Origin of the sequence: Nocardia sp. NPDC101769 (assembly GCF_044766925.1) — a bacterium.
GTDB lineage: Bacteria > Actinomycetota > Actinomycetes > Mycobacteriales > Mycobacteriaceae > Nocardia.
On the sequence record NZ_JBIWMX010000008.1, the window covers coordinates 226,926 to 279,625 of the forward strand.

Genomic DNA, 52,700 nt, shown 5'->3' on the forward strand with positions numbered 1-52,700 from the left:
AAGATCGCGGCGGTGGAGCCGAATTCGGGGCTCATGTTGCCCAGGGTGGCGCGGTTGGCCAGCGGCACCTCGGCCACACCGGCACCGTAGAACTCGACGAACTTGCCGACCACACCGTGCTTGCGCAGCATGTCGGTGACGGTGAGCACGACGTCGGTGGCGGTCACGCCCGGCTTGATCTCACCGGTCAGCTTGAAGCCGACGACCCGCGGGATCAGCATGGAGACCGGCTGGCCCAGCATGGCGGCCTCGGCCTCGATACCGCCGACGCCCCAGCCCAGCACGCCCAGGCCGTTGACCATGGTGGTGTGCGAGTCGGTGCCGACGCAGGTGTCGGGGTAGGCCTGGCCGTTGCGGACCATGACGGTGGGGGCCAGGTACTCGATGTTGACCTGGTGCACGATGCCCATGCCCGGCGGGACGACGCGGAAGTCGTCGAAGGCGCCCTGGCCCCAGCGCAGGAACTGGTAGCGCTCGGAGTTGCGCTCGTACTCGAGATCGACGTTGCGCTCGAGGGCGTCGGCGCGGCCGAACACGTCGAGGATGACCGAGTGGTCGATGACCATATCGGCGGGGGAGAGCGGGTTGACCTTGTTCGGGTCGCCGCCGAGGGCGGTGACGGCCTCACGCATGGTGGCCAGGTCGACCACACAGGGGACACCGGTGAAGTCCTGCATGATCACGCGGGCGGGCGTGAACTGGATCTCGGTGTCGGGCTCGGCCGACGGATCCCAGTTGGCGATGGCGCGGATGTGGTCGGCGGTGATGTTCGCGCCGTCCTCGGTGCGAAGGAGGTTCTCCGCGAGGACCTTCAGGGCGTAGGGCAGCTTCTCGGTGCCGGGCACGGCCGAGAGACGGAAGATCTCATACGAGTTGCTTCCGACCTCGAGGGTGCCCTTGGCGCCGAAGGTATCGATACTCGTCACGTTCAGCTCCACTCGTCTGTGAATGGGAGGGCCACCGGCGGGGCTGTGCCGATGGCTCGTCGAGGCGCGGGCCTCGTCCGTTTTCCGACATTAACAGTACGCTTGTCCTGTGAGCACATCGGGGGGCGGGTTATCGGGCCGTCGGGCCCGGGATTCCGCCCAGCGCGAGAGGTGAATTCGCGCGATCGGTGAGGTGATTCGCGTGGCGCGGTGAGGTGATATGACAAGCCGTCCCGTACCCTGCGTTTCGTGACCGCTCCGCACTCCTCGGTTTTCACGCCCTCGAAGGCGGAACTACCGCCGAACACCGACCTGAATGCCATCATCGCCGATCTCGCCGATGATCATGTCGCCGCCCCCACCGAACGCGACCAGGAGGCCCTCGCCGCTATCGCCGCCGATGCGCGTGAGCACGGCATTCAGCTCGACATCATTGTGGTGCAGGGCAATCCGGGGATCGAGGCGGACCTGCGCGATCTGGCCACCGAGGTCGGCAAGATCGAGCACGGCACCGTGGTGGTCTTCAGTGACGACTGGGTGGGCACCTACAGCGACCAGTTCACCCGCGGGCACCTGGAGTGGGCCGAGGACAAGGCCAAGTACCGCGGCCCCGACCACACCACCGAGGCCGCGCGAGTCTTCGTGGATCGGCTCGAGCAGCCGGAGACGGTTTCGTGGACGGTGATCACGCTGGTCATCCTGGGTGTGCTGATCGCGACGATCGGCGGGTTGTACGCGGTGAAGGTGCGGCGCGGGCAGCGTGCGGCGGGTGCGCCGGCGCCCGTCGGGTAGCGCGTTCGCGCTGGGAGGCTGTGTCTCCGTTCGGGGTTCGGGTGCGTCCCGGGCCCCTTTTTTCATGCCTGGATGCGGTGGTCCGGCGTAGCGGAAGGTCCGGCTCGTCGGCGACACGCCGAAAACGTATCGAGTGTCGTGTGCTGTGACGCATGGTGATTGTGGGGCTTACCTGCAACTTATTGGCTACCAGCGAATTACATGCATGTGATTGTGGCGTGCCTGAGCGGCGGGATCCTTGACGTGCCGTACGGTTTCGCGATGGCACGGTTGGGGACATTGTGCCGGATGGGACTCCTGGGAGGTGCGATGCGACGACCGGCGAAGCGACTAGGACGCTCGGCGCGGGTCGCTACGGAGTTGCTCGTAGCGCTCATCGTGCTGGCATTGCCCATGGCCAGCGGGCAGGCGGTACCACCGCCGCCCCCCAACCCCAGCGACAGTGACCTCGATTCCGCGGGCGCCCAGGTCGACGCGGGCGTCGGCGAGGTCGGCGCCCTCATCAACCAGGTGGCCGCCGCCCAACAGCAGCTGCAGCAACTCGACGACGCGGTCGCCGGTCGCCGCGAGGCCGTCAACAAGGCACTGGTGGATCTGCAGATGGCCCGCGACGACGCCGACACCGCCGCCCGCGCCGTCACCCAGTGCCAGCAGGACCTGGCCGACGCCGGCGCGAAAGTCGATACCGCGCACGGGAATTTCGACAGGTACGTCGCCCAGGTCTACATGCGTCCCGGCTCCACCTCGCTGGTCAACTATCTGGCAGCGCCCAGCCCCGAGATCGCGCTCAACCGCGCGCAGGTGCTGACCATCGCCTCCAAGAACCAGCAGCAGGTGGTCGACAGCCTGCGCCACGCCCAGGTCGACCAGGCCAACAAGACCTCCGCCGCCAAACAGGCCCAGCAGGCCGCCGACGCCGCCGCGGCCGCCGCCGACGCCAAGAAGGCCGAAGCCCAGAACGCGGTCACGGCCGCCCAGGCCGAACTCGACCAGCAGAACATCCGCCGCAACGACCTTGTCGGGCAGCGTGATTCGGCCCAGCAGCGGCTGGACGCGGCCCGAGCCAATGTGGCGGGCCTGCAGAGCCAGCGCGATACCTTCCTCGCCTGGGATCAGCAGCGCAAGGCCGAGGAGGCCGCGGCCCGCGCCGCCGCCGCGGCCGCCGCCGCCCGTGTCGCCGCCGACCGCGCCGCCGCCGATCGCGCCAGTCAGGTCGGCAAGGGCCATCGCCCGCACATCGTGCAGGACACCTCACCGCCACCGAAGCGCTCCATCCAGCCCAGCCGGCCTCCAGGCTCCAACTCTCAGCTCATCGAGACCGTCGTCGACCGTGCCATGTCCCAGCTGGGCGTCGCCTACGCCTGGGGCGGCGGCGACGAGGACGGCCCCACCCTCGGTATCCGCGACGGCGGCACCGCCGACAGCTACGGCGACTACAACAAGACCGGCTTCGACTGCTCCGGCCTGATGATCTACGCCTTCGCCGGCATCGGCGTCTCCCTACCCCACTACTCCGGCTACCAATACACCATGGGCACAAGGGTTCCCGTCGCCGAGCGCGCCCGCGGCGACATGCTCTTCTGGGGCCCCGGCGGCAGCGAGCACGTAGCCCTCTACCTCGGCAACAACAAAATGATCGAGGCCCCCCAATCCGGCGAGGTCGTCCGCATCGCCGCCGTCCGCGAAGACGGCATCATGCCCTACGCGGTCCGCATCGTCTCCTGACCGACGATGACGACGACGAGGAGTAGCAGCAGCAGCGCTGTTGTAGGTTCTCACGGCTGAGTTCGCCCTTCTCGGCTGGAGTTCGCCATCTGTGCGGTTGCGAACGGCTTATGAGAAGCGGTGTCGTGGCTGTCTGTCGCCTCGTTGGAGCGGGTGGCTCGGTGCGGCCAGGCTGTAGCGCTTTCGGATCGGTAGCAGAGGCTCGGGTGGGTCGACTGCGCGTTGCTCGGGCTATCAGCCCTTCAGCCGCCGATCGCGGTCCTGCGGTAGTACGCGATCACCGGCTCGACGTGGCGGGCGCCTGTGGGATGTCCCTTGGAGGAATCCTACAAAATCCTGTTCGCAGCTCCGTGTCGATTTCCAGCTTCCGGTAGCCGTCGGCCTGTATACCTTTGACGGCGGTAGGGAGTGAAAATCTTTGAGCCGCAAGTTGGTTCAATGGGGGGTCTTCCACTGTCGTCGCAATGGCATCTTCGCAGGTTGATGGCTGCCGATGCTCCCTGCCTCCGGTTGGCTGTGCAATCCAACAGGGCGTGTTGCGTAGATGCTCGATCGGCATCTTGTCTGGCGTCCACGGATGAACCGCCGCAATCAACACAACGGGAAGGGGTTGGCCATGGCTGCCACTGAAACTGAGATCGTCGCCGGCATCGCTGAGATCGTCGAAGAAGTGACCGGCATCGACGCCGGTGAAGTCACGATCGAGAAGTCCTTCGTGGACGACCTCGACATCGACTCGCTGTCTCTGGTCGAAATCGCGGTGCAGCTCGAGGACAAGTACGGCGTCAAGATCCCGGACGAGGATCTGACCAGCCTGCGGACCGTGGGCGACGCTGTCACCTACGTCCAGAAGATGGCGGCCGAAAACACCGACCTCGCAGCGGAATTGGAGTCGAAGTACAAGGAATCCCACGGCGAGTAGGTGAACAACGTGACTAATCCATTCAGCAAGGATGGGGCCTTCCCCAACGTCGTGGTGACAAGTCTCGCGGCGACCACCTCGATCGCGGGTGACGTCGATGCGACGTGGAAGGGTCTGCTCAACTGCGAGAGCGGCATCGACATCCTGACTGACGACTTCATCGACGACTATGGTCTTCCGGTTCGTATCGGTGGGCACCTGAAGGTGTCGCCGGACACGTTGTTGAACCGGGTTGAGATCCGCCGGATGGCTTATGTCGAGCGACTGGCCATGGTGCTCGGCCGCGAAGTATGGCGAAACGCTGGTGCCCCGCAGGTCGATCCGCTGCGACTCGGAGTGGCCATCGGAACAGGCCTCGGTGGTGCGGATACACTCATCGACTCGAACGAGAAGCTGAAGAACGGCGGCTACCGCAAGGTCTCGCCATTGGCGGTTCAGATGATCATGCCGAATGGGCCCGCCGCCATTATCGGACTGGAACTGGGTGCGAAAGCGGGTGTGATTACACCGGTTTCGGCCTGTTCCTCGGGTGCTGAGGCGATCGCCAACGCGTGGCGGATGATCGTGATGGGTGACGCGGATATGGTCGTCACCGGCGGTGTCGAGGGCTACATCGACGCCGTTCCTATCGCGACATTCTCGATGATGCGCGCCATGAGTACGCGCAACGATGATCCCAAGGGGGCCTCGCGCCCATTCGACAGGGACCGGGACGGCTTTGTATTCGGCGAAGCGGGTGCACTGATGGTCATCGAGACCGAAGCGCATGCGAAGGCGCGCGGGGCCACCATTCACGCTCGTCTGATGGGCGCGGGCGTGACCTCCGACGGCTTCCATCTCGTGGCCTCGGATCCGGAAGGCAGTGGCATCGCCCGTGCCATGCAGCGTGCGATCCAGACGGCGGGACTGTGCGCGGGCGATATCACGCATGTGAACGCGCACGCGACGGCCACGTCCATCGGCGATGTCTCCGAGGCGAAAGCGATTCACAAGGCGGGTGTTTCGCATGCTTCGGTGTATGCGCCCAAGTCCGCCCTGGGGCATTCGATCGGTGCCGTTGGCGCCCTCGAGTCGGTGCTCACGGTCCTGAGCATCCGAGACGGGATAGTGCCGCCCACACTGAACCTGGAGAACCAGGATCCAGAGATTGATCTGGACGTCGTGCACGGTGAGGCGCGGCGACAGCACATCGAGTACGCGATCAACAACTGCTTTGCCTTCGGCGGACACAACGTCGCGCTTGCCTTTGGCCGGTACTGACAGATCTGTCGCGCTCGGAGGTCAACGGTCCCGGCAGGGCTTCGAACGATTCGTACAGGAAAACCTGCCGGGGCCGGGTGCCCCGAGGCTGGACACAGCCACAGTGCTTTGGCTGATTCCCACAAGGTTTGGAGGACTTCACATGGCCGCGGGACCGCGCGCCCGACTAATCACGAACATCATCAGCACCGTGCAAGAGCACGGTGTGCATGGTGTCGCGCTGACCGACCTGCTCGAGCAGAGCAACACGTCCACCGACGCGCTGTATCGCCACTTCCCGTTCGGCAAGGGCCAACTCGTGGAGACAGCGGCGAAATCCATGTCCCGGATCGGGTACTCGCACGTGAGCAGACTCGCCGACACGCTCTCTACCGCCGCTTCACTGGAAGACTGGCTCGATGAACTATTCGCCTTCTGGCGGTTTCCCTTGGAGTCCACAGACTATCGGGCAGGTTCGTTCATGATGGCCGCCGCAGTTGACGGGCTGGATCCAGAGGTGCAGTTCGCCGCCGGCCGGTCATTCGCCGAATGGACCGCGCGGCTCGCCGACGGACTCATCGCTGTCGGAATCGAACAAACGAAGGCATGCTCGCTGGCCGGATTCCTACTTTCGTCGATCGAAGGCGCCGTGGTTCAGAGCCGCGCCCTCAAATCCAGCCACCCGTTCGACGACAGCCGAACTCAGCTCGCCGACCTGATCCGCTATCACCTGACCACTCGCTGACAGGCGACCCGATTCCGGCATCGCGGACTCATAACGGTGCATTCCCGAACGATTCGTGAGAATCGTGGGTGGATCTGGCTCGGCGCGGTTGGGTGTCGGCCATGACTGATGAAGGCGGCCGGGCGTGGGCTGGTCCGGCGGGGGTTGTTTCCGAGTCGGATGTGGCTGTTCGCTATCGGGCGAACAATGGTGCGTTCATCGACACCACGTTGGGGAGGCTACCGGCGGACGAGGTGCTGTCCGGCCGTCCGGTTCGTGAGTTCCGCTGGTGGCAAGGGCGGCAGCATTACTGCCGATGTGCGACAGTACGGCCCGGGTCAAGGCGGTGGGCTGTTCCACGTTCGCCAGATGGGCGGCGGGAGCGAGAAACTCGAGGCGGGCGTCCGGGATAGCGGTGGCCAGGCGGCGTGCGTGCGGGGGTGGGGTGGCCTGGTCGCGATCCCCGGCGAGAATCAGGACCGGGGTGGTGATGTCGCCGAGACGGGACGCGAGGTCCATGGTCTCGATCGCCCGGCAGCACGCGGCGTATCCGCCGGCCGACACGGCGGCCACCATCTGTTCGAAAGCTGCTGTCGACGAAGGGTTGCCGGCGCGCCATTCCGGGGTGAACCAGCGCTGGACCACGGCCTCGGCTACCACCGCTACGCCCTGCTCGGCAACCAGCCGGGCTCGGTCGCCGTAGACCCCGGTGCCTGCCAGATCGACCGAGGTGCAACACAGGGTCAGGGTCCGCAGCCGCTGCGGTGTGTGCTGACCCAGCCACATTCCGACCATGCCGCCCAGGGACAGGCCGACGAAGTGCGCGCGCTCGATGCCGAGTCGATCGAGCAGGGCAAGCACGTCGGCTCCCAGCTCGTCGAGGGTGCACGGGCCGGGATCGGGAACCGGCGTGCCGCCGTGGCCACGATGGTCGTAGCGCACTACGCGCAATCCCGCTTCGAGCAGCGGCGCGACCTGTGGATCCCACATGCGCAGATCACTGCCCAGTGAGCCGCTCAAGACGACAACCGGCGCATCCGTGGGCCCGTCGTCGACGAAATGTACTGGTACAGAGTTCATTACGATTTCTCTCTCTGGCTCATCAGGCCACCTCCAGAACCACTGCCAACCCCTGCCCGACACCGATACACAGCGCCGCGAGGCCCCATCGGACGCCGCGCTGCCGCATCGCTGACGCCAGCTGCCCGATGATGCGTGCGCCGGACGCGCCGAGCGGATGCCCGAGGGCGATGGCCCCGCCGTGCACATTCACCAGCTCCGGATCGAGTTCGGGCCAGTGCGCCAAGCAGGCCAGCGCTTGGGCCGCGAACGCCTCGTTGAGCTCCACCACACCGATGTCACCCCAGCCGATGCCCGCACGCGCCAGCGCGATCTCGGCGGCGCGCACCGGGCCGATGCCGAATGCGTCGGGGTCCACGCCCGCCGCGCCACGACCGGCGATGCGCGCCAGCGGTTTCTGCCCGGACCACGTCGCGACCTGTTCGCCGCCGAGCAGCAACGCACACGCGCCATCGGTCAGGGGCGAGGCGTTGCCGGCCGTGACCGTGCCGTCCGGGCGGAACGACGGACGCAGGGCGGCCAGACGCTCGGGCGTCGTGTCCGGCCGCAGCGGTTCGTCACGAACCAGTGGGACACCGGGAACGGCTGCGACGTGATCGTCGTAGAACCCGCTGTCCCACGCTGCCGCCGCCAATCGGTGGCTGCGCGCGGCGAATTCGTCCTGGCGGTCCCGATCGATGCCGTATCGCTCGGCCAGCGCTTCGGTGCATTCGCCCAGTGACACCGTCCAGCGTTGCGGCATGGCCGGATTCACCAGCCGCCAGCCCAAGGTGGTGGAGTGCAGTGCGGCGTCGTCCGCGGGAAATCCTTTGGCGGGCTTGGGCAGTACCCACGGTGCCCGGGTCATGGACTCGGCTCCGCCGGCGATCACCAGTTGTGCGTCCCCGGTTTCGACGAGCCGGGAGGCGGTCATGACCGCGTCCATTCCCGAGCCGCACAACCGGTTGACGGTGGTGGCGGGCACCGAGGTGGGCCAGTCGGCGAGCAGCAGCGCCATGCGTGCGGCATTGCGATTGTCCTCGCCTGCCTGATTGGCCGCGCCCCACACCACCTCGTCCACCCGACCCGGGTCGAAGTCCATGCGGCGCACCAGCATTCGCAGTGTGTGGGCTGCCAGGTCGTCGGGCCGGATGCCGCTCAGCGCGCCACCGTATCGCCCGAAGGGCGTCCGCACCCCGTCGTAGACGAATACCGTCATGACGCGGCCCGCAGGGCACGCAGGGCGGTGAGTTCGGCGGCGGTCGGCGCGGGTGTGCGTTCGACGCTGTCGGCTACCCGCAGGTGCCAGCCGGTGGCCGCGCGCGCGTCGTCGACCGTCACTCCGGGATGGGTCGCGGTGAGGATCAGCTCGCCGGTGTCGTCGGGGCGCAGCACCCCCAGATCGGTGATCACCAGAGTGGGCCCCGCGCCGTGCAGGCCCAGCTCGGCCCGCTCGCCGTTGCCGCGCCCATGGCCGAAGGAGGTGATGAAATCGACCTGCTCGACGAAGGCCCGGCGGGACTGTCGCAGCACCACGAACACCTCACCACAGGAGGCGGCGATCTCCGGCGCGCCGCCCGCGCCCGGCAGTCGCACCGCCGGGTCGGCGTAGTCTCCGACCACGGTGGTATTGATGTTGCCGAACCGATCCAATTGCGCCGCACCGAGAAAGCCGATGTCGATGCGGCCGGGCTGGAGCCAGTAGTTGAACACCTCCGGGACGCTGATCACCGCGTCGGCGGTCTCGGCGAGGATACCGTCGCCGATGGACGCGGGCAGCCGCGACGGTTTGGAGCCCAGGGCGCCGGACTCGTAGACGAGCACCAGATCGGGCGCGTGCGTGCGCCGCGCGAGATTGGCTGCGGTGGAGGGCAATCCGATGCCGACGAAGCAGCGGCTGTCATCACGCAGTGCGCGGGCCGCGGCAATGGTCATCATTTCGTCGGGGGTGTAGCCGAGTGCTGCCGGCGTGCCGGCGTTCTCGAGGTTGGTCATGCGTCTCTCCCGGTACGGACGTGCTGATCCAGCCAGACGATGAAGGCGTCGCGGTCGCGACCGATTCCATCCCACGCGGCGTAGTAGTCGTTGTCCCGCTCGGAAAAGCCTTGTGCGTAGGACGGATGCGCGCCGCCCGGCACCTCGGCGACAGCGGTGATCGCCCAGGATGGCAGTACGATCGCACCGGGCATCGGCGTCAGTTCGTCCACGATCTCTTCGACGGTCACGATGGCGCGCCGCGCCGCGAGCACCGCCTCCTTCTGCACGCCCAGCAGCCCCCACAGCTGTACATTGCCGCGCCGGTCGGCCCGCTGCGCGTGGACGATCGTCACGTCGGGGTTCAGGGCCGGCACCGCGGTCAGTCGCTCCCCGGTGAACGGGCAGGTGATGGGCGCGATGGTGGTGGTGACCTTGGGCAGGTCGGTGCCGATGTAGCCGCGCAGCACCGCGAACGGCAGCCCGGACGCGCCCGCGACGTAGCGGTTGGCCATCCCGGCATGCGAATGTTCTTCCAGTTCCAGGGGCTCGGGCCAGGCGTGCTGCACCGCGTCGCGGAACCGGTGCAGCGAGCCGACGCCCGGATTGCCGCCCCACGAGAATATGAGCTTGCGCGCGCAGCCGGCGCCGATGAGCTGGTCGTAGACGATGTCGGGGGTCATGCGCACCAGGGTGAGATCACGCCGCCGCTGCCTGATGATCTCGTGTCCGGCCGCCACCGGAATCAGGTGTGTGAAACCTTCCAGTGCCACGGTGTCGCCGTCGTGCACCAGTTCCGACACGGCGTCGTGCAGGGTCGTCAGCCTCGCCACCGCGGTTACCGCCCGGTTTCGGGCGGATGGATGTCGGACCCGTGGTGCGTCAGCGGCAGGATCTGCAGGTCCATGAACGCGAAAAGCGGGAGATTCCAGAGGATCTCGTGCAGTTCGTCCGCGGATTCGACATCGAAGACGCTGATGTTGCTGTATTGTCCGGCGATCCGCCAGATGTGCCGCCAGGTTCCGGCCCGTTGCAGGCCCTGACTGTATTCCTTTTCGCGCACGATGGTTTCGGCGCGAACTGCGGGGTCGAGGTCGTGCGGGATTCGCACGTCCATGCGAACGTGGAAGAGTGCCACGGTGTTCGGTACTCCTGTCAGTCTCGGGTGAACGCCGCGACGGCGTCCGGGTTCAGTTCCACGCCCAGGCCGGGTCCGGTCGGCAGGGCCACCCGGCCGTCGGCGTAGCGCAGCGGCTCGATCAGCAGTTCCTCGGCGAACAGCAGGGGCCCGAACAGTTCCGAGCCGAAATCGATGCCCGGCTGGGTGCAGGCGAAATGGATGGAGGCGGCGGTGCCGATCGGTCCTTCGATGGACGTGGCCGCGTGGCAGGACAATCCGGCCGCGCGGGCGATCGCGACCACGTCCCGGCTGCGGGCCAGACCACCGCACTTGGTGGTCTTGACCGCGATCACGTCGGCGGCGCGCTGCCGCACGACCTCGAGGGCGTCGTGCGGGCTCTGCACGCTCTCGTCGGCCATGATCGGCACGGGGAGCAGGTGATTCAGTTCCGCGAGCACCTCGATCTGCTCGCGCGGCGTGGGTTGCTCGATGAGCTCCACTCCGCCCGCGGCCAGTTGGGGCAGCCAGCGCAGCGCGGTGAGCCGATCCCAGCGGGCGTTGATGTCCACCCGTACCCCGGCCCGGCCGCGCAGCGCCTCGGTGACGGCCAGCACCCGGGCCACGTCGTCGGCCGGATCGAGCGCGCCCATCTTCAGCTTGAAGCTGTGGTTGAGGTTGCTCGCGAGTTTGTGCTCGGCCTCGGCGATGATCTCCGGCACCGGCGCGGAGCCGAGCGCCCAGGTCACCTCGATGCCGTCGCGGTACGCGCCGCCGAGCAGCGTGTGCACCGGCACGCCCAGCGAGCGCGCCCACGCGTCGTGCAGGGCGACGTCCACCGCCGCCTTGGCGAAGTGCGCCCCGGATACCACACGCTCGAAATGCCGCATCAGCCCGGGGATTTCGTCAACGCGACGCCCGAGGGCGACCGGCGCGAGATACCGTTCCACGATCGCCCGCATGGTCTCCACCGATTCGCCGCCCCACCATGGGCCGCCGGGCACCACGCCCTCGCCGTATCCGGTGACGCCGCCGGCGGTGCGCACTCGCACCAGTAGCAGCGGCTGCGCCACCATCGAGGTGGTGGCGAACTTGTGCGGCCGGGTGAGCGGCACGTCCAGAATCAGCGTGGTCAGCGATTCGATCGTGAGTTCGTGCACCGCATGTTCTTTCGTGTCGGGACCGGTGTGCGCGCCGTGCTTCACGCCGGATCGAGGACGAAGTCGTAGTCGACGCGGGCCACGCCGTCGGCGTCGGTGACCGGGTGCAGGGTCAGTTCCGGCTTGACCGCCGAGGCCACGTCGTTGTCCACCCATTCGCCGCCGCCGAAGTACAGCTGCGTGGTGATGGTCCGCTTGCCCGCCGCCTTGACCATCAGGTGCAGGTGCGCGGGGCGCCACGGGTGCCAGCCGGCCTTCTCGATGAACCAGCCGGTGGGCCCATCGTGCGGGATCATGTACGGCGCGGGCTTGATGGTGCTGATGGCGAAGCGGCCCTCGGCGTCCACCTCGACGGTGCCGCGCAGAATTCCGTCGGGCGTATTGGTCGCGAAATGCGAGTAGTAGCCCAGGGTGTCGGCATGCCAGATCTCCACGGTGGCGTCCGGCAGCGGCGCGCCGTCCAGATCCCGGACCTGCCCGGCGAACACCAGGCGCTCTCCGGCCTCGTCCGCACGCATGGGCAGGGTGCACACGGCGGGCAGGCGCGCGGCACCGGGCACGTAGTAGGGCCCTTCGATGCTGCCCTTGGTGCCGCTCTGCCCCCGGTAGGCGACCTCCTCCACATGGTGTTCGATGAAAACGTCCAGCCACAACGGCCATTCGCCGTATGAGCCGATGTCGATGAGCCACTGCTTGAGCACGCGGTACTCGGGATAGGTCACGCCGTGTTCGTCGATGACGCCCGCCAGCGCGGCCAGCGCGTCGGCCGCGATGGCGGACAGCCGTTCCGGCGAGGTGTCGGCGGTGGCCCGGGATCGGGCGAACTTCGCGGTAGCGGCCGCGCCGGAGGCGGCAGCGGTCGGGGATTCGACGGCAGTCATCGCAGAACTCCTGAGAATGTGAAAGGTATTGCGGCACAGCGCAATAGGAGAAAGTGCACCGATCGGATGGTGCACCGCACACCGATACTGTGCGGGCGCTCACACCCCGGTGTCAATCCACATGAACCTGGCGAAATGCCCAGTGTTGACCCAGGGTGTGCGATCCCCGCCGGTGGCGCCGACCCGCCTGGCACGCGCGCCGGGAATCCGGATGTCCGGGTCAGCACTAGGCATTGCCCCAGTGTGACCGCCAACACAAGCTGCCACAGTGATCCTCGATCCGGACCCCGTCCCCGTTGGAGGATTTCCGATGACCGAGCTACTCGACCGGCCTGTCAGTCCGGCCGACCGACTGCGCGCCCGCCTGGTCGCCGCCCTCGTAGAAGACCCGCAGACCGGTCGCTACCAGGTGCGCCGCGACATCTTCACCGACCCGGAGCTTTTCGATCTGGAAATGCGCGTCCTGTTCGAAAGCAATTGGATCTATCTGGCGCACGAATCGCAGATCCCGAATGTCGGTGACTACTTCACCACCTACATGGGCCGCCAGCCCATCGTCATCACGCGCGACAAACATGGCGAACTGCACGCGCTGATCAACGCGTGCAGCCATCGCGGTGCGATGCTGTGCCGCCGTAAGACCGACAATCGCACCACCTTCACCTGCCCGTTCCACGGCTGGACCTTCAGCAATCAGGGCAAGCTGCTCAAGGTCAAGGACCCGCGCGACGCGGGCTACCCGGAGCAGTTCGACACCGACGGCTCGCACGACCTGACCAAGGTCGCGCGCTTCGAGAACTACCGCGGCTTCCTGTTCGGCAGCCTGAACCCGGACGTGCCGCCGCTGACCGAACACCTCGGAGACACCACGGCCATCATCGACATGATCGTGGACCAGTCTCCGCAGGGGCTCGAGGTGCTGCGCGGCGCGTCCACCTACACCTTCGACGGCAACTGGAAGTTGCAGGCCGAGAACGGAGCCGATGGCTATCACGTCTCCGCCACGCACTGGAACTACGCCGCCACCACCGCGCGCCGCGAGACCGGCGAATCGGCCAACGCGACCAAGGCCATGGACGCGGGCAAATGGGCCAAGCAGGAGGGCGGATACTATTCGTTCGCCAACGGCCACATGCTGCTGTGGACCCGCTGGGCCGACCCGGCGAACCGGCCGCTGTTCGAGCGCCGCGCCGAACTGGTGGAACGCTTCGGCGTGGACCGCGCGGACTGGATGATCGGCGTCGCCCGCAATCTGTGCCTGTACCCGAACGTCTACCTGATGGACCAATTCGGTTCGCAGATCCGGCATTTCCGGCCGGTCTCGGTGGACCGGACCGAGGTCACCATCTACTGCATCGCCCCCAAGGGCGAGAGCGCCGCGGCCCGCGCCAACCGTATCCGGCAGTACGAGGACTTCTTCAACGCCACCGGCATGGCGACCCCGGACGACCTCGAGGAATTCCGGTCCTGCCAGAAGACGTATCAGGCCGGGGCCGCACCCTTCAACGATCTGAGCCGCGGTGCGGCACATCAGATCTCCGGACCCGACGAGGCTGCCCGCAGGCTCGGTATCACTCCACTCTCCAGTGGCGTGAAGGTGAACGACGAGGGCCTGTATCCGATTCAGCACCGCTACTGGGCCGAAACCCTCGGCCGCGCCATCGATTCCGATCCGTCCACACAGGAGCAGCCGCGCCCATGACCGCCGCCACGCAGATCACCCTGGAATCGGTGCGGGAGTTCCTGTTCCGGGAAGCCCGCTATCTTGACGACCGGGATTTCGATGCCTGGGTGGAGTGCTATCACCCCGAGGCCGCGTTCTGGATGCCGGCCTGGGCCGACGACGGCGAACTCACCGCCGACCCGCAGACCGAGATATCGCTCATCTACTATGCCAACCGAGGTGGACTGGAGGACAGGGTCTTTCGCATCAAGACCGACCGCTCCAGCGCCACCAGCCTGCCCGAGCCCCGCACCGGCCACAACATCAACAATGTGGAGCTGCTGTCGGTGGACGGCGCGCAGGCGCGGGTGCGATTCAACTGGTTCACCCTCTATTTCCGCTACAACAGCCTCGACACGTATTTCGGAACCTCGTTCTACACCATCGATTTCGCCGGTGACCGTCCCCTGATCCGGAACAAGAAGGTCGTGTTGAAGAACGACTACATCCACCACGTCGTCGACATCTACCACGTCTGAGGCACAACGCATGAGCTACCAGGTCGCCCTGACCTTCGAGGACGGCGTCACCCGCTTCATCGGCTGCGAGGCCGACGAGGTGGTCGCGGACGCCGCCTACCGCGCCCGGGTCAACATTCCCCTCGACTGCCGCGACGGCGCGTGCGGAACCTGCAAGGCATTCTGCGAATCCGGCAGTTACGACGGCGGTTTCTACATCGACGAGGCGCTCACCGAGGACGAGGCCGCGCAAGGATACTGCCTGCCCTGCCAGATGAGCCCGGAAAGCGATCTGGTGTTGCGCGTCAGCGGAACTTCGGAGTCGGCGAAAACCGGTGCCGGGAATTATGATTCGCGCATCGTGGAGGTCACGCCGTACTCGGCGGGCAGCGCCGGGCTCACCGTGGAGATCGCTGCGGACGCCGGATTGTCCTACCTTCCCGGCCAGTACGTGAACATCGAGGTGCCCGGAACCGGCGTGACCCGTTCGTACTCGTTCAGCAACGCGCCCGGCGGAAACCGGCTCACCTTCCTGATCCGGCTCCTGGACTCCGGCGTGATGTCGGACTACTTGCGCGAGCGTGCGAAACCCGGCGACACTCTGCGCTTCACGGGACCGCGCGGCAGCTTCTTCCTACGTCCGGTCGCCCGGCCGGTCCTGCTGATCGCGGGCGGCACCGGGCTCGCGCCCATGCTGTCCATGCTGGAATCGCTGCGCGCGCGGGAGATCGGCGTGCCGATCCGGCTGATCTACGGTGTCTCCGCCGACGCGGACCTGGTCGAGCTCGGCCGACTGGACGAATTTCGTTCCGCACTGGCTGATTTCGACTACCTCACCTGCGTCTCCGATACGGCGTCCACCAGCTCGAACCGGGGCCGGGTGACCGACTTCCTCGCCGCCGAGCAGCTGCACGAGGGCGCGCTCGACATGTATCTGTGCGGCCCGCCGCCCATGGTGGAGGCCGTGCGAGATCGGTTGCGGGAGCTGGGTATCAGCCCCGTCGGCTTCCACTACGAGAAGTTCGTGACCTCGGGCACCCAGGCGCACACGGAGGCTGCCGCGTGAGCCGGGTGTATCCCGGCCGTTTCGACGGCCGCACCGTCGTGGTCACCGGAGCCGCGCAGGGCATCGGATGGGCCGTGGCTCAGCGCATCTCCCGCGAGGGCGGCCTGGTCGCCCTGGTGGACCGGGCCGAGATGGTGCACGAGCGGGCCGCCGCGCTGATCGATGAGGGGCAGCGCGGATATGGCGTCACCGCCGACCTGGAGACCTATCCGGGTGCGGAATCGGCCATCGCCACCGCCCTCGGCCATCTGGGTCACATCGATGTCCTGATCAACAACGTCGGCGGCACCATCTGGGCGCGTCCCTTCGAACACTACGAGCCGCAACAGATTCAGGCCGAGATTCAGCGCTCGCTGTTTCCCACGCTGTGGAGCTGCCGCGCCGTGCTGCCGCACCTGATCGACCGGCGCAGCGGGGTGATCGTGAACGTTGCCTCCGTGGCCACCCGCGGCATCAACCGGGTGCCGTACGCCGCCGCCAAGGGCGGGGTCAAGGCCATCACCTCCGCGTTGGCCATGGAGGTCGCGGACCACGGCATCCGGGTGGTCGCCACCGCGCCGGGCGGCACCGAGGCCCCGCCGCGCCGCGTCGCGCGCGGCCCGGCGCCCGCTGACGACCGCGAGCAGCGGTGGTACCAGCAGATCGTCACGCAGACAACGGAATCCGCACTCATGAAGCGCTACGGCACCCTCGACGAACAGGCCGCCGCCATCTGCTTCCTGGCCTCCGACGAGGCGTCCTACATCACCGGCAGCGTGCTGCCCGTGGGCGGCGGGGACCAGGGCTGAGCGTGCAGGAGACCAAATGAGCACCGCCGCCGACCTCGATACCGGCTCACCGCGCCGCGACGCCGCGACGCGATGTGTCAAATCCCTCGTCCCCCCGTTGGTCTCGCCGCGCCGAATCTGGCGTGATACCGACGCCCGGACAGCCGCCAACGGCCTGATCGGGATCGTATTCTCCGCCACCGGCCCGCTCGCGGTCATCATGTCCGCCGGCGATCGCAGCCACCTCACCGCCGCTCAGCTCGCGTCCTGGGTGTTCGGCGTCTTCTTCCTCAATGGCGTCCTCACCATCCTGGCGTCCTGGGTGTCGCGACGGCCGATGGGCTTCTTCTGGACCATCCCCGGCACCGTGCTGGTCGGCAACTCGCTGACGCATCTGCCGTGGAATCAGGTGGTGGGAGCCTATTTCGTCACGGGCGCACTGATTCTCGCCCTCGGCATGACCGGCCTGGTGGGCCGGGTGATGGCGGCGCTGCCCATGCCGATCGTCATGGCCATGGTCGCGGGCGTATTCGTCAAATTCGGCACCGGCCTGGTGGCGTCGGTCTCGCAGCGCCCGGCCGTCGCCGTCCCGATGATCGTGGTCTTCTTCGCACTGCTGCGCCTGCGCCCCGCCGGGGCCGTCATCCCCCCGGTACTCGCCGCGCTGATACTCGGCCTGATCATCGTCGCCCGCACCAGCGGTGTTCATCCGGTGCTCGGCAACCACGGCGTATGGGCCGCACCACAGTTCACCACGCCCGTGTTCACCGCGTCGGCTCTGACGGAACTGGTCGTGCCGCTGGCCATTACGGTGCTCGTCGTGCAGAACGGCCAGGGCATCGCGGTGCTGGAGGCTGCCGGGCACCGGGTGCCGGTGACGGCTATGACCCTCGCCTGCGGCGTGTGGTCGCTGCTGTCGGCCTGCGTAGGCGGGGCCTCCACCTGCCTGACCGGACCCACCAACGCGCTGCTCACCGCCTCCGGCGCGCGGGAACGCCAATACACGGCGGGCATCGTGTGCGGCCTGCTGGCGCTGCTCGTCGGCGCGCTCGCACCCGCGTGCGTGGCGCTCATGCTGGCCTTGCCCGCGCCGTTCATCGCGGCACTGGCGGGTCTGGCCATGCTGGCCGCGCTGCAAAGCGACTTCGGCACCGCCTTTTCCAGTCAGCAACCATTGGGCGCACTCGCCGCGTTCCTGGTGACGGTAGCCGGAATCGACTTCGGTGGGATCAGTTCCGCCTTCTGGGGCCTGGTGGTCGGGCTCATCGTATCCGCGCTGATGAATCCGCGGACGAATCATGCACCTCCGAATAATCTGGCGGAGTCGGCCGATACAGTGGTGCCATGAGCTCGCTTTACGGCCGTGACCAGGAAGTTGCCGCACTGCGGCAATTCCTGGCCACGGCTGGCACCGGCGTCGCGGTGGCGGCGGTGCTCGACGGTGAGCGCGGCAGCGGGAAAACCGCACTCCTGGAGGCGTTCCGCGCCGAACATCCAGACTTGCCCGCATTGCAGGCCCGAGCTGTCGAATGGGAACGAGACACCCCCGGAGCGATCATCGAGCAACTTCTCCGCTCTCCCTGTGCCACCGAACCCTGGCCCGCGCTGCTGCGCCGCCTCGCCGCCACGTACCAAACCGGATCCGCCACAGGCGAACCCCTTGCCACGACCTGCGCGGCCACCACCGTCGCCGCTTCGGCAGGCGCGTCCGCCACGCCGCTGCTCGTCCTGATCGACGACGCACACTGGGCGGACCTGTCATCACTGCGGGTGCTGACCTCCGCGCTGGATCGCGCCGACACCGGCGTGCTGGCGCTGCTGGCGGTCGACCCCGAGTGCGCCGCGCCCGGGACAACGGCGGTGCTCGAGCTGCTCGAACGCCATCGCCGCCACGGTCTCGCGCTGCATCCCCTGAACCCACCCGAGGTGGCTGCGCTCGCCGAAAGCGCTGCGGGTATACGCCTTTCGGCTCCGGCCGCCCGACTGCTCGCCGAACACACCGGTGGCAATCCGGGCCGGATCACCCGGTTGCTGCGCGAGACCGACCCCGAGATCTGGTCGCGCTGGATGCCGCTGCTGCCGGTGCCACGCGCCGAACAGGCCGCCGTCTCGGCGACCCTGGCGGCGATCACGCCGGAGGGCCGGCGGCTCGTCGAGGCCGCCGCCGTGCTCGGCGACAGCACCGAACTCGGCCGCGCGGCAGCTCTGGCCGATCTCACCGACCCGGTCGCGGCCCTCGACGCCGCCCGCACCTGCGGCCTGCTGCTCACCGATCTCGATCGCCCGCTGTTCACCGTGACCTTTCCCGCGCCCCTGGTGCGCGGGGCGGTCCTGGCCAGCCTCACACCGCTGGCCCGGCAGGCACTGCATCGCCGCGCCGCCGACCAGGCCGACGACGAGGGCCGCCGCCTCGATCACCTGGTGGCGGCGCAACCCGTCGCCGACGCCGATCTCGCCACACGGCTGGACGACTACGCAGCCACCCGCGCCGCCAATGGCGAGTGGGCGGCCTGCGCGGCGGCCCTGATTCAGGCCAGCCACATGTCGCCGTCGCCGGCCCTGCGAGAGAACCGGCTCGTGCGCGGCGTCGACGCGCTGGTGGGGGCCGGGTCCATCCCGCAGGCCGAGGCCCTGGCGCCGGAGATCGCGAGCTTCGACGACAGTCCGTTGCGCGATTGCGCGCTCGGGTATCTGGCGATCATGCGAGGCCGCCCCAGCGAGTCACGGCTGCTGCTCACCCGCGCCTGGCACGGCTGCGGACCCGATCCCACCGGTCCCGTCGCCGCGAATATCGGCCAGCGCCACGTCATCGACGCGCTCGCGCGCTGGGACGGGCAGCGGCTGCTGCAATGGTCCGAACGCGTCGCGCGCATCACCGTCCCCAGCACACCGGAGGCTGTCGAGGCCGCAGCCATCATCGGTCTCGGACATGCCATAACCGGTGCTCTCGACGCCGCTGCCCGCACCTACGCCGACGTGCTCGCCGACACCGTCACCGGCGCGCAGTCCCAGCGTTACCGCATGGCCAAGGGCTGGCTGTCGCTGGCGATGGACGGCCTCGATGACGCCCGGCTGTTACTGGAATCGGCGGTACCCACCACGTTCCGGTTCGGGTCCACCCGCATCTCACTGTGGGCGCAGGGGTGGCTGGCCCGGGTGCAGTTCACTCTGGGTGAGTGGAACGACGCGCTGCACACCGTCGACCGAGCCGCCGCCATCGTCGAAGAATCCGGAATCGACCTGCTGCGCCCACTGATTCACTGGACCGGAGCCCAAATCCACGTGCTGCGCGGCGAGGACGAGGCCGCCCGCCACCATTTGCGCCTGGGCCGGGTGCAGTCGCAGGAATACCTCACCATGCACTTGCCCTCCGCGCTCGCCCACGCCCAGTACGCGCAGGCGCACGCCGACCACGAGGGCGTGCTGCGGGCGCTGTCCACCGCCGCACGGGTGGCGCCCGGTAGCGACCTGGCCGGATTCTGGCCGTGGGCCGACCTTTACGCCAATGCCCTGGTGACCGCCGGCCGCATCGACGACGCCGATCGCTTCCTGGCCCGCTACGAGGATCAGGCGCGCGCCAGCGGCCACCGCTCCAGCGCCGCACGCTTCGGGGCGGTGCGCGGGCGAATCACCGCGGCCACCAAGGGAATCAACGAGGCCGCGCCCGTCTTCGCCGAGGCGCTGCACGCGCTCGACGATCTGGCCATGCCCTACGACCGCGCGCGCATCGCGCTGCTCTACGGCCAGACCCTGCGCCGCGCCGGCAAACGCCGCGAGGCCGACACCGTCATGCGTTCGGCCCGTGAGACATTCGCGGCCCTCGGCGCGAGCGTCCTGGTGGAGCGCTGCGACCGGGAACTCAAGGCGGCCGGGGTGAACGCCAAACGCCGCCGAGATCCCTTCTCCGAGCTCACCGAACAGGAACGCACGGTGGCCCGGTTGGTGATGTCGGGCAAGACCAACAAGCAGGCTGCCGAGGAATTGTTCTTGTCTGTCAAGACGATTCAGTACCACCTGACCCGCGTCTACGCGAAGCTGCGCGTGCGCTCCCGCACCGAATTGGTCGCGTATATGCGAGAACTCGAATGAAATGATGCCGCCGACATCGGTGATCGCACCAACAGCAGCGCTGTGCCCAACCCGATCGGCCACCTATCCGAACGAGTCAACCCTCCCGGCGGCGGTACTCGCCCGCGTCCGGGGCGATTGGAGAAATCCGATACAACGAGAACCTACAGACGTCGCCTTCGCTTCCGCGGCGAACTCCTGAAACTTCGCTTCGTCGAGACCTGGCACTTTGCCTGGGACACGAGTTCGATCCGTGTGATCGTCGGGACGCCATCGATGGGCCGTAGGGTCACCGAGGCGTCGGTTTCGATCGATTCGGCGGGATGACCGGCATTGGCCAGAGCGCTTGCCAACGCCATCGAAAAGCAGGTGGCGTGGGCCGCGCCGATCAGCGTTCGTCCGTCCGAATCATCCTCTGACGCGGTGCGATTCGCCCAGTCGTGTCGGCTAGGGTGCACTGGTGTCGAAACTGAGCGTCGTCACCTGGGGCACGGCGATCAGCCTTCCTGTGGCCGGGCTGTGGTTGCTGGTCTCGCATCCGAGGCTGGACGCCCATTACGAACATCATCCTGAGCACTTCTGGTTGGTGCTCGGCGCGGCGGCCTTGGCGATGGCCTTGGGCATCATCCTGTTTCGCGCGGCGCGCAGCCGCCGCGACCTGCGGTTGATCTTGGTGTCGCTGATGTTCCAATTCGCGGCGGGCTTCCTGGGGCTGCATGCGATCGCGACGCCGGGCGTCATCATCCAGATGCCGAATGCCGGCTTCGTCTATGCCGTGCCGGTCGGGCTGACGCTCGGCGGATTCGCGGCGCTGGCCTCGGCGGTCGAGTACGGACCGATCGCGGCGGCTCGGCTGAACCGGTTGACGTGGTTGCTGTCGGCCCTACCGGTGCTGGTGCTGGTGGTGTGGGCGATGTTCTCGCTGACCGGATTACCGCCCTTCGACGGCCTACCCAGTGCCACCGAGACTTCGCGGTCCCTGGTGGCCGTCGCCTACCTGGGTTCGCTGTCGTATCTGTGCGCGGTGGTCGTCTACGCACGCCAGTTCCATCGCCGTCGCGGACTGTTGCTGCTGAGTGTGCTTTCCGCGTTCGTACTGCTGATCGAGGCGTTGCTGGCAATCGGCCACGGGCGTAGCTGGCAGGCGTCGTGGTGGGAATGGCATGCGCTGATGGTGGCTGCGTTCGCGCTGATCGCGCTGAGCAGTCATGTTCAGTTCCGACGGGAGGGCTCGTCATTGGGGCTGTTCGACAGCGTCACGCTGAACCAGACCATGGCGGTGCTGGAACGCGACTACACCCGGGCGCTGACCGAGATGGTGGAGGTGCTGCGCAGCCGTGCGGCCGTGGGGGTGCCGCCGGATGAGCCGCTCGGCGTGGTCGGTGTCGAACTGTCGAAACGGTTCGGGCTGACCGAGCGCCAGCTGGTCGTGCTCGAGCAGAACGCCCGGCTGTATCGGCAATTGGACCAGCTTTTCCGCTCGTACATGTCGCCGCAGGTCGCGACCGCGTTGCTGGCAAACCCGGAGCAGGCTGATCTGGGTGGGCGGATCGCCGAGGTCAGTGTGCTGATGGCCGACCTGAGCGGGTTCACGCCGTTCGCCGAGCGCACCGATCCGGCGTTGGTGGTTCAGATGCTGAACACGTATTACGGCGCGATTGTGCCGGTCATCCTCGAAGAGGGCGGTGTGGTGGTGCAGTTCGTCGGTGACGCGGTGATGGCAGTGTTCAACGCCCCGGCTCCTCAGCCCGATCATGCCTTGCGCGCGGCGCGGGCCGGCTTGATGCTCCAGCAGGCGGTCGGGCGGATCTCGGCGGGTCAACCGGACTGGCCGCGGTTCCGGGTCGGGATCAATACCGGTCCGGCCCTGGTCGGCAATATCGGTGCGGCACAGATGCGCAACTACACCGCGATCGGTGACACCACCAATCTCGCAGCCCGGTTGGAGGGGGTGGCGCAGCCGGGTGAGGTGGTGATCGGTCCGCTCACTCGCGACCAGCTCGGACACCGGGCGCTGGTGCGGCCATTGCACGCGATCACGGTGAAGGGCCGGCAGGAGCCGGTGACCTGCTTCGTCCTGAGCGGGGTGCGATGACCGAGTTCGCGCTGCTGCGCAGTCTCGATCCGGAGGATCGCCGCCAGGTCATCGCCTCATGTATTCCGCGCAGGTTCAAACGTCGTGAAATTGTCTGCCACGAGGGCGATCTCGGAGATACCCTGCATCTGGTCAAATCCGGGTTGCTGCTGATCAAGGTCACCACGCCGCTCGGCTCCACCGCCACCCTGACCATCATCGGCCCTGGCGATTCGTTCGGTGAGCTGGCGGTGCTCACCCCCGATGCCAGACGGACAGCGACGGTGGAAGCTGCCGAGAATGCCGAGACGCTCTCGCTGAGCCGGGACAGGCTCGAAGTCCTACGCGCCGCCAACCCCGGTATCGATCGCATGCTCATCGCCACCCTGGTCGAACAGGTCAGGCGACTCTCGGCGTCCGTACTCGAGGCCCTGTATCTGCCGGTCGAGGCTCGGGTGATGCTGCGACTGGCCAGCCTCGCCCGTGTCTACGGTGAGGCCGCGCCGATCGCCGAGATCCGGCTCACCCAGGAAGATCTGGCCTCGATGGCCGGTACCACTCGCGTCACCGCGAACCGCGTGCTGCGCGACCTGGAGCAGCGCGGCATCGTGTCGTTGCGCCGTGGCCGGATCATCGTCGTCAGCCGCGCCGAGCTGGAGACTGTTGCTGCCAAGCTCTGAGTTACGCAGCCGGGTTGTGTAAGCGCGGATACAGATCGAGTGCCGTCGCGCTGACAGAACTTCTTCTCGGCCGCGGCCAGTATTGGTCCCACGTTCACACCGGCCGCCCGGCCGGAGACCAAACAGCTTGGAGAAGAACATGATCAGCCGATTCCGCCGGACCGCCACCGCTGTCGCCGCCCTCGCTCTGATCGGCTCCGCCGGCACCGGAATCGCCGGCGCCGTCACGCCGGTCGCGGCCGGACCCGCTCGAGCCGCAGTGCCGGGCGGGGTTCGAACCTGGTTCGATCCGCTGTGCGAGTGGAACAGCGGCTTCGACTGGCATTACTACGAGTACTGCGACTACAACTACTGGCGCGGCAGCCACCGCGGCGACTGGGAGTCGTTCGACCGCCGCAATCATGGTTACGACTACCGCTGGCATCACTGATATTCGCGCCCCGCATACGCGATCCGGAACCGCGGCCCGCTATGGTCTCACTCGCCGATGCAGGCGGGATGTTGTCTGAAGCCATAGTCCTCAACCCGCCCCCAAAGCCGGTCGACCTGCACTATGCCCGGCCCTCGGGGCGGCACGGCGCCTCGAGAAAGCCAAGGCTGGGTCGTTCGCCGTCCGGCGCGCGACAGCGGACGCGTCACCCTGTTGACACTCACCGACGCCGGGTACGAGAAAGTCGCCTTCAGCGCGCCCGCCCAAGCCGAAACTGTCGGTCCTCGACGCGCTCACGAAACAACGACTGAACCAACTGAGCCGGGCCTCGGAAACCATTCTCGGTCAACTCATTCCCGCCGGTGATGCGAATAGGAGCGGATCGGCCCGGACATCGCGGCAACGGTGCGGTCTCACCGGCGCCCGGTCCGCTGCCGAGCGCAATTCGTGCCACGGCCATCGCAAAAATGATGACGCCCAGATAGATTCCGATGGCCAGTCGATCGTCGCGGTGCGAATAGACGTCGAGCACGGTTGCCACCGGAATCGCGACTATCGCGATGAGTCACAACATGTTCACACGGATCAGCAAGGCCGTGTACCCCGTCGCGCGCTCGAACAGGCGATGATGATCCCGCCAGAAGGCACTGATGACGACGAAGCTGATCCCGGCGGCGGTCAGCGCATAGCCGTTGTCCACCAGGAACTTCGAAGTGCTCGAGTCCGCGACACCGCGTGCGCTGTCGGCCAACGGCAACGCGATCAGCGTTATCGCGATGGCCACCACGGCATCACTGAAGAAGGCCAGCCGCTCCATCCCGTGCTCACGGTGATTCGCTCACTCCGCCGACTGCAGGGCCGGATCCGAGCGGGTGGCCACCATTCGTGCGCCGGAAAGTCACCCGATTCCGATCCATAACGCCAGCAGCAGAATGGATTCCAGCGCATCACGGAAGCAGCCGGATTGGCGTTTGTCAACGCGACCAGAAGCAAACCCGGCCGCGGTTCGTCGGCGAGCTGTATGGCAGCGGTGGTGGGCAGTTCGCATGCATGCTCTCTCCGCGTTGAGCTTTCGTGGAACGTGTGTGGCACATGCTCGGTTCGCGGCGCCGAAGAAGCGCCGACTCGATGAGAATTCGACCCGCCAATTCTGATCAGGAGTCGACGACGACATTGCGATCGGAATCACCCGCCCTCGCCCGGGCGCAGATCCGCGGCCAGCAGCGCAGCACCGGCTCCAACTGAGTAATGCGACAACAAATAGATAACGATTGGCAACTCCAACTGGATGCTGGCCCGGTGTATTCGGATGCCGGCGCTTGCCGCGCAACACCTCGCACAGCCACGGATTTGCCAGGTGCACATGGAATTCGGCGAGTTCTGCCTGTCCCGGCGATGCCCGCCGCTTAAGCTATCTGCGCGGTGCGATGAATACTCGAGATCGAGAAGCGCTGAGTCCAGGAGGTCCGAAATGTCGGAAGCCGGTCGTTGGTCCCGATCACGTTCAATTCTAATTGCGAGCATGTTGCCAGTTGCTGTCATCCTCGGAACCGGTGTAGTCAACGCATCCCCGGGTGGCGCGGCGCCGGTACTTGCCGGATCGCCGACGACGGTGGACTGGCTATCGCCGAGCCAATACGAGCAGGGGCCAGGTCCTTTCGTGCTGCCGACCGAACTCGCTCTACTCGACCAATCGCCGGTCGGGATCGCATCGCCGGTCGACACGCGCCGCGACGATCGAGCCGTCGGCCCGGCGAATCCGCTCGCCGCCGACAGTTGGCCCGGAGTCGAGAAGGTGGACGCGCCGGACCTGCTGCCGCCGACCGTGGATCCGCAGCCGATCCAGGATTTCTGCGCGGGCATCCCGGGAGATCCCCGTAGATGCGCCGTCACCGTCACCGACGCGGGCGTCGGTGCGGCAATCGGTGCAGGCATCGCCGTGGCAGCGGTCTCGCCCGTCGTGATCGCCTCCGGAATAGTCGGCGCCGTCGCCGGGTTCGTCTCGGGCATCCCGTTCCTGCCGGCTGGTTTGGTTGTCCTCCCGGTCGTCGGCGCGGCCATCGGCGTCGGCTTCGTTGCCGGACCTGCCGCCCTGGTCGGTGGGGCGCTCGGGGCATCGGTCGGGGCGATAGTGGGTCTCGCCACGCCCCTCCCGGACAACCCAACCGATGGATCCCACGCGCCCATCACCTCGCCGTGACAAACGCGGTCATCGATCCAGTCGCGCGCTGAGAATCCGGGCGATCTGAGCAATGGCGCCCGGATCGGTCATGGCGAGATGGGTCGCGTCGATGTCGAAAGTCGAAATTTGCCCACGAACCACAGGCGCCCATCCCTGGTGACCCGCAGCATCGGATCGCCTTTCACGTGTCGCGGTGAAATAGAGCATGTCGCTGTCCAATACTGCGGGCCGCCACACACTGGCTGCCCGGATCGCCAGGTTGTAGGCGTCGGTCAGTCGCTCGATCCTTGCGGCGTCAATGTCGACGCAGCCCCCCAGGTGTCGTTCGATCAGATCGGCGGCTTCCTCGGCGGTCGCCTCGGGGCTCACGAAATCGGCGCCCATGACCGGGCCGAGATTGCTGATCAGTTCCCCGGCCGTGACGGTGCGGAGCGTCGACTCGTCGATACCGCCCACCTCGGCATCCAACAGTGCCAGTAGTGCAACCTGTTCACCGGCGGTGCGCATCTCGACGGCAATCGCATGGGCGATCACACCACCCAGCGACCAGCCGAGGAGGTGATACGGGCCGTGTGGCTGAACCGCGTGATCTCCTCGAAGTAGCGTTTCGCCATTTCTTCGATCGACGTCGGACCGGGGTCCTCGCCCCCGATTTGCGGCGCCTGCATGCCGTAGATCGGTCGACCGGCGGCGAGGTACCTGCCGAGTGTGCGGTAACACCACGACAGGCCCAGAGCCGGGTGGATGCAGAACAGCGGTGGTTGCTCGCCGCCGGTCCGGATGGGCAGCACTACGTCGAAGCCGATGTCGGTCCGGTCGCCGGCGGTCCGGGAGCGCATTCCGGATTCGATCCGCTTCGCCAGGTCGGCTGGGCAGGGACCCGACAGCATCCAGCTGATCGGAACCTCGTAGTCGAGTCCTCTGCGCAACTCGCTCACCACCTGCACCGACTTCAGCGAGTTGCCACCCAATACGTAGAAGTCGTCATCGGCGCCCACCCGATCCACGCCGAGTACCGCTCCGAAGGCCCGTGCGACCTCCTCTTCCAGCCACGACGAAGGCCCCCGGAACTCCCCGATCGCGTGCACCGGCTCCGGTAGCCGCGTGCGGTCCAACTTGCCCGACGTGGTGAGGGGCACCGTGTCGAGCGCCATCACCGTGGTGGGCACCATGTAGTCGGGCAGTTCGCTTGCCGCGTGCGCCAGGACCGCCGCGGTGTCGACCGTGGCGGGCGCCACGTAGCCGACGAGGTGGTCCACCGCACCGGTGGTGTGCGCCACGGCGATCGAGCGGGCGACGCTCGGGTGCTCGGCGAGTACTGCCTCGATCTCACCGAGTTAGATACGCAATCCGCGCAGCTTCACCTGGGAATCGGTGCGGCCCAGGTATTCCAATTCGCCGGTGTGGCGCCAGCGCACCAGGTCGCCGGTGCGGTACAGGCGCGGCGGCTCAGCGGCACCGATGACGCGTGATCGGCACCCCGGTCGCCGGCCGGGGCGAGCCCGGCCTGGACGAGCTGGTCGGGATGGTGTCCCGCGACGGCGATGCGGCGGGCTCGGTATCCGCAGCCGAGGTCGGGGCCGAGCTGACGGCGGATCGCTTCGGAGCCGCCGTCACCGCACGGGTCGGGCACGAACCGTTCCGCGGTCAGGCGGCGCGAACGCCTCGGCCTGCGCCGCGACCAGATCGGCCAGACCTCGATGGCTGAGGTGTCCGGCGCCACGGCTGATCAGCAACCTTGCCAGCACCGGCGGTGAGTCGCTCACGCAACTGCCCTGAGGCCATGCCGAACATCCCTACTCGAAAAGCGACCGTTCACTATCGATTCGGCGCCGACGCCGCAACCGATTGGTCTCTCGACCAAGATCTTCGAAACGGATGCACTCCAGTCATGGATGCCCATGTGGTCAGGGTCCCTTGTAACCCATCCTGACCTGTGTAGAGAGGTTTTCCTGGTCGCGGCTCAGCTGGTGGGTGACTTGGCGACACGCCGGCAGCTGACCTCGCTGACAGCATGGGACCGGCGACGAGGGAGGCGCTCGGCGAACATCTTGCAAGCAGCCAACCTGCTGCGCGAACAGGATCGGCGGGACGGGGAACGGGCGCTGCTCACCGGCCGCTGCTGCCCGGCAATGCCATGACCACCGACCTCCTCCCGCATCCGGTCGGCGACGTTCCGTGCCGGAAACATCTTGTGCCGGTTCGGGATTCGCGGTTCTGATGTGGTCGGGTCGACCGCGGGGGCGGTGGTTCAGGGGTGTTCGGTGGCCCAGGCGCAGATGGCGGCCAAGGGTGTTTCGAGGGATTTGCCGAGTTCGGTGAGCGAGTACTCGATGTGCTGTGGGGCCGTCTCCTTGTAGACGTGGCGTTCGACCAGGCCGTCGGATTCCATGCCGCGCAGGGTTTCGGTGAGGACCTTCTGGGTGATGCCGGGCAGGCGGCGGCGCAGCGCGGCGGGGCGTTGCGGGCCGTCGAGCAGCGCGTAGATGAGCAGGATGCGCCATTTCGCGGCGAGGCGTTCGAGGGCCTGCCGGGTCGTGCAGGATTCCTCGAGCACGTCCGGGATGACCGCTGCCATGTCGCCTCCATTCGGAAGGGCACCGCGAAGTGCCTTCTACCGGCGGCCGGGGTCCGCGCCTACCGTCTGTTTCACCGTAATGCGAAGAATTCGAGGACGAGGCACGAGATGACAGTCAGCACAGTTCCGTTCACGGTCACCCGGGACGGGGATCGGCTGGTGGGCACGCTGTATCTGCCGGAGGGGATGCCGACGGGGGTCGTGGTCACGACCGGGCCGTTGACCTCCGTCAAGGAGCAGGCGGCGGGCGTGTACGCGGAGGCGCTGGCGCGGCGCGGGTTCGCGGCGCTGGCCTTCGATCATCGCACGTTCGGTGAGAGCGAGGGTGTGCCACGGCAATTGGAGGATCCGCTGGGCAAGGCCGCCGATATCGCGGCGGCGGTGTCGGCGTTGCAGGACGATGAGCGATTCGCGGGCAAAACCGTGGTGGCACTGGGTGTGTGCGCCGGCGGCGGGTACATGGCGCGGGCCGTCGCCGATGATCCGCGTATCCGGGCATTCACCGGTGTCGCCGGGGTCTACCCGGATGCGGCCGCCAATCCGGCGGATCCGGCGGTGGTCGAGCGGGGCCGCCGGGCCCGGGAACGCCGGCTGGCCACCGGTGAGGTCGAGACCATCCCGGCCGTGGCGGCCGACAACGGGGATGTCGCCATGCCGCTGCGGGAGGCGTTCGAGTACTACGGCACCCCGCGCGGTGCGGTCTCCAACTATACGAATGGATTCGCGGTCGAATCCTTCGAGCACACAGCCGGTTTCGACGCCCAGGAGGCCGCCGAGCGACTGACGGTTCCCTTCCTGCTCGTGCACTCCGAGAACGCGTTGGTCCCGCCCTGGGCCCGCAAGTTCTATGCTGCGGTGGCATCCCCGAAATCGGAGCTGTGGCTGAGCTCGGTCGGCCAGATCGACTTCTACGATGATCCCCGCCTGATCGAGCCCGCTGCCGACGCGGCCGCCGCGTTGTTCCGCGACGTCTGCCGAGTCCCATGAGCTGAGCCGGATGTCGTCGGAGGTTCGCACGGTCCCCGACGCGTCCGATGTGCACGGCGTGCTGGCCGTCCCCGGGAAGCATCACGTGTATGCCACCGTGACGGGCCGCGATGAGGTCGTGGCACCGGACGAGGGCAGCGGGGCGGTGCTGTTCACCGCCCCGCGCACATCGTGGTCGTCGATCCCGCCGATCATCACAGCTACTTCCCGATCGCGACCGGGACGTCGGCCAGGGCGCCCGCGCTCTGGGAGTTCGAGCCGTCGGCACCGCCCGGCATGAGCTCCCTCAGCGCCGAATCCCACTGCGAATGCTGCTGCGGGAAGCAGCGGTTCAACAGGTCGGCCATGATGGCGGGCGCGGTCGAGGCACCGGGCGACGCGCCCAGCAGTCCGGCGATGGTGCCATCCGCGCCGGTGACCAGCTCGGTGCCCATGGTCAGCACGCCGAGGCGGTCGGGGTCGGGTTTGACCAGCTGGGCGCGCTGACCGGCCTGCACCGGATACCAGTCGGCGGGGTCGGCCTCGGGGTAGAACCGTTGCAGCTGTGCGAATTTGCGGCGGCGGGTCGAGAGTAGTTCGCGAATCAGATAGCGCACCAGCGGCAGGTTCTGGAGGCCCGCGGCCACCAGCGCCACGATATTCGTGACCCGCAGGGTGGTGAACAGATCGGTGAGCCTGCCGTGCTTGAGCAGCCTCGTACTGAACGTGGCGTAGGGGCCGAACAGCAGCGACGATTCGCCGCCGACGATACGTTTGTCCAAGTGCGGCACGGACATCGGGGGAGCGCCGACCAGGGCCTGGCTGTAAACCTTCGCCTCGTGCCGGGCGACGACCTCCGGGTTGTCGGTGCGCAGAAATTGCGCGCCGACCGGGAACACCCCGTAACCACGGACCTCGGGAATACGGGCCCTCTGGAGCAGCGCGAGCGCGTAGCCGCCCGCCCCGACGAACACGAAACGCGCGCGGATGGTGAAGCGCTGCTTGCTGTTCCGATCGCGTCCGGTCACCGTCCAGATGCCGTCCTTGCCGCGCTGCAGCCCGGTGACCTCGTGGCCGGTGCGCAGCTGACCACCCGCACCGGTCATGGCCGCCACCAGGGATGCGGTGAGCGCTCCGAAATCGACATCGGTGCCGCCCTCGTGCCGGGTGGCCGCCACCGGCTCACCTGGTTCACGTCCATCCATGAGCAGGGGAGCCCACCGCGCGATCACGTCCGGATCCTCGCTGTACTCCATCGCCGCGAACGCGGGCAGTGCCCGGAGCGTCTCGAAACGCCGGCGCAGGTAGGTCACATCCCGCTCGCCGAACACCACATCCATATGCGGCGTCGCGGAGACGAAGGTCGTATCCGGCAGCATGCCCCGATCGGCGAGACCCGCCCAGAGCTGCCGTGACAGCGCGAACATGGACGCGATTTCGGCCGCTTTGCTCGGATCGCCCGCATCCGGCATGTAGTTGAGTTCGCAGAGCCCCGAGTGTCCCGTGCCCGCGTTGTTCCACGGATCCGAGCTCTCCGCCGCGACCCGGTCGAGCCGTTCCAGCAGGACCATCGACCAATCCGGTTGCAGCGCCGCGATCATCGCGCCGAGTGTGGCGGACATGATGCCGCCCCCGATCAGTACGACATCGAGAATCGCTGTGTCCGTGTGGGATTCGGTGGTATCGGTGTGCGAGTCCATCTGACTGACCTCCTCGGCTGCTGGTATCGATAATCGTCACGCCGCACCCATTCATCCGTCCAATGTTCATTTCGAGCGATTATGATCCGAATATGGATGGATTGCCGTCTGCCCAGGTCGAGGCCCTGATTCCGCTGCTCGCGGCGTTCGACGCGGCTGCGGCCGAGGGGCACATCACGCGCGCGGCGCAGCGGCTCGGAGTGCCGCAGTCGTCGCTGAGCCGCCGGTTGAAGGCGGTCGAGCAGGCCGTCGGGGTGAAGTTGTTCCAGCCGGTCGGTCGCCGAGTCGCGCTCACCGCCGCGGGCCAGGAGCTGTTCGACCGCACGCGTGGACTGGTCCAGGCCCTCGGCGACGCGGTCGACGTGGTCCGCAGCGACGCCGATCCGGAGAGCGGCCTGGTCCGCTTCGGCTTCCCCTTCACCCTGGGCCCCGTCAGCATCCCGTCACTGCTGGCCGACTTCCACGCCGGTGCACCCCGTATTCGTCTGCACCTGGTGCAGGCGCACGGCACCGCGCTGGTCGAGATGGTCCGCGAAGGCCGCCTCGATCTGGCCGTCACCATCCCCGCGCCCGATGACCTGCCCGCGATCATCCTCGGGTTCCAGCGCGTGCACCTCTATGTCGCGAACACCCATCCGCTCGCGACCCGCGGGCTGGTCGATCTCGCCGAACTCGCCGACGAGCCGTTCATCGCCAATCCGCCGACCTACCACCTGCGCCGGCTCGTCGACTCCTGGTGCGCTGACGCCGGATTCACTCCGAATGTCGGCTTCGAGATCACCGAATTCGAAACCCTGCGCGCCCTGGTGGCCCAGAATCTCGGCATCGCGGTGCTGCCGGCCCCGGAGACCCCGCACCCCGGCCTCACGCGTGTCCCCCTGACCGGGGAGCGAGAGCGGAGCATCGGCCTGGTCTCGGGCAATCACCGCCCGACGCCCGCGGTGGCGCGCCTGCGCGATCATGTTGCGGCGCATGCCATGTCGTATCTGGAGCACGCGCGTGAGGCCGTGATCAGGAGCCGTTGGGAATCGGATTTCCCGGGTTGACGTCGAGCACCTTGCCGGGGTTAAGCAGCCCCAGCGGGTCGAGCGCCCGCTTCACCGCCGCCATCAGATCCACCGCGGCCCCGTGCTCTTCCCGCAGATACTTCTTCTTGGCCAGCCCGATCCCGTGCTCACCGGTGGCGGTGCCGCCGACCTCGAGCGCATGCCGCACCACCAGATCCGAGAACTGCTGCGCCGCCTCGTATTCGTCTTCGGTGTAGGGAACGATGGTGTGGACGTTCCCGTCCCCGATATGCCCCGCGACGGTGATGTTCAGCCCGAGTTCGGCGCCCAGCCGGGTGGCGCTGTCCACGGCCCCCGCGATCCGTGAATAGGGCACGGCGGTATCGGTGATCATGAACCGGCAGCCGGGATTGCTCGCCTTGACCGCGAAGTACAGATTGTGCCGATCCTCCCAGAGCGCGTGCCGATCCCCGTGCGTGCGTGCGGTCGCTACCTCGATCGCATCGTGCGCGGCGGCGATCCGCCCGATCTCCTGCTCATTGGCGGCGACCGCCGCGGACGACCCGGATTCGATATCGATGAACAGGGCGGGTGCCTCGGAGTACGCGGTACCGCGGAACGTGTTGATGGCGGCCATGCTCGGCGCGTCCACCAGTTCCAGCCGGCTCACCGGCAGCGCCGCGCCCAGCATCTCGACTGCGGTGTCCACGGCATCGGCCACCGTCGGGAACGAAATGCGCAGCGAGTGAATCCATTCCGGAATCGGATGCAGCTTGACGGTCAGCTCGGTGATGATCCCGAGCGTGCCCGCCGACCCGATGAGCAGGTCCTTCAGGTCGTATCCGCTCGAGGATTTACGCACCGCGCGCCCGAGCCGGGTGACGGTGCCGTCGGCGAACACCGCCTGCAGCGCGAGCACATTGGCCCGCATGCCGCCGTAGCGGACGGTGGTGGTGCCGCTGGCGTTGGTGGCCGCCATCCCGCCCAGTGACGCGTCCGCACCGGGATCCACCGTGAACTGCAGCCCGAATTCGGCGGCCGCCGCATTGAGCCGGGTCCGGCTGACGCCGGGCTGCACGGTGGCGGTGAAGTCGCCGGGGGAGATGTCGAGAATCTTGTCGGCCCGCGTGAAGTCCAGGACCAGCTCGTCACCCCGGGCCAGGAGATGCCCTTCCAGGCTGGTCCCGGCCCCGCGCGCGATCAACGGCGTGCGCTGCTCGCGGGCCCACTCGACCACGGTCACCACATCCTCGGCGGTGACCGGATAGACCACGCCGCGCGGACGCTGCCCCGCCCGGCCGGTCTCGTCGACCGTGAATTGGTCGAGGACCACCGGACGAGTGTCTATCTCGAGCATGTGGTCCTCCGCGGCGGCGAGTGGCTACTCCTGGTATGTCATGAGAATACGGCGGATCGACGGGGTGACCGGCAGTTCACCACCGAGCGGGACCCACCGGTATTCGGCGTAGTTGGTGACCCGCACCGGCCCCGCGCTCTCCACCGCGGCCGCGAAATGCTCTCTGCGGACCGGCTTTCCGGCACTGGAGAGGTAGTCGAAGCTGCCGAGGTGGCGCACGATGTCGACCACCGTGAGCCCGGTCTCCTCCCGCACCGCCCGTACCACCGCGCCGACCAGCGACTCGCCCGGGCGGACCACCGTCCCGGGCAGGTGTAGCGGACTGCGTCCTTCGACGTGCTCCTCGTGCTCGAGCATCAGTACCGCGTCATTGTGTTCGACAACCACACCCACCCGTAGCGCGACCCCGTCGGCGGCTGCCCGCTCCCGGAGTTCTTCCAGCACTGTCTCGCCGATGGATTGCCTGGGCGAAACCTCGAAATCCCACACTGCACACCACATCCCGTATCACCGGACACCGTCGACCGATACCGACAACGCTACCGCCGGAGAAGCGGTCGGCGGCAGAGACATTCGCAAGATTAGACGCATCTCCGCCCGGCGGATCGGAGCTCCGGAAACTTTCTGGTACCGATCGAATCGATCCGCCGGTCCGATGGAAAGCTGAGGGTGTGCCCGCCTACGAGAGGAGTCACCGATGAGGGTATTCCAGATCGGAGCGGCCGGTGGCATCGGACGCCGCCTGTCGACGCTGCTGACCGCGCGCGGTGACGAGGTCACCGGCATGCACCGCAGCCCGGACCAGGCGGCGGCGATCGCCGCGACCGGCGCGACCCCGGTGGCCGGCGACCTGATCGCCGATTCGGTGGACGAACTCGCCGCCAAATTCCACGGCCACGACGCCATCGTCTTCTCCGCGGGCGCGCACGGCACCGGGATGGACCAGACCTCGCTGATCGATGGCAGGGGACTGGAAAAGTCGGCCGATGCTGCCCGATTTGCCGGTGTCGCCCGTTTCGTTCTGGTGTCCGTGTTCCCCGACGCGGGTCGCGATCGTGAAACAACGCCCGGCTTCGAGCACTACATGCGCGTGAAGAAGATGGCCGACGCCTACCTCGTCGCCACCGACCTCGACTGGCTCATAGTGCGTCCTGGCACGCTGCGTAACGAACCCGGAAAAGGCCTGGTCACAGCCGGACTGGCAATCGAATACGGGGACGTCCACCGCGACGATGTCGCCGCCTTCATCGACGTCGCCCTGCATCGCCCGGCCCTCAACCGCGTCATCATCGAACTGACCGACGGTCACACCCCCGTCGCCGACGCCGTCGAACTGGTCCTCGACCACGCCACCACGGCGAGGAAATAGCCGAAAGCCACATTTCACGACCGAAATTCGCGCCGTGATCCCATCCGGGTGCGGCAATTGCGCGAGAGACCTGGAATAGTTGGGGCGGAACGCACAGGACCAAGGCGAAAGCGGGGATGTTGGTGACTTCGACTGACGGTGTGAGCGGGGTAAGCACGGTGAAGGATGCACCGCCCTCGCCTCCGAACACCCTCGAGCGCGATGTCCAGACCCTGGAAAAGGCGATCTACGAAGTCAAACGGGTGATCGTCGGTCAGGATCGGCTGGTCGAGCGGCTGTTGGTCGGTGTACTCGCCAAAGGTCACGTCCTGCTGGAGGGCGTGCCGGGTATCGCCAAGACCCTGGCCGTCGAGACCTTCGCGAAGGTGGTGGGCGGCAGCTTCTCGCGCGTGCAGTTCACCCCGGATCTGGTGCCCACCGACCTCGTGGGTACCCGCATCTACCGGCAGGGCCGCGAGGAGTTCGACACCGAGCTGGGCCCGGTGGTCGCGAACTTCGTGCTCGCCGACGAGATCAACCGCGCGCCCGCCAAGGTGCAGTCCGCGCTGCTCGAGGTGATGGCCGAGCGGCACGTGTCCATCGGCGGCAAGACCTACCCGATGCCGAATCCGTTCCTGGTCATGGCGACCCAGAACCCGATCGAGTCGGAGGGCGTGTACCCGCTGCCCGAGGCGCAGCGCGACCGCTTCCTGTTCAAGGTCGTCGTGGACTACCCCTCCGTCGAGGAGGAGCGCGAGATCATCTATCGGATGGGTGTCACCCCGCCGGAGGCCAAGCGGGTGCTCGATCCGGAGGAACTGGTCCGGCTGCAGAGCGTGGCCGCCAATACGTTCGTCCACCACGCGCTGGTCGACTACGTGGTCCGCGTGATCGCCGCGACCCGCAAGCCCGCCGACTTCGGCATGCAGGACGTGGCCGGCTGGATCTCGTACGGCGCCTCGCCGCGCGCCTCACTCGGCATCATCGCCGCCGCCCGCGCGGTCGCGCTGATCCGCGGCCGCGACTACGTGGTCCCGCAGGATGTCGTCGAGGTGATCCCGGATGTGCTGCGCCACCGCCTGGTGCTGTCCTACGACGCCCTCGCCGACGAGGTCAGCCCCGACGATGTGATCAAGCGCGTGCTGCAGACCGTCGGCCTGCCGCAGGTCGTCGCCCAGGCCAATGCCCCGGCCGGCGCCCCCGCGCCCGCCGAAGCGCGGGGAGGCGAAGCGCCGATTCCCGCCCCGGCGCAGCCGCCGGTGATGGGCCCGCACGGCGCCCCGCAGCAGCCCGGCGTGCCCGCCCAGGGCATTCCGCAGCCGCTGCAGCAGGGTATTCCGCAGCCCCCCAACGGTCAGGTGTCCGGAGTTCCCGGTCAGCCGCAGCCGAAGTGAGGCCGGTCTCGGAATCGATTGCGCCCGTGACGATCTCACCTCCCAGCGGCTCCACGCACGCCCCGCCCTCGTTCCGGCAGGGGCAGCTGACCGACCCACGGTTGTCGGCGGCGTTGAAGACGCTCGAACTCACCGTGCGCCGGCGCCTGGACGGCGTGCTGCACGGTGACCACCTGGGCCTGATTCCCGGCCCCGGCTCCGAACCCGGCGATGCCCGCATGTATCAGCCGGGCGACGATGTGCGGCAGATGGATTGGTCGGTCACCGCCCGCACCACCCATCCGCACGTGCGGCAGATGATCGCCGACCGCGAACTCGAGACCTGGCTGGTCATCGATCTGTCGGCCAGTGTCGACTTCGGTACCGCGCTGTGCGAGAAGCGGGATCTGGTGGTCGCCGCGGCGGCCGCGGTCACGCATCTGACCAGTGGCGGCGGCAACCGGATCGGTGCGGTGGTGGCCAATGGTCAGCAGCTGATCCGCATTCCGGCCCGCAGCGGTCGCGTGCACGAGCAGGCGATGCTGCGCAAGATCGCGACCACCCCGCACGCCCCCGACGGGGTACGCGGTGATCTGCGTGAGGCCATCGAGGCCCTGCGCCGTCCGCAGCGCAAACGCGGTCTGGCCGTGGTCGTCTCCGATTTCCTCGGGGACATCGACTGGCAGCGTTCGCTGCGCGCCATCTCCGGCCGTCACGACCTGCTCGGCGTCGAGGTGCTCGACCCGCGCGATCTGGAACTCCCGGATGTCGGCGATGTGGTCCTGCACGACCCGGAGTCGGGCCGGACCAGGGAATTCAGTGTGACCCCCACGCTCCGTGCCGATTTCGCGCGCGCCGCGCAGCGTCATCGCGACCAGGTCGAGCAGGCGCTGCGCAGCTGCGGTGCGCCGGTGATGACCCTGCGCACCGATCGCGACTGGATCGCGGACGTGGTCAGATTCGTGTCGAGCCGGCGCCATACCTTCGGCGCCCCGACTGCCGGGCGGGTGCCGCGACAGTGAGCATTGGCAATGTCACTTTGAGCCTTTCGCATTTCACGGCGCAGTACTGGCTGGGATTCCTGGCTGTGCTGGCCGCGATCGCGTTGATCTACATCCTGATCCAGCAGCGTCGGCGAAAGCACATGCTGCGCTTCGCCAATATGGATCTGCTGGAGAAGGTCGCACCCTCGCAGCCCAAGCCGTGGCGGCACATTCCGGTGGCGCTCACCCTGGTGGGCCTGATCTTCCTGACCTTCGCCGCCGCCGGTCCGACCGCGGCCAAGAAGGTGCCGCGCAACCGGGCCACGGTGATCCTGGTGATCGACGTGTCGCTGTCCATGGAGGCGACCGACGTGCCGCCCAGCCGAATTCAGGTGGCCAAGAAGGCCGCCAAGGAGTTCGCGGACAACCTGACGCCTGGTATCAACCTGGGCCTGGTCACCTTCGCCGGTACCGCGTCGGTGCAGGTGTCGCCGACGACGAACCGGGAAGCGGTCAAGGCGGCCATCGACAATATGAAGCTGGCCGAGCGCACCGCCACCGGAGAGGGCATTCTCACCGCCCTGCAGTCGATCGACACGCTGGCGTCGGTGCTGGGCGGCGCGGAGAAGCCGCCGCCGGCCCAGATCGTGATGATGTCCGACGGTAAGCAGACCGTTCCGGACGACAAGGACGTCGAGAACCCTCGCCACGGCTTCACCGCCGCACGGCTGGCGAAGGAGAAAGGCGTTCCGGTGTCGACGATTTCGTTCGGCACCACCTGGGGCACCGTCGAGATTCCGGATCAGGACGGCAAGGGTTCGCAGCGGGTGCGGGTACCGGTGGACGACGATGCGCTGCGCGAGATCGCGAAGTTGTCCGGCGGCGAGTTCTTCACCGCCTCCACGCTGGAAGAACTCAAGAACGTCTACGGCCATTTGGAAGAGCAGATCGGCTACGAGACCACCATGGGCGACGCCAGCCGCCCGTGGCTGCTACTCGGCCTGCTGGTGACCGCCGGTGGCGTGCTCACCGCCCTGCTCTATCGTCAGCGTCTGCCGTAAACCGGTACCGCGCGCCGAGTCCCGAACACGAACAGATAGGTTTGCCCTTATGTCGAACATCACATCCCGGTCGGTACTGGTGACCGGCGGTAACCGCGGCATCGGTCTCGCGGTCGCCCAGCGCCTGCTCGCCGACGGACACAAGGTCGCCGTGACTCATCGTGGGTCCGGCGTGCCCGAGGGGCTTTTCGGCGTGAAATGCGATGTGACCGATGCCGAATCGGTCGATCGGGCGTTCTCCGAGGTGGAGGCGCACCAGGGTCCGGTGGAGGTGGTCGTGGCCAACGCGGGCATCGTGGACAACGTCCTGTTCATGCGCATGAGCGAGGAGTCGTTCTCGAAGGTCATCGACGCCAACCTGACCGGCGCGTGGCGAGTCGCCCAGCGCGCCAACCGCAATATGCTCAAGAACCGCTTCGGCCGCGTCATCTTCCTCGGCTCGGTGGTCGGCCAGATCGGTGCGCCGGCGCAGGTCAGCTACGCGGCGGCCAAGTCCGGTCTGGTCGGTATGGCTCGCGCCATCACCCGTGAGGTCGGCAAGCGCAACATCACCGCGAATGTGGTCGCGCCCGGCCTGATCGACACCGACATGACTCGCGACGAGATGACCCCGGAGATGCGCAAGACCGCGCTCGATTTCATCCCCGCGGGCCGGATCGGTCAGGCCGAGGACGTGGCGGGTGTGATCAGCTTCCTCGCCTCTGACGACGCCTCCTACATCTCCGGCGCGATCATCCCCGTCGACGGCGGTATGGGTATGGGCCACTGAGCTTTTCGTTGTAAGAGACACAGCGCTCAGTTCCATCCCTATCACTCAGCCCCCCAGCATCTTTCAAACGAGGAGAACCGACCAACCCATGGGTGGATTGCTCGAAGGCAAGACCGTACTCATCACCGGCATCATCACCGACTCGTCCATCGCCTTCCACGCGGCCGCGGTCGCGCAGGAGCAGGGCGCGAAGGTGATCATCACCGGTATCCCGGAGCGGCTGCGGCTCATCGACCGCATTGCCAAGCGCCTGCCGCAGGAGGTGCCCCCGGCCATCGGTCTCGACGTCACCAGCGAAGAGAATCTGGCGAACCTGCCGGAGAAACTGCGTGAACTCGCGCCCGAGGGCATCGACGGTGTGCTGCACTCGATCGCCTTCGCCCCCAAGACCCTGATGGGTCCGGACGCGGTGGCGTTCCTCGACGGCCCGGGCCCGGATGCCGCCAAGGCGTTCGAGATCTCGGCCTGGTCCTACGCCTCGCTCGCGCGCGCCGTGCTCCCCGCCATGAACGAGGGCGGCTCCATCGTGGGCATGGACTTCGATCCGCGCACCGCCATGCCGTACTACAACTGGATGGGTGTCGCCAAGGCGGCGCTGGAGTCGGTCAACCGCTACGTGGCGCGGGAAGTCGGCAATGCCAAGAAGATCCGCTCCAACCTGATCGCGGCCGGTCCGATCAAGACCCTCGCGGCCAAGGCCATCGCGGGCACCGCCACCGATGACGCCAAGCAGCTGAACATGCTCAACGAGTACTGGGACGGCGCGTCCCCGATCGGCTGGGACGTCGACGACCCGACCGTGGTGGCCAAGTCCGTCGTGGCCGTGCTGTCGGACTGGCTGCCCGGCACCACCGGTTCGATCATCTACGTCGACGGCGGCGCCAGCCACAACACCTGGTTCCCGGCCGCCGGTTTCGGCGGCAACTGATCCGGACAAGGCTCGAGGGTAAGGGAGGAGAGCAGTGGCTGCGGAGCCCACGGCTCGTGAAGTGGACGCCCTGCTACTGCTGTCCTTCGGCGGTCCCGAGCGCCCCGAGGACGTGATGCCGTTCCTGGAGAACGTCACTCGCGGCCGGGGCGTGCCGCCGGAGCGCCTCGCCGAAGTCGCGCAGCACTACCTGCACTTCGGCGGGGTATCGCCGATCAATGCCCTGAACCTGGACATCATCAAGGCCGTCGAGGCCGAATTCGCCACGCGCGGTATCGATCTGCCGGTGTACTTCGGCAACCGCAACTGGCATCCGATGGTCGAGGAGACCGTCGAGCGCATGCGCGCGGACGGGATCCGGTCCGCCCTGGTGTTCCCGACCTCTGCGTGGGGCGGGTACTCCGGCTGCCTGCAGTACCACGAGGACATCGTCCGCGCCCGGGCCGCAGTCGCCGACGCGCCCGAATTGGTGAAGCTGCGGCAGTATTTCGACCATCCGCTGTTCATCGGTGCCTTCGCGGACTCGATCCGCGCGGCTGTCGCGGAATTGCCGGCGGACAAACGCGAGTCCGCCCGCCTGGTCTTCACCGCCCACTCGGTGCCGGTCTCGGCCGATGTCGCCTCCGGCCCGCCCGCCGAGCAGCACCTCTATAGCCGCCAGGTCGCCGAGGCGGCCCGATTGTGCGCCGCCGCAACCGGATTCGACGGCTACGACCTGGTGTGGCAGTCGCGTTCCGGCCCGCCGCAGATCCCGTGGTTGGACCCCGACATCGTCGACCACCTCGACACCCTCGCCGAGCGCGGCGTGGACGCGGTCGTGGTGTGCCCGGTCGGCTTCGTCTCCGATCACCTCGAGGTCATCTGGGACCTGGACAACGAGGCGAAAGAGCGTGCCGCCGAACTGGGTATGGCCTTCGCCCGCGCCGCCACACCCGGCCCCGACCCGCGCTACGCGCAGATGGTCGCCGACCTGGTGGACGAGTACCGCACTGCCGCCGCCCCCGCACGCCTGAGCGACATCACCGCCCTGGGCTGCACCGTCAACGGCGTGCCCTGCGTCGTGGGCTGCTGCGCCCTCCCACCGCGCCGACCCGCGGTGGCACCGGCGGCCGCCGAATTGTAGTCTCGCCCAGGTGACTACACCCGGACGCGGAACCCCGCAACGTCGTCAGCCCGCATCGAGCGGTGCCGCCGCCCGCAAGCAGCGCACCTTCGGCCCGCCGGACATGTTCGTCTGGGCGCCGGTCCTGACGCTGTTCCTCGCCGCCGGTATCGTCGGCACCATCGGCCAGTCCATCGGCTTCGCCGCCGCCTTCGTCGGTGTCGCCGTGATCATGCTGGTGGCCGACATGTGGTTCAACCGCTGACACAGCACATTCGGCATTACTCGAGGACGTCGGCCGCGTGGGCGATGACCAGGCTCACGGTGATGGCGGCGGCGGTCGCCGCCCACCCCGATTCCCCTGCTGTTCGCCGCGCCTACGCCGGCACCTGATCGTCGTGGGTCTCGTTCCCGGGTGTGCTCACGCTGGTGAGTATGCCCGGTGGCCAAAGGTGACAGAAGTATGACGCGGGGTTGAGGGTGGACTTTCCGGCGGGCAGGGTGGGTTGTAGCTGAGGCCGATCAAGGAGGTCATGTGGCACGGGAGTACAACCGGAATCCGGCGGCTGTGGCCGCGCTGTCGCCTGAGCAGTATCACGTCACCCAGGAGAACGGGACCGAGCGGGCGTTCACGGGCGAGTACTGGGACAACCACGAGCCTGGTATCTATGTGGATGTGGTGTCCGGTGAGCCGTTGTTCGCGTCGACGGACAAGTTCGAGAGCGGATCGGGGTGGCCGAGTTTCACCAAGCCGATCGACAACGCCACTGTGGTCGAGAAGCGGGATCTGAGCCACTTCATGATCCGGACCGAGGTGCGCTCGTCGCACGGCGACAGTCATCTGGGCCATCTGTTCACCGATGGGCCGCGTGATGCGGGCGGGCTGCGCTACTGCATCAACTCGGCGTCGCTGCGGTTCATCCACCTCGACCAGCTCGAGGCCGAGGGCTACGGGCAGTACAAGTCTCTGTTCACGAAGGAGGAAGCGTGACCGACACGCGGAAGGCTATTCTGGCCGGTGGATGCTTCTGGGGCATGCAGGATCTCATCAGGAAACAGCCGGGTGTGCTGTCGACCCGGGTGGGCTACACGGGTGGTCGCAACGACAACCCGAACTACCGCAATCACCCCGGGCACGCGGAGGCGGTGGAGGTCGTCTACGACCCGGCGCAGACGGATTACCGTGCGCTGCTGGAGTTCTTCTTCCAGATCCACGATCCGAGCACCGAGGATCGGCAGGGCAATGACATCGGGACGAGCTACCGCTCTGCCATCTTCTACCTGGACGACGAGCAGAAGCGGGTCGCGGAGGACACCATCGCCGACGTCGACGCCTCCGGCCTGTGGCCGGGCAAGGTGGTCACCGAGGTGACCCCCGCGAGCACGTTCTGGGAGGCCGAGCCGGAGCACCAGGATTACCTGGAGCGGTTCCCCAACGGCTACACCTGCCACTTCCCGAGGCCGGGCTGGAAGCTGTCGAAGCGGCAGGCCACGGCGTAGATCCGAGCGGGCCTCATCGGGGTGTGTCCCCGGTGAGGCCCCTTTTTGTTCCGCAAACTAGTTGCGCAGAAACTAGTTGCGTGGATACTATTGCTGTAGGCGGTCGCGAGGGTGATCGAAGGACTCGGGGAAGGCAATAGTCATGAACGGCATCAAGAAGGCACTGATCATCGGTGGCGGCATCGCGGGCCCGGTGACCGCGCTCGCGCTGCAGAAGGCCGGCATCGAGGCGACGGTGTACGAGGCGTACCCGGCGGCGGCCGACACCGGCGCGATGCTCACGGTAGCGCCGAATGGTCTTGCGGCACTGGGGATCATCGGCGCGGACAAGCTTGTCGAGGCCGCTGGGCACCCGCTGCACAGCATGGTGATGGAAACCGGCACGGGCCGCACGCTCATGCGGGTCGACGCGCTGCCCGGCCTGCCGCCGAGTTGCACCATGCTGCGCTCGGATCTGTTCCGGGTGCTGCACGACCACGCGGTCGCCAATGGCATCACCATCGAGCACGGCAAGCGGCTGGTCGACCTCGAGCAGACCGAGACGGGCGTGATCGCGCAGTTCGAGGACGGCACCACGGCCACCGGCGACATCCTGATCGGCGCGGACGGCATCCACTCCACCGTGCGCAGCCTGATCGACCCGCAGGCCCCCGGCCCGGAGTACACCGGCCTGATGAGCTTCGGCTTCGGTGAATTCACCCCGGACGGAAGGCTTTCCGACGGCGGCGAGGGCGATATCGAGGCCATGCACTTCGCCTTCGGTAAGCGCGCGTTCTACGGCTACTGGCGTCAGCCCAACGGCAAGCACGTCTTCTTCAGCAATTTCCCGCAGGAACAGCCCATGACCCTCGCCGAGGCGAATGCCGTGCCCGCCGGGGACTGGCTGGCGAAGCTGCGCGCCGCCCACGTCGGCGACACCCCCGGCGAGCAGCTGTTCGCCGAGACCAGCGTCGAGGACATGATCGTCACCGGTCCGATGGAGCGGATGCCCCACGTGCCCAACTGGTTCCGCGGTCGCGTGGTCCTGGTCGGCGACGCCGTGCACGCCCCGTCCTCCAGCTCGGGCCAGGGTGCGTCGCTGGCCATCGAGTCGGCCGTCGAGCTGGCCCGCTGCCTGCGTGACATCCCGGACCCCGCAGCGGCTTTCGCGGCCTACGAGCGCCTGCGTCGCCCCCGGGTCGAGGACATCTCCGACAATGCCGCCAAGACCAACAACGGCAAGACCTCCGGCCCGGTCGCCAAGGCCCTGTTCGGCCTCATGATGCCCCTCGCGACCCGCACCTTCCTCAAGCCGGAGAAGATGTTCGGCCCGGTCCACCGTTTCGTCATCGACTGGGACGCAACGGTTACCGCGTGAGCCGGGCACAGTGATCCCCGGGGGTGGCCCGGGGATTCACCTGTTCCGTGCGCCGGTCAGCGCCATAACGACCGGTATCCGGCCCAGAGCAGCAGCCCTGCGCCCACCACGACGAGTGCGCCGCCGAGGTAACTCCATTCGGAGTGGCCGGTCATCGGCGATCCGTGCAGGGAACCGGCGCCCTGCGCGATCCAGATCACTCCGACGATGCACAAAACGACGCCAATCACGGCTGAAACGATCCGCCCCATGACGACTCCTCGGTGGCCTGATCTCAGCATAGGAGTTCGAGGAGTTCATCGGGCCGTGCGACGGGAATAGACTGTAGGCCACTGAGTATCTCCCCGCGAGTCCATCCAGCGATGGCCCCGGATCCAGTGTCACGGTCACGAATCCGCCGGTGGAGCGCAGTGCGTGGTTGCCACGTCGGTCGAGGGTGCCCGATCCTGACGCTTTCATGGCCGTGCCGAAACAGAGGTATGGCCATGACAATTTCCGAGAAGGCACCCGCACGACACCGGCTGGCTCGGGCTCTCGTGATGGGCTCGCTCATCGTCTTGCCGATCGGCTTCGCCACGCCTGTCCTGGCGGGGCCGCTGACGCTGGTGGACAACGACAACGGTTGGCGCCAGGACTGCGATCACTCCGGCCAGTACAGCTGGCAGCAGGACCGCGGGCAATGGCAGATGAGCGACTGCGACCACGGCCGTGGCCACTGGGAGTGGCGCGACAACGACTGGCGCTGGCATCACGACCGTGACGAGGCCCCGGCGCCGACCCCCCTGGAACCCCTTCGGCAGCCTGTGACCGTTCCTGATGCCGTCCCGCGCACCCATGCGGCGCGCGAGATGGCTGAACGCTGTGTTCTCGCGGTGGTCAGCCGTTGGCCAGCGACCGGGCGATGACCAGGCGCTGGATCTGGTTGGTGCCCTCGAAGATCTGGGTGATCTTGGCCTCGCGCATGTAGCGCTCGACGGGGAAGTCCTGGGTGTAGCCGTAGCCGCCGAAGACCTGGACGGCGTCGGTGGTGACCTTCATGGCGGCATCGGTAGCCGTGAGCTTGGCGACGCTGGCCTGGCGGGAGTAGGGGAGGCCGGCGTCGCGGCGGCGGGCGGCGTCGAGGTACGTGGCGCGGGCGGAGTCCACGGCGGCGGCCATGTCGGCGAGGACGAAGCCGAGCCCCTGGTGGTCGATGATGGGGCGGCCGAAGGCTTCTCGCTCCTTGGCATAGGCGACGGCGTCGTCGAGGGCGCGCTGGGCGATGCCGGTGGCGACGGCGGCGATGCCGAGGCGGCCGGAGTCCAGCGCGCTGAAGGCGATCGGAAGGCCCTGTCCCGGTTCGCCGATGAGGCGCTCGGCCGGGAGGAAGACGTTGTCGTAGGCGGCGGTGGTGGTCGGGACCGCGCGCAGGCCCATCTTCTCCTCGGGCTTGCCGAACGACAGGCCCTCGGTGCCGGCGGGGACCAGGAAGCAGGAGATGCCGCGTGCGCCCTCACCGGTGCGGGCGAACAGGGTGTAGTAATCGGCCTTGCCACCGTTGGTGATCCACGCCTTGGTACCGGTGATCCGGTAGCCGCCCTCGGCCTCGACGGCCCGGCAGCGCAGGGCGGCAGCGTCGGATCCGGCGTGCGACTCGGACAGGCTGTAGGCGCCGATCAGATTGCCGGACAGCATCTCCGGCAGCCAGCGCTGCTTCTGCTCCTCGGTGCCGTAGGCGAACAACGGATGGCACGACAGGCTGTGCACGCTCACCGCCACCGCGACCGCCGCCCAGCGTGCGCCGAGCTCCTCCAGCACCTGCAGATACACCTCGTACGGCTGCCCGGCTCCGCCGAACTCCTCCGGATACGGCAGGCTCAGCAGCCCCGCCGCGCCGAGCGCGCGGAATGCCTCGGCAGGGTAGCGCTCGTGCTTCTCGTACTCGACGACCTGGGGTTCGAGCACCTTGTCCGCGATATCGCGGGTGAGCTCGATGAGGTCACGGGCTTCGGGCGTGGGCAGCAGGCGATCGACGGGCATGCTGGTCACATTACGACCGACACCCAATTGCGTGCAAGCGAGCACGCAATTTCGCAAGGCGGCTAGACTGACCAGGTGGTATCCGGTCTGCCCCCGAACAAGCATCAGGAGAAGAGCCTCCGCACCCGAGCGCTGCTGCTGGACGCGGCCATCGAGAGCCTGGCCGAGGTCGGGTACGCGAGCGCGTCCATCGCCGACATCACCGCCCGGGCCGGGGTGACGCGGGGTGCGCAGCTACATCACTTCCACACCCGGCAGGAACTGTTCGCCCAGACCATCGAGCATCTGACGCAGCGGCAGGGGGAGGCGCTGCAGCGGCGGGAGCGGACCCTGCCGCGGGCAGCGTCGGCGGGGGAAGTACTGGTCGAGCTGGTGACCGCGCCGTTCGCCGGGAAGCTGGGCAAGGCGGCAGTGGAGTTGTATGTCGGCATCGCCAATGACAAGGACCTGCGCCGGAACATGTTGCGGGTGCAGCACGACCTGACGATCGAACTGCTCGACGCCTGCGGACGTTTCATCGTCGCGCCGCGTGAGCGCCTGGAGGCCGCGTTCTGGCTCACCATCAACCTGGTGCGCGGCGCGACCCTCGATGAGATGGTGGGGCGGGATCGCCTGCGGCGCAAGCAGGTTCTCGCCGATTGGGCGCGGCTCGCCGAGGGCATGCTCGGGTGAAACACGAACGTTCACGGTCGCGATAACCGACCGTTGAATGGTTCGTGTGTGCCCGGCGGGCCGGGCACACCCTCGGGGGAGGGATGCCGTCGTGGCGATCAATCGGCGAAACCTGTTGCGGGCGGCCGGGCTCGGCGCGAGCCTGGCCGCGCTCGGGGCGGCGACCGGCTGCGTACCGGAGGTACCTGCCGCGGAATCTCCTGCCGGACAGGTGGATTGGGCGATATTACGACAGCGCCTGACCGGGACACTGAATCTGCCGTCCGACTCCGGTTATGCGACGGCGAAACTGGCCTACAACCCCGCATTCGATGCCCGGCAGCCTGCGGCAATCGCGCAGTGCGCGACGGCTTCCGATGTGCAGGTCTGCGTCGATGCCGCGGCGAGCGCGAAGATCCCGGTGGCGGCGCGCAGCGGCGGGCACAGCTACGGCGGGTACTCGACACCCGACAAAGGCCTGGTCGTGGATCTCGGCGGGATGAGCGGGGTCGAAGTGAAAGCGGACGGCACCGCGGTCATCGGTGCGGGTACGCGGCTGATGGATGTGTACTCCGCGTTGGCTCAGGCGGGCCGCTGCCTCCCGGCCGGGTCCTGCCCGACGGTCGGGATCGCCGGGCTGACGCTCGGCGGCGGGGTCGGCGTGCTGGCCGGGAAGTACGGATTGACGTGCGACAACCTGGTTTCGGCGCAGGTGGTCACCGCGGACGGCACGGTGCGGACCGTCTCGGCGACCTCGGAACCCGATCTGTTCTGGGCGCTGCGCGGTGGTGGCGGCGGCAACTTCGGCATCGTCACCTCGTTCACTTTCCAGACCGTGGCGGCGCCGCAGCTGGCGGTGTTCCAGGTCCGCTTTCCGGCCGGATCGCTGACCGACGTGCTGGGCGCCTGGCAGACCTTCACCGGGTCGGCTCCGGACGAATTCTGGTCCACCCTCGGCATTTCCGCCGGGAGCCCGCCGACGTGCCGGATCAACGGCTGCTATGTCGGATCCGAGAGCGAGATGAACGGTCTCGTCGACACACTGGTGGCAGCCGCCAAGACCCAACCGTCCAACAGGTATTCGCTGACCAAGGACTATCTGTCGGCAATGATGTATTTCGGCGGGTGCGCGAATTATTCGGTGGAACAGTGCCGGCCGAATTGGAATGGCGGGGGAGTATTGGGCCGCGAATCGTTCACGGCCTCCTCGCGAGTGCTGACCAAGCCACTCTCCGACCCGAGTCGGCTGACCGCATTGCTCACCGGCCGCGAAGGTATGGATATTCTGCTGGACAGTCTCTCCGGGGCGCCCTCGCGAATCGGTGCGAAGGACACGGCTTTTCCGTATCGTGGCGCACTGGCGACCGCCCAGATTTATGTCGGCGCCACCACGCCGGACGCCCGGAACGCAGTGAACGAGGTACGGGATCGGCTCGGTGACCTGACCGGGAATACGGCATTCGTCAACTACATCGACCCCGACCTGTCGAATTGGGGCAGTGCCTATTACGGCGACAACGCGTCTCGTCTGCACGGCATCGCCGAGCACTACGACCCCAATGGCGTCTTCACCTTCGACCAGTCGGCGTCGAAGGTCTGACGGCTCAGAACGATGCGGGCAGCCGAGCGTAGACGGTCGGAGAGCCGGCCAGGGCCGTCCCGCGCGCCCACGAGGTGACGCCGACCAACTCGCCGTCGATGAGCAGCGGTCCGCCGCTGTCGAATTCGGCGGTGTCGGCCGCGGTCGAGCCGGCGCACACCATCTCGATGGCATCGAAGGCACCGGGGTAGGCGGCAGCGCAGTCGGCGTCGGAGACGAATGGGACGGTGGCGCGCATGAGCTTGGTGTTGAACAGGCCGTTGTCGGAGGTGCCGCCCCAGCCGAGCACGGTCGCGCTGCCGCCCTGCGGCGCGGCGATCGGCACGGTGGGCCGGTGCTGCGGGGTCGCGAGGGTCAGGATGGCGAGGTCGTGGTGGTAGACGTCGACGCCGTCGACCGTGTCGGTGCGGAAATCGGGGTACAGGCGAACATCGGTGACGCTCACGGTGGTTCCGTCATGCGAGGTGAGGTCGCTGCGATCGAAGGTGACCGTCAGGGCCTGTGGTAGCAGCTGGGCGATCGCTACACAGTGGGCGGAGGTGAGCACCTGGTCGGGCGCGATGAGCGCGCCGCCGCAGAACTGGCCGGAGGCGCGGGGGAAGAACAGTGGGGTGCCGACGGCGGCGAGCCAGGGATAGTCGCCGGCCTGGGCTTCGGTGCCGCCGACCACGGCGTTCGCCGGGAGCGTGGCGGGGATGACGCAGCCGATGAGCGTCGCGGCGAGCACGGCGATCCGGCGGGAGATCGACACCGGGCCATTCAAACAGAGATCGGGGATTTTGACGAGCGGAGGCGTCGGTCCCCAGGAGTACGGTCGCGAACATGACGTCCTGGACCGAGTTCGCCACTGCCGCACCCCGCATCTCGACCATCTTCACCCGTCGTCACGCCGCCACTGGCAACCTGTGCATGCTCGCCACCCTCCGCAAGGATGGCTTCCCGCGTATCAGCCCGCTCGAACCGCGCATTTTCGAGGGCGAGCTATGGCTGGTCGGCATGCCGGGGACGAAGAAGTTCGCGGATCTCGCCCGCGACCCACGCTTCTGCCTGCACACGGCGACGGTGGACACGCAGGTCAGCGACGGGGACGTGAAGATCTTCGGCACCGTGCACGACGTCCAGGATTCCGAACTGCAGCGGCGCTGGGCCGAGGACCTGTTCGCCGAGAGCGGGTTCGACCTGCGTGGCCGCAAGTTCGAGCCGTTCTACGCCGTCGACATCACGGGGGCATCGTCGGTCGAGATCGTGGACGGGCGCATGGAGGTGACGGTGTGGAAGCCGGGGCAGTCCGAGCACGTGGTCGAAGTCTCCGATGAAGCGGAACCCGCGACGGCATAACATGCAACATTGCATCGAGTGCAAACACGCAAACGATGCAAGTGAGCATTGAGTGCCGAACAAGCGTGTGTTTCAGCGCTTTTCGAAGTCGGGATGCGGTGAGGAGTGGATGTGGTGATGGAAATCCACCCGCCGCGGGGCTATCGGGAGCGACCGTCGGGGGTCTGCGGCGCGGTTCTGTGGACTCGCGAGGGTGTTGTGGACACGGATGTGCCCGTGCTGCCGGACGGCGGCATGGATCTGTTGTGGATCGGCGGGCGATTCTCGGTGGCAGGCCCGGACACCCGCGCATACCGCCCGCCAGCGGGATTCGCCGACCGGATCACGGGGATCCGCTTCTTCCCCGGCACGGCTCCGGCTCTGCTCGGGGTGTCCGCGCACGAGCTACGCGACGCCAGAGTTGATCTCGATGACCTGTGGTCACCGGCAGACCTCCGCCGCGCATCCGAGTTGATCGCCAAGGCGCCGGATCCGGCGGTCGGCCTGGAGCTCATCGCGCGCTGGCGTGCAAGCGAGACCGACGCCGCGGATCCCATGGTGCGATTCATCGTGACCTCGCTGGGTTCGGGGATGTCGGTGTCGGCGACGGCCGAAGAATTGGGGACCGGGCCGCGGCGACTGCATCGACTCTCGTTGGCGGCCTTCGGGTATGGGCCGAAGACTTTGGGCCGGGTGTTGAGGATGCAGCGGGCGCTGGCGCTGGCGCGGGGCGGGATGGGTCTAGCGCAGGTTGCCGCATTTGTCGGGTATGCGGATCAAGCGCATTTGACGCGGGATATTCGGGAGTTTTCCGACATGTCGCCCGGGCAATTGCTTGGGCTCGTGGAAATGTCCTCGGTCTGAATTTCCTTACATCACATGGTAATTCGCGCCGTATTGGCATGTGGCAGAGGTAGAATTGATGCATGGATTCGAAGGGGAAACACTCGACACGTGCGGCATCGCCGACCTGGCAGCCGCCGTCGTAACCCTGTCGAATTCGGTCCTGCACGGCAACCTGACCGGTTCTCCGACGCTGATGTCGTGGAGTTTGATGCAGCGGCTGGAGACCTGCAAACGTCAACTGTCGGCGTTGGATTCACGTTTGATCATCGAGGCCTGCAATCGTTCGCTGCCCGAAGGTAGTGGACGTGCAATATCGTCGACGTCGACAGCGTCACCGCGACGGTCGAGGTCGTCGATTCGAAGGTGCTGGAGGCGGCCGCGCGTCGTGACCGTAGCGACGTCGGCACGACGGCGATCCTCGAGCGACTCGTCGGGTTCCCGCAGGCTGGCTACAACGTCAACGAGATTGATGTCCAGGCAGACACCGATGTCTCTGTGCTTCTTCGGGTCACCGGAACTCTCATGCCAGACGGACCTCCAGACGCTCGGCCGTTCGAGACATCATTCACGCTGAACAGCTCCTCGATGATCGCCGACCAGACCTTCCAAGGCATCTAGATCGCGATTGGACGATCCCGCCAGACCTTCGTGTCACGCGATGCCACGAATTGGCTTGGGGTGGAACGTGCGTTCTCAGGTCGCGCGCGCCCGCAGGCGATAGCGGACGTTCTGTGCCACACCAGGTTCCGGGCGCCGGCGCCCGCGCTGGCCGGTTTGATCAGCGCGGTCAGCGGCAGTAGCGGACGTTCCAGTCTGCGCTGTGCACGCACACCACGAAACCAGCCGCGGAGAACAAGGCGATGACCGTCATCATCGGCATGGATCTGCACCGGCGCCGGTCGGTGTCAGCGCGGGCTGCGTTCAGGCGACCGTCCCGGCGACGAGGGTCAGCACGAACCCCGCGACGATGATCGCTACCCGCGCATAGTGCAGCCGGTCCCAGCGTTGTTGCTGCTCACGCCAGTCGATGGGGTGATGGTCGGCTGTCCATGTAGCCGAGCGGTTGTTGATCGGGACGAGCAGGGCGATCGACATCACCACGCTCACCGCGAGTAGGGCCGCAGCCGCCATGGCGGCGTCACCGGCCGGCCGGCCCCACGTCACAGCGGCCAGCCAGGCCGTGAGCAGCACGGACCCGCAGTACCAGAACGGCATCACACGGCCGAGCACCCGGGCACCATCGGCGCGGGCTTCCAGCGAAGACCCGGCGGGCAGCCTCAGCAGGATCGGATTGACGAAGACCGCGACAGCGAACTCGACGCCAACCATGACGCCGACGACGGTTGCGGTGATGACAGCGAGCGTGACGAGCATGACACCCCCCTTTTCTTTCTAGCAGTGCTATAGTTCTAGCACTGCTAATCTAGGTTGTCGCGAGCCGGAACACAAGGGGACGAATCATGGCAAGGGCAGGGACCCGCGCGCAGCGCATGATCGAGCGCAGGCAGCAGATCCTCGACACAGCCCGGGCCATCGCCGAGACCGATGGGTGGACGGCTGTCACATCGCGGCGCCTTGCCGACGCGATCGGATACACCCAGCCCGTGCTCTACGGTCACTTCCCGGGCGGGAAGACCGAGATCATGCGCACAGTGGCACTCGCAGGCTTCACGGAACTGGCAGTAGCGACACAAGCAGCCATGGCAGGCAAGACAGGTCCGCAGGCGATCACCGCGGTCGCGGAGGTGTACCTGGACTTCGCCGCGGCACATCCCTCACTCTACGAGGCAATGTTCCAGCTGCCGATCGACGCGCGATTTGCCCAAGACGACGCGGAGACCGAACTGCGTTCGGCCTTCAACGCGCTCGACGCCGCACTCGGCACCGACGACGACGGAACGGCGACCGAACTGCTGTGGAGCGCATTACACGGCATCAGCCTGCTAGAACGCGCCGGCCGGATGCGCCAAGGGCACCGACCCAACCGAATAGCCGAACTCGCGACCCGCTTCGCCCACTGACAGCCACTTCCATGTCAGCCGAAGTTGTTGCCGGAAAGCAACTTAGAGGTGTGACCCGACCACGAACGCACTCAACTCGGCAGAAGCGGACATTCTGCACCGCACCAGGTTCCAGCCGTCGACGCCCCGCCCTGGCCGGTTCGGTCAGCATCGGGATGCGGCATTGCAGCGCACTCTAGCTCACTAAAGCTAGCGGATGAAGGCGCTGGACGATCCGGTCGGCTCCATTCCAGTCACGCGTGAACGCCTC

Annotated in this window: 54 protein-coding genes and 1 pseudogene (1 of these 55 only partly in view); 35 read left to right on the forward strand and 20 right to left on the reverse strand. The window is 67.3% G+C overall.

Going from position 1 to position 52,700, the window contains the following annotated elements:
* Positions 1-926, reverse strand: the 5' end (the start) of a protein-coding gene (gene acnA / locus ACIRRA_RS16220; protein WP_402768024.1) for an aconitate hydratase AcnA. The gene continues 1,867 nt to the left of window position 1, outside the view; only the first 926 of its 2,793 coding nucleotides appear in the window; its start codon is at positions 924-926; its stop codon lies off the left edge, out of view.
* Positions 927-1,175: 249 nt separating this feature from the next.
* On the opposite strand from acnA, the gene ACIRRA_RS16225 reads away from it, so the two are divergent.
* The 5 genes from ACIRRA_RS16225 to ACIRRA_RS16245 all read left to right on the forward strand — a co-directional run bounded on the left by ACIRRA_RS16225 (position 1,176) and on the right by ACIRRA_RS16245 (position 6,349).
* Complete coding sequence (locus tag ACIRRA_RS16225; protein ID WP_402768026.1) at positions 1,176-1,718, forward strand: DUF6676 family protein; 543 nt, start codon at positions 1,176-1,178, stop codon at positions 1,716-1,718.
* 309 nt (positions 1,719-2,027) lie between these two features.
* Positions 2,028-3,443: an NlpC/P60 family protein gene (locus tag ACIRRA_RS16230; RefSeq protein ID WP_402768028.1), complete on the forward strand. Its 1,416-nt coding sequence runs from the start codon at positions 2,028-2,030 to the stop codon at positions 3,441-3,443.
* A 616-nt stretch (positions 3,444-4,059) separates the two neighbouring features.
* Complete coding sequence (gene acpM / locus ACIRRA_RS16235; protein WP_379388513.1) at positions 4,060-4,365, forward strand: meromycolate extension acyl carrier protein AcpM; 306 nt, start codon at positions 4,060-4,062, stop codon at positions 4,363-4,365.
* Positions 4,366-4,374: 9 nt separating this feature from the next.
* Entirely contained in the window at positions 4,375-5,625 is a 1,251-nt protein-coding gene (locus ACIRRA_RS16240; RefSeq protein WP_402768171.1) for a KasA/KasB family beta-ketoacyl-ACP synthase, read from the forward strand.
* A gap of 103 nt (positions 5,626-5,728) precedes the next feature.
* Positions 5,729-6,349: a TetR/AcrR family transcriptional regulator gene (locus ACIRRA_RS16245; protein ID WP_402768030.1), complete on the forward strand. Its 621-nt coding sequence runs from the start codon at positions 5,729-5,731 to the stop codon at positions 6,347-6,349.
* Between the two features lie 195 nt (positions 6,350-6,544).
* Here ACIRRA_RS16245 and pcaD read toward each other — a convergent pair whose 3' ends face one another.
* Genes pcaD through catA form a run of 7 tightly spaced genes read right to left on the reverse strand, consistent with a single transcriptional unit; the run spans position 6,545 to position 12,519 of the window.
* A complete protein-coding gene (pcaD, locus tag ACIRRA_RS16250; RefSeq protein WP_402768032.1) occupies positions 6,545-7,408 on the reverse strand; it encodes a 3-oxoadipate enol-lactonase in 864 nt (287 codons plus the stop codon).
* A gap of 22 nt (positions 7,409-7,430) precedes the next feature.
* Positions 7,431-8,606: a thiolase family protein gene (locus ACIRRA_RS16255; protein ID WP_402768034.1), complete on the reverse strand. Its 1,176-nt coding sequence runs from the start codon at positions 8,604-8,606 to the stop codon at positions 7,431-7,433.
* Complete coding sequence (locus tag ACIRRA_RS16260; RefSeq protein WP_402768037.1) at positions 8,603-9,382, reverse strand: CoA-transferase subunit beta; 780 nt, start codon at positions 9,380-9,382, stop codon at positions 8,603-8,605. Before ACIRRA_RS16260 ends, ACIRRA_RS16255 begins: the two co-directional genes overlap by 4 nt.
* Positions 9,379-10,194 (reverse strand): CoA transferase subunit A, encoded by an 816-nt coding sequence (locus ACIRRA_RS16265; RefSeq protein ID WP_402768040.1) that lies wholly within the window; start codon positions 10,192-10,194, stop codon positions 9,379-9,381. The genes ACIRRA_RS16260 and ACIRRA_RS16265 overlap by 4 nt, the downstream gene beginning before the upstream one ends.
* A 5-nt stretch (positions 10,195-10,199) precedes the next feature.
* A complete protein-coding gene (gene catC / locus ACIRRA_RS16270) occupies positions 10,200-10,499 on the reverse strand; it encodes a muconolactone Delta-isomerase (RefSeq protein WP_402768043.1) in 300 nt (99 codons plus the stop codon).
* Between the two features lie 17 nt (positions 10,500-10,516).
* The gene (locus tag ACIRRA_RS16275) at positions 10,517-11,638 is read right to left on the reverse strand and encodes a muconate/chloromuconate family cycloisomerase (RefSeq protein ID WP_402768046.1); all 1,122 of its coding nucleotides are present in this window, start codon (positions 11,636-11,638) and stop codon (positions 10,517-10,519) included.
* 41 nt (positions 11,639-11,679) lie between these two features.
* Positions 11,680-12,519, reverse strand: a complete 840-nt coding sequence (gene catA / locus ACIRRA_RS16280) for a catechol 1,2-dioxygenase (protein ID WP_402768049.1) — start codon at positions 12,517-12,519, stop codon at positions 11,680-11,682.
* Positions 12,520-12,829: 310 nt separating this feature from the next.
* Here catA and benA point away from each other — a divergent pair, with 310 nt between their 5' ends.
* From benA to ACIRRA_RS16325, 9 genes are all read left to right on the forward strand, one after another.
* Complete coding sequence (gene benA / locus ACIRRA_RS16285) at positions 12,830-14,221, forward strand: benzoate 1,2-dioxygenase large subunit (protein ID WP_402768052.1); 1,392 nt, start codon at positions 12,830-12,832, stop codon at positions 14,219-14,221.
* Positions 14,218-14,721, forward strand: coding sequence for a benzoate 1,2-dioxygenase small subunit (gene benB / locus ACIRRA_RS16290; protein WP_402768055.1), 504 nt, complete (start codon positions 14,218-14,220; stop codon positions 14,719-14,721). The genes benA and benB overlap by 4 nt, the downstream gene beginning before the upstream one ends.
* A gap of 10 nt (positions 14,722-14,731) precedes the next feature.
* A complete protein-coding gene (benC, locus tag ACIRRA_RS16295; RefSeq protein WP_402768058.1) occupies positions 14,732-15,766 on the forward strand; it encodes a benzoate 1,2-dioxygenase electron transfer component BenC in 1,035 nt (344 codons plus the stop codon).
* Positions 15,763-16,554 (forward strand): 1,6-dihydroxycyclohexa-2,4-diene-1-carboxylate dehydrogenase, encoded by a 792-nt coding sequence (locus ACIRRA_RS16300; RefSeq protein WP_402768061.1) that lies wholly within the window; start codon positions 15,763-15,765, stop codon positions 16,552-16,554. The genes benC and ACIRRA_RS16300 overlap by 4 nt, the downstream gene beginning before the upstream one ends.
* 16 nt (positions 16,555-16,570) lie before the next feature.
* Positions 16,571-17,881: a benzoate/H(+) symporter BenE family transporter gene (locus tag ACIRRA_RS16305; RefSeq protein WP_402768064.1), complete on the forward strand. Its 1,311-nt coding sequence runs from the start codon at positions 16,571-16,573 to the stop codon at positions 17,879-17,881.
* Positions 17,878-20,622 carry a LuxR C-terminal-related transcriptional regulator gene (locus ACIRRA_RS16310; RefSeq protein WP_402768067.1) on the forward strand — a complete coding sequence of 915 codons (2,745 nt, stop codon included), beginning with the start codon at positions 17,878-17,880 and terminating at the stop codon, positions 20,620-20,622. The genes ACIRRA_RS16305 and ACIRRA_RS16310 overlap by 4 nt, the downstream gene beginning before the upstream one ends.
* 439 nt (positions 20,623-21,061) lie before the next feature.
* Positions 21,062-22,696 (forward strand): adenylate/guanylate cyclase domain-containing protein, encoded by a 1,635-nt coding sequence (locus ACIRRA_RS16315; protein WP_402768070.1) that lies wholly within the window; start codon positions 21,062-21,064, stop codon positions 22,694-22,696.
* A complete protein-coding gene (locus tag ACIRRA_RS16320; protein ID WP_402768073.1) occupies positions 22,693-23,355 on the forward strand; it encodes a Crp/Fnr family transcriptional regulator in 663 nt (220 codons plus the stop codon). Before ACIRRA_RS16315 ends, ACIRRA_RS16320 begins: the two co-directional genes overlap by 4 nt.
* Positions 23,356-23,494: 139 nt before the next feature.
* Positions 23,495-23,785: a hypothetical protein gene (locus ACIRRA_RS16325; protein ID WP_402768076.1), complete on the forward strand. Its 291-nt coding sequence runs from the start codon at positions 23,495-23,497 to the stop codon at positions 23,783-23,785.
* Positions 23,786-24,035: 250 nt separating this feature from the next.
* On the opposite strand, the gene ACIRRA_RS16330 is transcribed toward ACIRRA_RS16325, so the two are convergent.
* Both ACIRRA_RS16330 and ACIRRA_RS16335 read right to left on the reverse strand, forming a co-directional pair.
* Entirely contained in the window at positions 24,036-24,326 is a 291-nt protein-coding gene (locus ACIRRA_RS16330) for a hypothetical protein (RefSeq protein ID WP_402768079.1), read from the reverse strand.
* Between the two features lie 24 nt (positions 24,327-24,350).
* A complete protein-coding gene (locus ACIRRA_RS16335) occupies positions 24,351-24,602 on the reverse strand; it encodes a TMEM175 family protein (RefSeq protein WP_402768082.1) in 252 nt (83 codons plus the stop codon).
* A gap of 705 nt (positions 24,603-25,307) precedes the next feature.
* On the opposite strand from ACIRRA_RS16335, the gene ACIRRA_RS16340 reads away from it, so the two are divergent.
* On the forward strand, positions 25,308-25,985 hold the full coding sequence (locus tag ACIRRA_RS16340; protein ID WP_402768084.1) for a hypothetical protein: 678 nt from the start codon (positions 25,308-25,310) through the stop codon (positions 25,983-25,985).
* 9 nt (positions 25,986-25,994) lie between these two features.
* Here ACIRRA_RS16340 and ACIRRA_RS16345 read toward each other — a convergent pair.
* From ACIRRA_RS16345 to ACIRRA_RS16355, 3 genes and pseudogenes are all read right to left on the reverse strand, one after another.
* A pseudogene (locus ACIRRA_RS16345) lies at positions 25,995-27,247 on the reverse strand (alpha/beta fold hydrolase).
* A gap of 80 nt (positions 27,248-27,327) precedes the next feature.
* On the reverse strand, positions 27,328-27,690 hold the full coding sequence (locus ACIRRA_RS16350; RefSeq protein WP_402768087.1) for a hypothetical protein: 363 nt from the start codon (positions 27,688-27,690) through the stop codon (positions 27,328-27,330).
* Between the two features lie 528 nt (positions 27,691-28,218).
* The gene (locus tag ACIRRA_RS16355) at positions 28,219-28,545 is read right to left on the reverse strand and encodes a helix-turn-helix domain-containing protein (RefSeq protein ID WP_354849369.1); all 327 of its coding nucleotides are present in this window, start codon (positions 28,543-28,545) and stop codon (positions 28,219-28,221) included.
* A gap of 108 nt (positions 28,546-28,653) precedes the next feature.
* Here ACIRRA_RS16355 and ACIRRA_RS16360 point away from each other — a divergent pair, with 108 nt between their 5' ends.
* Positions 28,654-29,532: an alpha/beta hydrolase gene (locus ACIRRA_RS16360; protein WP_402768092.1), complete on the forward strand. Its 879-nt coding sequence runs from the start codon at positions 28,654-28,656 to the stop codon at positions 29,530-29,532.
* 200 nt (positions 29,533-29,732) lie between these two features.
* Here ACIRRA_RS16360 and mqo read toward each other — a convergent pair whose 3' ends face one another.
* Complete coding sequence (mqo, locus tag ACIRRA_RS16365) at positions 29,733-31,211, reverse strand: malate dehydrogenase (quinone) (protein WP_402768094.1); 1,479 nt, start codon at positions 31,209-31,211, stop codon at positions 29,733-29,735.
* A 92-nt stretch (positions 31,212-31,303) separates the two neighbouring features.
* Between mqo and ACIRRA_RS16370 the strand changes: the two genes are divergently transcribed.
* A complete protein-coding gene (locus ACIRRA_RS16370) occupies positions 31,304-32,257 on the forward strand; it encodes a LysR family transcriptional regulator (RefSeq protein WP_402768097.1) in 954 nt (317 codons plus the stop codon).
* On the opposite strand, the gene ACIRRA_RS16375 is transcribed toward ACIRRA_RS16370, so the two are convergent.
* Together ACIRRA_RS16375 and ACIRRA_RS16380 are read right to left on the reverse strand one after the other, a co-directional pair.
* The gene (locus ACIRRA_RS16375) at positions 32,223-33,575 is read right to left on the reverse strand and encodes an FAD-binding oxidoreductase (protein ID WP_402768100.1); all 1,353 of its coding nucleotides are present in this window, start codon (positions 33,573-33,575) and stop codon (positions 32,223-32,225) included. The genes ACIRRA_RS16370 and ACIRRA_RS16375 overlap by 35 nt on opposite strands.
* A 24-nt stretch (positions 33,576-33,599) precedes the next feature.
* Entirely contained in the window at positions 33,600-34,064 is a 465-nt protein-coding gene (locus ACIRRA_RS16380) for an NUDIX hydrolase (protein WP_402768103.1), read from the reverse strand.
* A 208-nt stretch (positions 34,065-34,272) separates the two neighbouring features.
* Between ACIRRA_RS16380 and ACIRRA_RS16385 the strand changes: the two genes are divergently transcribed.
* From ACIRRA_RS16385 to ACIRRA_RS16435, 11 genes are all read left to right on the forward strand, one after another.
* Positions 34,273-34,944: an NAD(P)H-binding protein gene (locus tag ACIRRA_RS16385; RefSeq protein WP_402768105.1), complete on the forward strand. Its 672-nt coding sequence runs from the start codon at positions 34,273-34,275 to the stop codon at positions 34,942-34,944.
* A gap of 116 nt (positions 34,945-35,060) precedes the next feature.
* Positions 35,061-36,317 carry an AAA family ATPase gene (locus ACIRRA_RS16390; protein ID WP_402768108.1) on the forward strand — a complete coding sequence of 419 codons (1,257 nt, stop codon included), beginning with the start codon at positions 35,061-35,063 and terminating at the stop codon, positions 36,315-36,317.
* Positions 36,318-36,343: 26 nt separating this feature from the next.
* Complete coding sequence (locus ACIRRA_RS16395; RefSeq protein WP_402768111.1) at positions 36,344-37,318, forward strand: DUF58 domain-containing protein; 975 nt, start codon at positions 36,344-36,346, stop codon at positions 37,316-37,318.
* A gap of 17 nt (positions 37,319-37,335) precedes the next feature.
* Positions 37,336-38,340, forward strand: a complete 1,005-nt coding sequence (locus ACIRRA_RS16400; protein WP_402768174.1) for a VWA domain-containing protein — start codon at positions 37,336-37,338, stop codon at positions 38,338-38,340.
* Between the two features lie 49 nt (positions 38,341-38,389).
* On the forward strand, positions 38,390-39,109 hold the full coding sequence (gene fabG1, locus ACIRRA_RS16405; protein WP_364611676.1) for a 3-oxoacyl-ACP reductase FabG1: 720 nt from the start codon (positions 38,390-38,392) through the stop codon (positions 39,107-39,109).
* An 88-nt stretch (positions 39,110-39,197) separates the two neighbouring features.
* Positions 39,198-40,037, forward strand: a complete 840-nt coding sequence (gene inhA / locus ACIRRA_RS16410; protein WP_402768114.1) for an NADH-dependent enoyl-ACP reductase InhA — start codon at positions 39,198-39,200, stop codon at positions 40,035-40,037.
* Between the two features lie 115 nt (positions 40,038-40,152).
* Complete coding sequence (locus ACIRRA_RS16415; RefSeq protein ID WP_402768177.1) at positions 40,153-41,160, forward strand: ferrochelatase; 1,008 nt, start codon at positions 40,153-40,155, stop codon at positions 41,158-41,160.
* A gap of 10 nt (positions 41,161-41,170) precedes the next feature.
* Positions 41,171-41,404, forward strand: coding sequence for a hypothetical protein (locus ACIRRA_RS16420; RefSeq protein WP_354849335.1), 234 nt, complete (start codon positions 41,171-41,173; stop codon positions 41,402-41,404).
* Positions 41,405-41,674: 270 nt separating this feature from the next.
* Positions 41,675-42,130: a peptide-methionine (R)-S-oxide reductase MsrB gene (gene msrB, locus ACIRRA_RS16425; RefSeq protein ID WP_402768117.1), complete on the forward strand. Its 456-nt coding sequence runs from the start codon at positions 41,675-41,677 to the stop codon at positions 42,128-42,130.
* Positions 42,127-42,639, forward strand: coding sequence for a peptide-methionine (S)-S-oxide reductase MsrA (gene msrA / locus ACIRRA_RS16430; protein ID WP_402768120.1), 513 nt, complete (start codon positions 42,127-42,129; stop codon positions 42,637-42,639). The genes msrB and msrA overlap by 4 nt, the downstream gene beginning before the upstream one ends.
* Before the next feature lie 142 nt (positions 42,640-42,781).
* Positions 42,782-43,996, forward strand: a complete 1,215-nt coding sequence (locus ACIRRA_RS16435; protein WP_402768123.1) for an FAD-dependent monooxygenase — start codon at positions 42,782-42,784, stop codon at positions 43,994-43,996.
* A gap of 56 nt (positions 43,997-44,052) precedes the next feature.
* On the opposite strand, the gene ACIRRA_RS16440 is transcribed toward ACIRRA_RS16435, so the two are convergent.
* Positions 44,053-44,247 (reverse strand): hypothetical protein, encoded by a 195-nt coding sequence (locus ACIRRA_RS16440; protein ID WP_402768126.1) that lies wholly within the window; start codon positions 44,245-44,247, stop codon positions 44,053-44,055.
* Between the two features lie 234 nt (positions 44,248-44,481).
* Here ACIRRA_RS16440 and ACIRRA_RS16445 point away from each other — a divergent pair, with 234 nt between their 5' ends.
* Positions 44,482-44,901, forward strand: a complete 420-nt coding sequence (locus tag ACIRRA_RS16445; protein ID WP_402768129.1) for a hypothetical protein — start codon at positions 44,482-44,484, stop codon at positions 44,899-44,901.
* On the opposite strand, the gene ACIRRA_RS16450 is transcribed toward ACIRRA_RS16445, so the two are convergent.
* Complete coding sequence (locus ACIRRA_RS16450; protein ID WP_402768132.1) at positions 44,873-46,015, reverse strand: acyl-CoA dehydrogenase family protein; 1,143 nt, start codon at positions 46,013-46,015, stop codon at positions 44,873-44,875. The genes ACIRRA_RS16445 and ACIRRA_RS16450 overlap by 29 nt on opposite strands.
* 75 nt (positions 46,016-46,090) lie before the next feature.
* Between ACIRRA_RS16450 and ACIRRA_RS16455 the strand changes: the two genes are divergently transcribed.
* Both ACIRRA_RS16455 and ACIRRA_RS16460 read left to right on the forward strand, forming a co-directional pair.
* Positions 46,091-46,687, forward strand: a complete 597-nt coding sequence (locus tag ACIRRA_RS16455; RefSeq protein WP_402768135.1) for a TetR family transcriptional regulator — start codon at positions 46,091-46,093, stop codon at positions 46,685-46,687.
* A 91-nt stretch (positions 46,688-46,778) separates the two neighbouring features.
* Positions 46,779-48,266, forward strand: coding sequence for an FAD-binding oxidoreductase (locus ACIRRA_RS16460; RefSeq protein ID WP_402768138.1), 1,488 nt, complete (start codon positions 46,779-46,781; stop codon positions 48,264-48,266).
* A 4-nt stretch (positions 48,267-48,270) separates the two neighbouring features.
* On the opposite strand, the gene ACIRRA_RS16465 is transcribed toward ACIRRA_RS16460, so the two are convergent.
* Positions 48,271-49,017, reverse strand: coding sequence for a S1 family peptidase (locus ACIRRA_RS16465; RefSeq protein ID WP_402768141.1), 747 nt, complete (start codon positions 49,015-49,017; stop codon positions 48,271-48,273).
* Between the two features lie 71 nt (positions 49,018-49,088).
* Between ACIRRA_RS16465 and ACIRRA_RS16470 the strand changes: the two genes are divergently transcribed.
* The 3 genes from ACIRRA_RS16470 (at position 49,089) to ACIRRA_RS16480 (ending at position 51,047) form a co-directional block, all read left to right on the forward strand.
* Positions 49,089-49,604, forward strand: a complete 516-nt coding sequence (locus ACIRRA_RS16470) for a pyridoxamine 5'-phosphate oxidase family protein (protein WP_402768144.1) — start codon at positions 49,089-49,091, stop codon at positions 49,602-49,604.
* 198 nt (positions 49,605-49,802) lie between these two features.
* Positions 49,803-50,447 carry a helix-turn-helix domain-containing protein gene (locus tag ACIRRA_RS16475; RefSeq protein WP_402768146.1) on the forward strand — a complete coding sequence of 215 codons (645 nt, stop codon included), beginning with the start codon at positions 49,803-49,805 and terminating at the stop codon, positions 50,445-50,447.
* Positions 50,448-50,792: 345 nt separating this feature from the next.
* Positions 50,793-51,047, forward strand: coding sequence for a ketosteroid isomerase family protein (locus ACIRRA_RS16480; protein WP_402768148.1), 255 nt, complete (start codon positions 50,793-50,795; stop codon positions 51,045-51,047).
* A gap of 303 nt (positions 51,048-51,350) precedes the next feature.
* On the opposite strand, the gene ACIRRA_RS16485 is transcribed toward ACIRRA_RS16480, so the two are convergent.
* Positions 51,351-51,803: an anthrone oxygenase family protein gene (locus ACIRRA_RS16485; RefSeq protein WP_402768151.1), complete on the reverse strand. Its 453-nt coding sequence runs from the start codon at positions 51,801-51,803 to the stop codon at positions 51,351-51,353.
* Positions 51,804-51,889: 86 nt separating this feature from the next.
* Here ACIRRA_RS16485 and ACIRRA_RS16490 point away from each other — a divergent pair, with 86 nt between their 5' ends.
* On the forward strand, positions 51,890-52,450 hold the full coding sequence (locus ACIRRA_RS16490) for a TetR/AcrR family transcriptional regulator (RefSeq protein ID WP_402768154.1): 561 nt from the start codon (positions 51,890-51,892) through the stop codon (positions 52,448-52,450).
* The last annotated feature ends 250 nt before the right edge of the window (positions 52,451-52,700 follow it).

Coding starts and splice junctions, on each gene's coding strand:
- ACIRRA_RS16230 (WP_402768028.1), top strand. CDS start 2,028: ATGCGACGACCGGCGAAGCGACTAGGACGCTCGGCGCGGGTCGCTACG.
- acpM (WP_379388513.1), top strand. CDS start 4,060: ATGGCTGCCACTGAAACTGAGATCGTCGCCGGCATCGCTGAGATCGTC.
- pcaD (WP_402768032.1), bottom strand. CDS start 7,408: ATGAACTCTGTACCAGTACATTTCGTCGACGACGGGCCCACGGATGCG.
- ACIRRA_RS16255 (WP_402768034.1), bottom strand. CDS start 8,606: ATGACGGTATTCGTCTACGACGGGGTGCGGACGCCCTTCGGGCGATAC.
- ACIRRA_RS16260 (WP_402768037.1), bottom strand. CDS start 9,382: ATGACCAACCTCGAGAACGCCGGCACGCCGGCAGCACTCGGCTACACC.
- catA (WP_402768049.1), bottom strand. CDS start 12,519: ATGACTGCCGTCGAATCCCCGACCGCTGCCGCCTCCGGCGCGGCCGCT.
- benA (WP_402768052.1), top strand. CDS start 12,830: ATGACCGAGCTACTCGACCGGCCTGTCAGTCCGGCCGACCGACTGCGC.
- benB (WP_402768055.1), top strand. CDS start 14,218: ATGACCGCCGCCACGCAGATCACCCTGGAATCGGTGCGGGAGTTCCTG.
- benC (WP_402768058.1), top strand. CDS start 14,732: ATGAGCTACCAGGTCGCCCTGACCTTCGAGGACGGCGTCACCCGCTTC.
- ACIRRA_RS16305 (WP_402768064.1), top strand. CDS start 16,571: ATGAGCACCGCCGCCGACCTCGATACCGGCTCACCGCGCCGCGACGCC.
- ACIRRA_RS16310 (WP_402768067.1), top strand. CDS start 17,878: ATGAGCTCGCTTTACGGCCGTGACCAGGAAGTTGCCGCACTGCGGCAA.
- ACIRRA_RS16320 (WP_402768073.1), top strand. CDS start 22,693: ATGACCGAGTTCGCGCTGCTGCGCAGTCTCGATCCGGAGGATCGCCGC.
- ACIRRA_RS16325 (WP_402768076.1), top strand. CDS start 23,495: ATGATCAGCCGATTCCGCCGGACCGCCACCGCTGTCGCCGCCCTCGCT.
- ACIRRA_RS16335 (WP_402768082.1), bottom strand. CDS start 24,602: ATGGAGCGGCTGGCCTTCTTCAGTGATGCCGTGGTGGCCATCGCGATA.
- ACIRRA_RS16340 (WP_402768084.1), top strand. CDS start 25,308: ATGTTGCCAGTTGCTGTCATCCTCGGAACCGGTGTAGTCAACGCATCC.
- ACIRRA_RS16355 (WP_354849369.1), bottom strand. CDS start 28,545: ATGGCAGCGGTCATCCCGGACGTGCTCGAGGAATCCTGCACGACCCGG.
- ACIRRA_RS16360 (WP_402768092.1), top strand. CDS start 28,654: ATGACAGTCAGCACAGTTCCGTTCACGGTCACCCGGGACGGGGATCGG.
- mqo (WP_402768094.1), bottom strand. CDS start 31,211: ATGGACTCGCACACCGATACCACCGAATCCCACACGGACACAGCGATT.
- ACIRRA_RS16370 (WP_402768097.1), top strand. CDS start 31,304: ATGGATGGATTGCCGTCTGCCCAGGTCGAGGCCCTGATTCCGCTGCTC.
- ACIRRA_RS16375 (WP_402768100.1), bottom strand. CDS start 33,575: ATGCTCGAGATAGACACTCGTCCGGTGGTCCTCGACCAATTCACGGTC.
- ACIRRA_RS16385 (WP_402768105.1), top strand. CDS start 34,273: ATGAGGGTATTCCAGATCGGAGCGGCCGGTGGCATCGGACGCCGCCTG.
- ACIRRA_RS16390 (WP_402768108.1), top strand. CDS start 35,061: ATGTTGGTGACTTCGACTGACGGTGTGAGCGGGGTAAGCACGGTGAAG.
- fabG1 (WP_364611676.1), top strand. CDS start 38,390: ATGTCGAACATCACATCCCGGTCGGTACTGGTGACCGGCGGTAACCGC.
- inhA (WP_402768114.1), top strand. CDS start 39,198: ATGGGTGGATTGCTCGAAGGCAAGACCGTACTCATCACCGGCATCATC.
- ACIRRA_RS16415 (WP_402768177.1), top strand. CDS start 40,153: ATGCCGTTCCTGGAGAACGTCACTCGCGGCCGGGGCGTGCCGCCGGAG.
- ACIRRA_RS16435 (WP_402768123.1), top strand. CDS start 42,782: ATGAACGGCATCAAGAAGGCACTGATCATCGGTGGCGGCATCGCGGGC.
- ACIRRA_RS16440 (WP_402768126.1), bottom strand. CDS start 44,247: ATGGGGCGGATCGTTTCAGCCGTGATTGGCGTCGTTTTGTGCATCGTC.
- ACIRRA_RS16445 (WP_402768129.1), top strand. CDS start 44,482: ATGACAATTTCCGAGAAGGCACCCGCACGACACCGGCTGGCTCGGGCT.
- ACIRRA_RS16450 (WP_402768132.1), bottom strand. CDS start 46,015: ATGCCCGTCGATCGCCTGCTGCCCACGCCCGAAGCCCGTGACCTCATC.
- ACIRRA_RS16470 (WP_402768144.1), top strand. CDS start 49,089: ATGACGTCCTGGACCGAGTTCGCCACTGCCGCACCCCGCATCTCGACC.
- ACIRRA_RS16485 (WP_402768151.1), bottom strand. CDS start 51,803: ATGCTCGTCACGCTCGCTGTCATCACCGCAACCGTCGTCGGCGTCATG.
- ACIRRA_RS16490 (WP_402768154.1), top strand. CDS start 51,890: ATGGCAAGGGCAGGGACCCGCGCGCAGCGCATGATCGAGCGCAGGCAG.